Raw genomic sequence first — 45280 nt, forward strand, 5'->3', positions numbered from 1 at the left:
CGCATGCAAAGCCAACAGACCGGTGAGCGGACGGGGTCAAGGCCGTCAGCCGCCGCAGGCGGGGGCGCGCCAGCGCCAGCCTTGAGGCCGGCCGATCGCCGGGCTACTTCGCCACAGTTGCTCTTGGACAAGAGCGGCGAGAGATGACGCAAAGCTCGGGCGAATTGAGCCGCGAGGACGCGAAGGCATGTCTGCGATTCGAAAGTGCTGAAGTTTATGAGGCGATTGCCGGTTGGTGCGCGCCTCCTTGGCCAAGCCTGGTGTGCTATTCCTTCCGAAAGATCCTGAGTTGTGGATTGCCATTGCTATTGCGGTATTTAGGTAGCGAGCTCCGTGTCTTCCCGGTAACGATTGTTCCTCTTGAGCAACACCCATCCCGGATTTAACCCTCACCGCCGGCGGTTCGCATGGCCGCCGCTTTTTGGCCACACCCGAACATGAATAAGATCACTCTAATGTTTTAAAGGGTAGCGGCGGCGGTCTTCGAAGGCGACGAGAAAATCCCAAGGTCGATTCAAATCTTGGCTCTGATTTTTCGGGTCTGAAAGGGTTGGCCGGGGAAGACTGGTTGCGATGAACGCCAAGACCGACAAGCAGAGGCTGCCGAGCCGTCACGTGACGGAAGGTCCTGCGCGCGCGCCGCATCGGTCCTATTTCTACGCCATGGGTCTGACGACCGAGCAGATCCACCAGCCCTTCGTCGGCGTCGCCTCGTGCTGGAATGAAGCCGCTCCCTGCAACATCGCTTTGATGCGCCAGGCCCAGGCGGTGAAGAAGGGCGTGGCATCGGCCGGCGGCACCCCGCGCGAATTCTGCACCATCACCGTCACCGACGGCATCGCCATGGGCCATGACGGCATGCGCTCGTCGCTGCCGTCACGCGAATGCATCGCCGATTCGGTCGAACTGACCGTGCGCGGCCACGCCTATGACGCGCTGGTCGGCCTTGCCGGCTGCGACAAGTCGCTGCCGGGCATGATGATGGCGATGGTCCGCCTCAACGTGCCCTCGATCTTCATCTATGGCGGCTCGATCCTGCCCGGCAACTTCCGCGGGCAGCAGGTCACCGTGCAGGACATGTTCGAGGCGGTCGGCAAGCACTCGGTCGGCGCCATGTCGGACGAGGACCTCGACGAGATCGAGCGCGTGGCCTGCCCGTCGGCGGGCGCCTGCGGCGCGCAGTTCACCGCCAACACCATGGCGACCGTCTCCGAGGCGATCGGACTCGCGCTGCCGTACTCGGCCGGTGCCCCGGCGCCTTACGAAATCCGTGATGCGTTCTGCATGACCGCGGGCGAGAAGGTGATGGACCTGATCGCGCAAAATATCCGGCCGCGCGACATCGTCACTCGCAAAGCTTTGGAAAACGCGGCTGCCGTGGTCGCGGCTTCCGGCGGCTCGACCAATGCTGCGCTGCACCTACCGGCGATCGCTCACGAGGCCGGCATCAAGTTCGACCTGTTCGACGTCGCCGAAATCTTCAAAAAGACACCATATGTCGCGGATTTGAAGCCGGGCGGCCGTTATGTCGCCAAAGACATGTTTGAAGTAGGTGGCATACCGCTTCTGATGAAGACGCTGCTCGACAACGGCTTCCTGCACGGTGATTGCCTTACCGTCACGGGCCGCACGATCGCCGAAAACCTCAAGAGCGTGAAGTGGAATCCGCACCAGGACGTGGTGCACCCGGCAGACAAACCCATCACCGTGACGGGCGGTGTGGTCGGTCTGAAGGGCAATTTGGCGCCAGAAGGTGCGATCGTGAAAGTCGCGGGAATGTCCAACCTCCAGTTCACCGGTCCGGCCAGGTGCTTCGACCGGGAGGAGGATGCGTTCGAGGCGGTCCAGAACCGCACCTACCGCGAAGGCGAAGTCATCGTGATCCGCTACGAGGGGCCGAAGGGCGGTCCCGGCATGCGGGAAATGCTCCAGACCACTGCGGCGCTGACCGGCCAGGGCATGGGCGGCAAGATCGCGCTCATCACCGACGGCCGCTTCTCCGGCGCCACCCGCGGCTTCTGCATCGGCCATGTCGGGCCGGAGGCGGCGGTCGGCGGCCCGATCGGGCTGCTCGAGGACGGCGACATCATCGAGATCGACGCGGTCGCCGGTACCCTTAACGTAAAATTGAGCGACGCCGAACTCGCTCAGCGCAAGACCAAATGGAGCGCTCGCGCGACTAACCACACGTCGGGTGCTCTCTGGAAATATGCTCAGCAGGTTGGACCAGCGGTCGGAGGGGCAGTGACCCATCCGGGCGGCGCGCACGAGAAACAGTGCTATGCGGACATCTAGGCGTGCCATAGTTGCGTTTATGTTGGGGGCGGCTGCGCTGGCCGCGCCGGCGTTCGCCTTCGACGGCGCGCCGGTCAATCCGAAGGACGCGACCATCCCGGTCGTGACCACCCTGCCGGGCGCTGCGGGTGCGGTGCGCGCCAAGGTTCCGCCGGCGGTCGCAGCCCAGGAAACCTCGCTGAGCGCACTGCAATATGCTGCCGAGGGTGGCCACCCCATCGCACAGTGGAAGCTCGGCCGCATGTACGCCAACGGCGACGGCGTCGCCCAGGACGATTTGCGTGCCTTCGAATATTTCAGCCGGATCGCCAATGCGCATGCCGAGGACAGCCCGTCGGCGCCGCAGGCGCAGATCGTGGCCAATGCCTTCGTCGCGCTCGGCCGCTACTATCTGGCCGGCATTCCGAATTCGAAGATCAAGGCCGATCCTGACCGCGCGCGGGAGATGTTCTCGTATGCCGCATCCTATTTCGGCAACGCGGACGCGCAGTACGACCTCGCCCGCCTGTACCTGAAGACCCCGGACGCCTCGCGCGAGGACTTCCGTTACGGTGCACGCTGGCTTGGCCTCGCCGCGCAGAAGGGCCAGCACCAGGCCCAGGCACTGCTCGGTCAGATGCTGTTCAACGGCGACCGCCTGCCGCGGCAGGCCGCGCGCGGCCTGATGTGGCTGACCCTGGCGCGCGACAGCGCAGGCGCCGAAGAGACCTGGATCAAGGAAAGCTACAACCGCGCCTTCGCCAAGGCCTCCGACGACGACCGCGCCATGTGCCTGCAAATGCTGGAACAGTGGGTGCAGGGCCGCCGGGAATAGCTCCACGATGAGGCGGCTTCACGCCGCCTCAAGATCCAGATCCGCCCACACCGGCACGTGGTCCGACGGCTTCTCCCAGCCGCGCACATAACTGTCGATGCCGACATTGGCGAGCCGGTCTGTGGCCTGCGGCGACAGCAAGAGATGGTCGATCCGAAGGCCCTGGTTCTTCTGCCAGGCCCCCGCCTGATAGTCCCAGAAGGTGTAGAGCCCGGGCTCGTCGGTCACGGCCCGCAGGGCGTCGGTCAGGCCGAGGCCGAGCAGGGACTGAAAGCTCTCCCGCGTCTCCGTCTTGAACAGGGCGTCCTCCGTCCAGGCGGCCGGATTGTGCACGTCGCGGGCATGCGGGATGACGTTGAAGTCGCCTGCGAGGATCAGCGGCTCCTCAGCCTTGAGGCGCTCTTTCGAGTAGTCAAGAAGCCGCGACATCCATTTGAGCTTGTAGGGATATTTGTCGGTCTCGACCGGGTTGCCATTGGGCAGGTAGAGACAGGCGATGCGCAGCACGCCAGACTTTAGCGTCACCACGCCCTCGAGGAAGCGCGCATGGGCGTCCTCGTCGTCGCCGGCGAGGCCCGACTTGGTCTCGTCGAACCTGAGCTTAGAGAGCAGCGCAACGCCGTTGAACGTCTTCTGCCCATGCGTGACGACATTGTAGCCGAGCGCCTCGATCTCCAGCCGCGGAAAGGCCTCGTCGACGCATTTGATCTCCTGCAGGCAGACGATGTCGGGCTGGCTCTCTCTCAGCCAGGTCAGGAGCAGATCGATCCGCTGCCGGACCGAGTTCACGTTCCAGGTGGCTACTCTGATGGGCATGTCGGCAGGCTCCGGACCAAGGGCCATGGTTAGAACAAACTGCAAACGCGCCCGTCAAGGACGCCGCAAAATCTCCCACAAAATTAACCCGGTCTAAGCGGGCGGTGGGCCATTGATCGTCAATAGGTTCCGCGGATGGGATGGCCGGACAAGTCGATGATACGAACTCAGCCGCGTGACGGCGTGATCGGCGCGTTCCTGTATTGGCTCGGCGGCTTCGAGATCGAGGACGGCCTGACCGCCGATCTCAGCGAACGGCAGATGCGGCGCATCCGCGCCAAGCAGATCGACGCCGTGACGCGGCTGATCCCGGTGACGATGGCGGTGACGATGCTGAACGTCGCCATCGTGCTGATCCTGCTCTGGGGCAGGGGCTGGAATGACTTCCTCGCCATCTGGGGCATGACGCTCGCGGCCACCGCCTCGCTCGCGGTGCGCGCGTGGCACAAGTCGCATCAGAGCCCACCCCAGGGAGCCTCGCCGCGCGTGGCGCGGCAAATGCTGCGGCAGGCATTTTTCGTCGCCGCGATCTGGAGCACGCTGCCGCTGGCCCTGTTCAGCCGCGCCGAGCCGACCAGTCAATTGATCCTGGCCTGCCTGATGGTCGGCATGATGTCGGGCGGCGCCTTCACGCTCTCGACCTTCCCGCGGGCGGGCCTCGTCTATCTCGCCACCATGACCGTCGCCTGCGCCGGCGCGCTGCTGCTCTGCGGCACCGGTCCGTATCTCGTGACCGCGGTGTTCCTGCTGCTGTTCGCGTTTTTCATGGCGCGCAACATCGTCTCGCAAGGCAATCTGTTCTTTGGCAACCTCAAGGCCCAGCTCGAACTCGAGCGCCAAACCGAGATCATCTCGCTGCTGCTGAAGGATTTTCAGGAGAATGCCGGCGACTGGCTGTGGCAGACCGATGCCGACGGGCATCTGATCGACGTGCCCCAACGCTTCGCGGATGTCGCGCAGCTGCCGCTACCGCTGCTCAGGGGCTCGCATTTCGCAGACGTGCTCGAGATGCTGTGCCCGGGGGACAAGAGCGCAGCCTACAACATCATCGGCCTGATGGAGCATGCCGAGCCGCTGCACGAGATGAACCTCAAGGTCGTGGCCGGCGGCGAGGCGCGGCTGTGGTCGCTCACGGCAAAGCCGGCCTATGATCGCGAGGGCCAGTTCCTCGGCTATCGCGGCTTCGGGCGCGACGTCACCGAGCGTTGGCGCGCGGAAAAGGCCGAGGCCGAGAGCCGCGCCAAGTCCGACTTCCTGGCGGTGATGAGCCACGAGATCCGCACGCCCATGAACGGCGTGCTCGGACTTGCCAGCATGCTGCTGGAGACAAAACTCGATCCGGAGCAGCGCGAGGCCGTCACCACGATCCGCGAGTCCGGCGACAATCTCCAGCGCATCCTCAACGACATCCTCGACCTGTCCAAGCTCGAGGCCGGCCGCTTCCAGTTCGAGGTGATCGACTTCGCCCCGCAGGCGCTGGTCGAGACGGTTGCGACCGTGGTGCGCGCGAGCGCCAAGGGCAAGGGGCTATCCGTCAAGGTCGAGCTCGATCCGACCCTGCCGCCGACGCTGCGCGGCGACGTCGCGCGCATCCGCCAGGTGTTGCTCAACCTCGCGTCCAACGCAGTGAAGTTCACCGACGAGGGCGAGGTGACGATATCAGTCATCTGCCGGGCGCGCCGCGACCTGCTGGCGACCGTCGAATGGACCGTGACCGACAGCGGCATCGGCATCGCCCCGGAAAAGCTCGGCCTGTTGTTCAGCGACTTCGCCCAGGCCGATGCCTCGATCAGCCGCCGCTTCGGCGGCACCGGCCTCGGCCTTGCGATCAGCAGGCGCATCATCGAGCAGATGGGCGGCACCATCGGCGTCACCTCGACGCCGGGCGAGGGCTCGACCTTCCGCTTCACGCTGGTGCTGCCCTGGAGCCATGCGCAGGCATCCGATCAGGCGGGCAGGCGCGACGAAGCCGACGATCTCAAAGCCCGGATCGCCGGCTTCGACCGGCCGCTGAAGGTGCTGGTCGCGGAGGACGATGCCGTGAACCGCATGGTCGTCAGCAAGATGCTGGGCTCCTTCGACGTCGAATTGAGCGTCGTCGCCGACGGCGCCGAGGCCGTCGCAGCGGCATCCCAGGACAATTACGATGTCGTGCTGATGGACGTGCGCATGCCCGATATGGACGGACTGGCCGCCACCCGGGCGATCCGGGCACAAGGCGGGCGGCTCTTGCCGATCATCGCCCTGACCGCCAACGCCTTCCCTGAGGACATCAAGATCTGCCGCGAAGCGGGCATGTCGGACTTCCTTGCCAAGCCGCTGCGCAAGCCCGCGCTGATCGCGGCACTCCTGCGCGCGCTGGACGGCCATCTCGCGTTCGAGGACGCGCCGCTTCAGCCGGAGCCGATGCCGGGCGACGTGGAGTGGACGGACGAGGAAAGGCAGATAACGGGCGCGTAAGCACTCAGACCGAGAAGCTCGTCCCGCAGCCGCAGGACGCTGTGGCATTGGGATTGTTGACGCGGAACGAGGCGCCGATCAGGTCATCGACGAAATCGACCTGCGATCCCGCCAGGAACGGTTGCGAGGCGGAATCGACCAGCACCACCGCATTGTCCTGCTCGATCACGAGATCGTCGTCGGTCCGCGCGCGGTCGATGTCGAACTTGTACTGGAAACCGGAGCAGCCGCCGCCCTCGACCGAGATGCGCAGCATCGCGCCAGAACCTTCGCCCTTGAGGATCTCCCCAATCCGGCGTGCGGCCCGGTCGCTGATGGTCACGGCAGTCGTCATCACTCGTCTCCGATAGTCCCGCAGTCATACCCAATTCATTTGGTATCCCGCGCCTGACATAGTTAAGTGCCACCATACGCAGAATCAAATGGATAGGGACTAAATTCGCCGTGTCCGTCGGAATGGCAGCCCCCCGCACGCCCTATGCCTGCGACCCCGATCGCAGCCGCGGCCGGCTGGTCGCCGAGCCCCCGAGCCGGACCCGCAGCCCGTTCCGGCGGGATTGCGACCGGGTGATCCATTCGACCGCGTTCCGCCGCCTGAAGTACAAGACCCAGGTGTTCGTGTTCCACGAGGGCGACCATTACCGCACCCGCCTGACCCATTCGCTGGAGGTGGCGCAACTCGCCCGCGCGCTGGCCCGCCAACTCGGCCTCGACGAGGACCTGACCGAGACGCTCGCGCTCGCCCACGATCTCGGCCACCCGCCGTTCGGCCATGCTGGCGAGCGGGCGTTGGACGCCTGCCTGAAGGAGTTCGGCGGCTTCGACCACAATGCCCAGGCGCTCCGCGTGGTGACTTCGCTCGAGCACCGCTATCCCGAGTTCGACGGACTCAACCTGACCTGGGAATCGCTGGAGGGCATCGTCAAGCATAACGGCCCGCTGACCGACCGCAGCGGCGGCCCGATCGGGCGCTACCGCGAGCACGGCGTTCCCGTGGGGATTGCCGACTACGTCAAGACCTATGACCTCGAATTGTGGAGCTTTGCCTCGCTGGAAGCGCAGGTCGCCGCGATCGCCGACGACATCGCCTATGACGCTCACGACATCGATGATGGCCTGCGCGCCGGCCTGTTCCACGTCGACGATCTCAAGGTGATGCCGCTGACTGCGGAGATCATCGCCGAGACTGCGGCGCATTATCCCGATCTGGAGGACGTCCGGCGCGGCGCCGAGCTGGTGCGCGAGCTGATCTCGCACCTGATCGGGGCGGTGTTTGCGGAGGCGCAGAAGAACCTCGCCGCCGTCAAGCCGCAATCGGCCCAGGACGTCCGCCAGCAGAGCCGGGCGCTGATCGCGTTTCCCGCCGAGGTCGCGGAGGAAGAGGCTGCCATCAAGACCTTCCTGTACCAGCACATGTACCGCCACGAGCGGGTGATGCGGGTGATGGGAGAGGCGGAGCAGATCCTGTTCGACCTGTTCGCAAAATACCTGAAATCCCCTGCCGAGCTGCCGCCGGAATGGCTGTTGGGGGCAGAGGCGGACAATGAGGGCGACCGGGCCCGCCGGATCGGCAATTTCATTGCCGGAATGACCGACCGTTTCGCCCTGACCGAGCACCAGCGGCTTTTTGACTCGACCCCGGATTTGCGTTAGGCGGCGCCCATGCCCCAGACATCCTCATCCCTGCATCTGTTCGCCGATGTGCTCGCACGCGTGCACGCCGCCTGCCGCGCGCTTGCGGCGGACGCCAGTTGGCCGGAGGGCATCGATTTCTCCCGCGTGGTGGTCGAGCCGCCGCGCGATGCCTCCCACGGCGACATGGCGACCAATGCTGCGATGGTGCTTGCGAAAGAGGCCAAGGCAAAGCCGCGCGATCTCGCCGAGCAGATCGCCGGGCGGCTGCGCACCGACGCGCTGATCGCCAAGGTCGACGTCGCCGGTCCCGGCTTCATCAATTTGACGCTGAAGCCCGCCGCCTGGGCTGAGGCGTTGCGGACGGTGCTGCGCGAGGCCGGCGACTACGGCCGCATCCGCAGCGGCGCCAAGGTCAATGTCGAATACGTCTCGGCCAATCCGACGGGGCCGATGCATGTCGGCCATTGCCGCGGCGCGGTGTTCGGCGACGCGCTGGCCAGCCTGCTCCAGTTCGCCGGTCACGACGTCACGCGAGAATATTACATCAACGATGCAGGTGCCCAGGTTGACGTGCTCGCACGTTCGGCGTTCCTAAGGTATCGCGAGGCGCTCGGCGAGGACATCGGTGCCGTTCCCGAAGGCCTCTATCCGGGCGACTACCTCAAGCCTGTGGGGCAGGCGCTGGCGAAAGAGCACGGCGACAGGCTCCTCGCGATGACCGAGGCCGAGTGGCTGCCGACCGTGCGCGCCAAGGCGATCGCGATGATGATGGATGAGATCAAGGACGATCTCGCCGCGCTCAATATCCGCCACGACGTGTTTTTCTCCGAGCGCTCGCTGATTGAAGGCGGCAACGACAAGGTTGCCGGGACCATCGACTTCCTGAAGGCCAAGGGCGACATCTACGAAGGCCGCCTGCCGCCACCGAAGGGCGCGCCGGTCGAGGATTGGGAAGACCGCGAGCAGCTGCTGTTCAAGGCAACCGCCTATGGCGACGACGTCGATCGGCCGCTGATCAAGTCGGACAATTCCTACACCTACTTCGCCTCCGACATCGCCTATCACAAGAACAAGTTCGACCGCGGTTTCGCCGAGATGATCGACGTGTGGGGCGCCGACCATGGCGGCTACATCAAGCGGATGCAGGCGGCGGTGAAGGCGACGACCTCGGGCAAGGGATCGCTCGACGTCAAGATCGTCCAGCTCGTGAAGTTGCTGCGCAATGGCGAGCCGGTCAAAATGTCCAAGCGGAGCGGGGACTTCGTCACCTTGCGTGAGGTGGTGGATGAGGTCGGCCAGGACGCCGTCCGCTTCATGATGCTCTACCGGAAGAACGATGCGGTGCTCGACTTCGACCTCGCCAAGGTCATGGAGCAGTCGCGCGACAATCCGGTGTTCTACGTCCAGTATGGCCACGCCCGCGGCCACTCGATCTTCCGCAACGCGCGGGCCGAGGTGTTTCCGGAACTGCCCGAAGATGCCGGCGAGCGCATTGCCTGGCTCGCTGAGTCGGCGGTCGAGCGGCTGTCGGATCCCGTGGAACTCGATCTTCTCAAGCGTCTCGCAATTTATCCGCGCATGCTGGAAGCGGCCGCCGCGGCCCACGAGCCGCACCGAATTGCCTTTTATCTCTATGATTTAGCCAGCGAATTTCATGCGCTTTGGACGAAAGGGCGCGATTTGCCCTATTTACGCTTCATTATCAATAATGATGCAGATCTTACAAAGGCGCGGCTGGCGATGGTTCAGGGCGTCGTCTCTGTTCTGGCATCGGGCCTCGCCATCCTCGGCGTCCATGCTCCGGACGAGATGCGGTAGTTTGGGGCGAACTACTTAAGAGGAATTCGGGGGTAACCGGCAGAAGCCGGATCGCTTAGACTTGGTTGAAAGCCTTGTGGGTCGAAGGCCGTGCCTTGGTCGAGGGGCGCGCGGCTTTCCCGAAGGGACGCATCATCACGATGGCCGAACGATATCAGGACAGACCGTTTCCTTCCGATGACTATGGTCGCGGCGGCGATCACTATGGGAAGGCGGAAAATGATCCCTTGGCCGAGCTTGCCCGTCTGATCGGACAGACTGATCCGTTCGCAGCGCAGGGGAAGTCGACTGCCCGCCCGCCGGCAGCGCCCGCCCAGAGCTATCATCAAGACGATTACCGCCAGGAAGATGGTCAGCAGGACTACGCCGAGCAGGCGCCGCCGCCGCCCGGGCCGCCCTCATGGATGCGGCGCGCGAACGTGCAGCCGCAGCCGGCACCGGAGCCTGACTATTCCGTCTCCGTCAGCCCGGTTCATCCGTTGCATCGCTATTCAGCCAAGGCTGCCGCGCCCGAGCCTGATGTTCAGCAGCCGCGGGCCTATCAGGATCAAGGTTATCAGGATCAGGCCTACCAGCAGCATAGCCAAGCTTACCAGGAGCAGGCTTATCAGGAGCCGTATGCGCAGCCTGATCCATCGCGCTACGACGATGCGCTCTACGGTCGCCTGGAGACAGGCGAACAGGATTATCAACGCGAGCCGGCTTATCCAGACGACCCTTACGCGTACCAAAGCGACTATCCCGAGGCCGAAGTCGAGGAGCCGAAGAAGCAGCGCGGTGGCATGATGACGGTCGCGGCGATTCTCGCACTTGCCGTCGTCGGCACCAGTGCGGCGTTCGCCTACAAGACCTATATCGGCTCGCCTCGCAGCGGCGAGCCGCCGATCATCAAGGCTGACAACACGCCGACCAAGATCGTGCCGGCTCCGACGGACTCCGCGGCCAAGGTACCGGATCGCATGGTCAGCGGTGACGGCACGGAAAAGATCGTGCCGCGCGAGGAGGCGCCCGTCGACGTCAACGCCAGGGCAGGCGGGCCCCGCGTGGTGTTCCCGCCGCTGAACCAGAATGCGAACCCGCCGTCGGTGGCGAGCGTGTCGCCCTCTACCGTGCCGCCGCCGAGCGCAGGGCCGACTCCGAGCAATGGCACGCTGCCGAACAATTTGCCGCGTCCGATCAGGACTGTGGCCGTGAAGGGCGATCAGACTGACAGCACCGTGCCGCAATCGGCCGCCGCCAAGCCGACGGCTACGGCGCCGAAGCCTATTGCCGCGCCCGCTGCACCGGCGGCGCCGCGCAATCCGCCGACCTCGGCCAATGCCAGCGTCAACCAGCCCCTGTCGCTCGCGCCGCAATCGGGAGCGACGGCCGAGCCTCCGCAGCGGATGGCTGCCACCAACCCGACGCAAATCGCGCCCAGCAGCAGCAGCGGCGGCGGCTACATCGTGCAGGTCTCCTCGCAGCAAAGTGAGGACAGCGCCGCCGCGTCCTATCGAGTGCTCCAGAGCAAGTACGGCAGCGTGCTCGGCTCCCGTTCGCCGGTGATCAAGCGGGTCGATCTGACCGACAAGGGCAAGGGGATCGTCTACCGCGCCTTCGCGGGTCCCTACGCTTCGGCCGAGGAGGCGACGCAGGCTTGCAACAGCCTCAAGTCCGCAGGCCTGTCTGCCTGCTTCGTCCAGAGGAATTAACGGCCGTTTCCTTGACCCCTTCGCGGGGCAGGGTTAATCGGCCGTCATGAGCACGCGGGCCTTCATTACCGGCGTATCCGGAACGGAACTGACCGCCGCCGAGCGGGAGTTTATCCGTGCCGAACGCCCATGGGGCTTCATTCTCTTCAAACGCAACATCGCGACGCCAGCGCAAGTTGCTGCATTGGTTGCGGAATTGCGGGCGGTGGCCAATGCGCCCGATGCTCCGGTCCTGATTGATCAGGAGGGCGGACGGGTGCAGCGCCTCGGCCCGCCGCACTGGCCGGTCTATCCGCCGGGGGCTGTATTCGCGAGTTTGTACGACACTGATTCGGCGCTCGGCCTTTCTGCCGCACGCCTCAGTGCCCGCCTGATCGCGGCCGATCTTGCCGAACTCGGCATCACCGTGGATTGCCTGCCGCTAGCTGACGTGCCGGTGCCGGGCGCTGACGCGGTCATCGGCAACCGGGCCTACGGGACCGAGCCGCGAAAGGTCGCGGCGATTGCCCGTGCGGTCACCGAGGGACTGGAGCAGGGCGGTGTGCTGCCGGTTCTCAAGCACATTCCCGGTCATGGCCGGGCAACCGCCGACACCCATTTCAAGCTGCCGACCGTCGATACGCCCCGGGACGAACTGGAACGCACCGATTTCGCGGCGTTCAGGCCGCTATCGGACCTGCCGATGGCCATGACTGCACATGTTGTGTTTAGCGTAGTCGACCCCGTCCATCCGGCGACGACATCTGCGACAATGATTGCTGACGTGATTCGCGGCGCAATCGGGTTCCAGGGTTTGTTAATGAGTGATGACGTGTCGATGAACGCGCTGTCGGGGAATATCGCCGAACGGACCCGCGCTATCTTCGCGGCCGGCTGCGATGTGGCCCTGCATTGCAACGGCAACATCGAGGAGATGCGCGACGTCGCCGGCCAGACACCGGAACTGTCCGGCAGAGCATTGGAGCGGGCGAATGCCGCGCTCGCCGCACGCAAGCCGCCGCAGCCATTCGACCGCGTGGCCGCGCGCGCCGAACTGGACGCATTGATCGCACGGGCAAACACGGCATCGGCATGACCGCAGAAATCCTATCGTTTGAAACCGGGCGGCCCGCAGAGCTCGCCGAGGGTGAGCCGGCGTTGGTGGTGGACGTCGAGGGCTATGAGGGTCCGCTCGATCTCTTGCTCGCGCTGGCGCGACAGCAGAAGGTCGACCTCGCCAAGATCTCGATTCTGGCGCTGGCCGACCAATATCTCCATTTCATCGAGGCCGCGCGAAAGATCCGGCTCGAGCTTGCCGCCGACTACCTGGTCATGGCGGCCTGGCTTGCCTTCCTGAAGTCGCGCCTGCTGCTGCCGGAGCCGCCGAGTGCGGAAGGTCCGAGCGCGGAGCAGATGGCGACGGCGCTCGCCAATCGCCTGCGCCGGCTGGAAGCCATTCGCGAAGCCGCCAACCGGCTCATGAACAGGCCGCAATTGCAGCGCGACATCTTCCCGCGCGGCGAGCCCGAGCAAATCGCCGAGATCAAGCACCCGAAATACACGGCGACGCTGTACGACCTGCTCACTGCCTATGCCGCGCAGCGCCAGTCGCGGGTGCTGGCGAGCGTGCATCTGGCCAAGCGCACGGTGTGGTCGCTTGCCGAAGCGCGGGCCACGTTGGAGCGGCTGGTCGGCAGCCTCAACGAACAGGATGACTGGGGCGTGCTCGACGACTTCCTGATCCGGCATGTCGCCGATCCGACGCAGCGCGCGACGGTGTTTGCCTCGAGCTTTGCCGCCGCGCTCGAATTGGTGCGCGAAGGTCAGCTCGAGCTGAACCAGAAAGAGGCATTTGCGCCGATCTATTTCCGGAAAGGGCGCCCAAAACCGGTCCCGGACGCAGCTCCTGCGCCTGATGCGCCGGTCGCTTAAGTGCAAGAAGGAGAATCTGCCATGGCAAGCCTGGCTGAAGTGCGGGTAGAAGAGGCCGAGCCGATGGAGAACGAATCCCAGGCACGTCCCGAAGAATTGCGGCTGCTGGAGGCGCTGCTGTTCGCCTCGAGTGAACCGCTGGATACCGCCACGCTGGCCAAGCGCATGCCCGAGGGCGTCGACGTCAAGGCCGCGCTCGAGCAATTGCGGGCCGATTATGCCTCACGTGGCGTGAACCTCGTCCGCGTCGCCAACAAATGGACGTTCCGCACCGCCGGCGATCTGGCCTGGCTGATGACACGGGAGAGCACCGAGACCCGCCGCCTGTCGCGCGCCGCGATCGAGGTGCTGGCGATCATCGCCTATCACCAGCCGGTGACGCGGGCCGAGATCGAGGAGATCCGCGGTGTTGTCACCTCAAAGGGCACGCTCGACGTGCTGCTGGAGACCGGCTGGATCAAGCCGCGCGGCCGTCGCAAGACGCCGGGCCGTCCGCTCACCTTCGGAACCACCGAGGAGTTCCTGTCGCAGTTCACGCTGGAACAGCTCGGCGACCTGCCGGGCCTGGAAGAGCTGAAGGGCACGGGTCTTCTGGATTCGCGCCTGCCCACCGGATTTAGCGTGCCTACGCCGTCCGATGACCCTGCTCTGCGCGAGGACGAGGATCCGCTGGAACCAGGCGAGGATCTCGATCTTGCGCTGGCGCCTGCGATCGAGCCCGAGACGCCTGAAGGCGGCAATGATGGCGGCGGCGAGGGTGGCAGCGAAAGCGGCAGCGAGGAGTGATGCCCGTTCGACGACGGGGCCCTGCGACCGGTTAACACTAGCAAAATTGCGTAGCGCCGACAGCGAATTGGCGCTGCCTTGGTCCTTGTTTTTGAGCCCTGCCAAGCCTAGGTTTCGGTGAAGATCGGCCGGGTCCCCGGCCATGCGCGTTTGGAGGGTTGCAGGATGGGTTCACTCAGCATTTGGCACTGGATCTTGGTGATCGCAGTGGTCCTGCTGCTGTTCGGCCGCGGCAAGATTTCGGATCTGATGGGCGACGTGGCGCAGGGCATCAAGGCGTTCAAGAAGGGCATGCAGGACGACGACAAGCCCGCCGAGAAGCCCGAGCCGGCCAAGTCGATCGAGCACAATGCTGCGCCGACCGCGGCACGATCCGACGTCGGCAGCAAGGCCGTCTGAGCCAGAGAGCACGCGAGACCCGGGTAGCGGCCCCGATCCTGCGCGCAAGGGATTGGGCCGGCTGCGGCTTCGCGTGAACGGAAGACCTCATGTTCGACATCGGGTGGAGTGAACTGGTCCTCATCGGGGTCGTGGCCCTGATCGCCATCGGCCCGAAAGAGCTGCCGGGCGTGCTGCGCATGGTCGGGCAGTGGATGGGCAAGGCGCGCAGGATGGCCGCCGAATTCCAGGGTCAGTTCCAGGAGGCGATGCGCGAGGCCGAGATGGCCGACCTCAAGAAGAGCTTTGACGAGGTCAAGGAGGCTGCCACGGGATTAAATCCGTTGACCTCGCTCCAGAAGGACGTCAGCGACGCGCTGCGCGTCGATGCGCTGGACAAGCCGGCAGAGACGCCTGCCACCACAGCTGTCGAGCCCCCTGTTAGCCCGACTACTCCGGAAGCGCCGACGCCCGCGACTTTTGTGGAGGCCGAGGCACATGCGGATGCGAACGAGCCGCTCGCGGTCACCCGCGAGATCGAACAGGCACCGGTCGCGCAGGACACCGCGCCACCCGAGGCGATCAAGGACGCCAAAGCGTCATGACCGACGCCGATATCGAGGCCAGCAAAGCCCCGCTGATGGACCACCTGATCGAGCTGCGCTCGCGGCTGATCAAGGCGCTGCTCGGCTTTGGCGTGGCCTTCATCTTCTGCTTCTTCTTCGCCAAGCAGATCTACAACGTGCTGGTCTGGCCGTTCGTGTGGGTCGCGGGGCCCGAGAACTCCAAGTTCATCTACACGGCGCTGCTGGAATATTTCATCACGCAGCTGAAGCTGGCGCTGTTCGGCGCCGGCTTCATCTCGTTCCCGATCGTCGCGACGCAGATCTACAAATTCGTTGCGCCCGGGCTCTACAAGCACGAGAAGCAGGCCTTCCTGCCGTATCTGGTCGCGACGCCGTTCTTCTTCGTGCTGGGCGCGATGCTGGTCTATTTCGTCGTGCTGCCGATGCTGATCCGATTCTCGCTCGGCATGCAGCAGGCCGGCAGCGATGAGACTGCGCAAATCCAGCTCTTGCCCAAGGTCGGCGAATATCTGTCGCTGATGATGTCGCTGATCTTCGCCTTCGGGATCGCCTTCCAGCTCCCGGTGATCCTGACGCTGCTCGGCCGCATCGGCATCATCACCTCGAAAATGCTGCGCGAGAAGCGCCGCTATTTCATCGTGATCGCCTTCGTGATCGCAGCCGTGCTGACGCCGCCCGACGTGCTCAGCCAGTGCTCGCTGGCGATCCCCTTGCTGGCGCTGTACGAGGGCTCGATCATCGCGGTGGCGATGGTGGAGAAGAAGGCTGCAGCCTCGGCGCAAGCCACCGGCACCGACGTATCGACGCCGGCCAACCCGGCGGAGTAGGGCCCCGCAACCCCTCCGCCGTCATTCCCCGCGAAAGCGGGGTATCCAGCACGCGGCAGCCCCTCGGAGAATCACCCCGGTCTCTGGAATACTGGATCGCCCGCTTTCGCGGGCGATGACAGAGTGCTAGGGAAGCCAGCCATTTGCGGGCCTGCAAATCGATGATTTGCAGGCCTGCAACAAGCCCAGGACCACGGCCATGCACGACATCAAATCGATCCGCGACAATCCGCAAGCCTTCGACGCCGGCATCGCACGGCGCGGATTGAACCCGATGTCGGCCTCGCTGCTGGCGATCGACGAGCGGCGGCGCGCGGCGATTCTGGCCTCGGAGCAGGCGCAGGCGCGGCGCAATGCTGCCTCCAAGGAAATCGGCGACGCCAAGAAAGCGAAGGACGAAGCGCGCGCGGCGAAGCTGATGGCTGAGGTCGCAGAGCTCAAGACCACGATGCCCGAGCTCGAAGCGGCCGCGAAAGCCGCCGACGAGGAGCTGACGAAAGAGCTGTCGGCGATCCCGAACATTCCGTTCGACGAAGTGCCCGATGGGGTCGACGAGCACGGCAACGTGCAGCACCACGTGTTCGGCAACAGGCGCAATTACGGCTTCGCGCCCAAGCTGCATGACGATCTCGGCACCGCGCTCGGCTATATGGATTTCGAGGCGGCGGCAAAGCTGTCCGGCGCGCGCTTCGTGGTGCTGAAGAAGGGGCTGGCGCGGCTCGAACGCGCGATCGGCCAGTTCATGCTCGATCTTCACACCACCGAGCATGGCTACACCGAGATCAATCCACCTCTGCTGGTGCGCAACGAGGTGATGTTCGGCACCGGGCAATTGCCGAAATTCGAGGACGATCAATTCTGGGCGATCAAGGGCGAGCTGCTCGCCTCGCCCGATCATGAGCGTTTGAGGACCGAACGCCTCGGCCTAATCCCAACCGCTGAGGTGTCGCTTACTAACCTCGTGCGCGAATCCATCCTCGACGAGAAGCAACTGCCGATGCGGCTGACTGCGCTGACGCCGTGCTTCCGTGCGGAGGCGGGTGCCGCAGGGCGTGACACCCGAGGTATGATCCGCCAGCACCAGTTCACCAAGGTCGAGCTGGTCTCGATCACGACGCCCGAGACAAGCAAGGACGAGCTGGAGCGGATGCTGTCCTGTGCGGAGCAGGTGTTGCAGAAGCTCGACCTGCATTATCGGGTGATGACGCTCTGCGCAGGTGATATGGGATTTTCGTCGCAGAAAACCTATGACATCGAGGTCTGGATGCCCGGGCAGGGCGATGGCGGCATGTTCCGCGAGATCTCGAGCTGCTCGGTCTGCGGCGATTTCCAGGCGCGACGCATGGATGCGCGCTCGCGCGGGCCCGACGGCAAGCCGCGCTTCGTGCACACGCTGAACGGCTCCGGCACAGCGGTCGGCCGCGCGTTGATCGCGGTGATGGAGACCTATCAGCAGGAGGACGGCTCGATCGCGGTCCCCAGCGTGCTCCAGCCCTATATGGGCGGGCTGAAGGTGATCGCGCGCGAGTAGGGTTGCGTAGATCGGGCGGCCGGCTATCCTGCCGGCGCCCGTCAACGCGAACTCACCGCTCATGGCCTTGCACCGCGATATCTTCTGGATCGGCCGACAATGGGCCGTGACGGGTGCGGGGATTCAGGCCATCGATCAGCGCCTCCGCGGCGTCCTCGACATCGAGATCGCGCGGCTCTGGGACGACGATCTCGTGCAGAGCCGGCGCTCCAAGCCCGGCGTCAATACTGCTGACTTCGACAAGGCGTTGACGGTGGCGCGCGAACGCTTTCCGCAGGCACCGGACTCTGACCCGTTCGTCGCTCAGCTCAAGGAGCTCGGCGTGATCGAAACTCCCGTCGAGAGTCCGGTCGTGCCGGCGATGCGGCTGCGTGCGGAAGGCCGCCTGGCGCGCTTCCTGCCGCAATGGCGTATCCGTCGCTGACACGACCAGATCGGGAACCTGACGGCGGACCGCAATCGTCCGGTTTGCCTGATCGGCCCTAGCCGGATAAGACGGCTCAGAACCGCTTTCAGGAATCGTAGCTCCCGCATGCGCATCCTCTGCACCAATGACGACGGCATCCACGCTCCCGGCCTCAAGGTCGTGGAGGAGATCGCGCGCGCCTTGTCCGACGACGTCTGGGTGGTGGCGCCCGAGCTCGACCAGTCCGGCGTGTCGCATTCGCTGTCGCTGAACGATCCACTGCGCCTGCGCGAGGTCGGCCCGCGGCACTTTGCCGTGCGCGGCACACCGACGGACTGCGTCATCATGGGGGCCCGCCACATCCTGGGTGCCAAGCTGCCCGATGTCGTGCTGTCCGGCGTCAACAAAGGTCGCAACGTCGCCGAAGACGTCGTCTATTCCGGCACCATTGCTGGCGCGTTGGAGGGCACCATCTTAGGGCTCCCATCATTCGCACTGTCGCAGGAGTTCAGTGTCGAAACCCGCGAACGGCCGCCGTGGGACACCGCGCGCAAATTCGGGCCCGATATCCTGCGCAAGGTAATCGCCGCCGGCGTTCCGAAGGACACCGTCATCAACATCAACTTCCCGTCCTGCGCGCCGGAGGATGTGCTGGGCATCCGCGTCACGCGGCAAGGCAAGCGCAATCTGGGCTTCCTCAGGATCGACGAGCGCAAGGACGGCCGCGGCAACCCTTATTTCTGGATCGGATTCGAACGCACCGCGATGCTCGACACGCCCGCCGACGGCACCGATCTCGCAGCGCTGCGCGAGCGCTACGTCTCAGTCACTCCGCTCAGGCTCGACCGCACCGACGAAGCGTTTTCGGAAGAGCTGAGCGCGATGCTGAAATAGAACTATCCGCCGCGAAGCGCGGCTTCGATGGTCTTGCCGAGCGCCTCGAGTTGAAACGGCTTTTGGAGCGCCGGCCGGTCGCGGTACTGTTCGGGCAAGCCGGAGGAGCCGTAGCCAGTGGCGAAGATGAACGGGCAACCCTTCGCCATGATGACATCGGCCACTGGCGAGATGACCTTGCCGTTGACATTGACATCCAGAATGGCGAGGTCGAACTCGGTGGATTGAGCAAGTCGCATGGCCTCGCTGATGTCGCCCGCCTCGGCGGCAACCTTGTAGCCGAGCTCCTCCAGCATGTCCGCGACCATCATTCTGATCATGACCTCGTCCTCGACGAGGAAAACAGAGCGGCCCGAAAGCCCTGTCGCAGTCATTGGTGAGTCCTTGCCCATTCTCGCGAACGTTCGCAGATAACGATAAGCGACGCAATGCGCGTTTCGGCGAACCCAAACCTGCAAATAGCCTAGCGCGTTGATAGCCCGGTTGTGGTCAGATGCTGCGCCGAAAGGCTATCATGAGTTCCTGAGCCGGAACAAGATTCGCGCCTCGGATTCTTGCGGTGCAGTACGGCAATCCGCCAGACGAGATCAACGAAGCAGCAGCAATGACCTCGCATCAGCACCCGCCGGAAAAGATGATGTTTCAGCTGACGCTGAGGCGTCGGGGCATCAGCGATCAGGCCGTGCTGCGGACAATGGAGGAAGTGCCGCGCGAGCTTTTCGTCGACGAGGCCGATCGCGACGGTGCGTATCGCGAAAGCGCGCTGCCGATCGCGTGCGGGCAGACCATCAGCCAGCCTTTCGTCGTCGCCTACATGACCGAGCAGCTCCAGCTCCAGAAGCAGCACCGGGTGCTCGAAATCGGCACTGGCTCCGGCTACCAGGCTGCCGTGCTGTCGCGGCTCGCCGGCCAGGTGCTGACCGTCGAGCGCTATCGCAAGCTCGCCGACACGGCACGCGCCCGGCTCGAAAAGCTCGATTGTCACAATGTCGAGGTGATGCTTGGCGACGGTCTCAATCTGCCTCCCAACATCGGTCCGTTCGATCGCATCATCGTCACCGCCGCAATGGAGCAGATTCCGGAGAACCTGATCGGGCGGCTGGAGGTCGGGGGCATCCTGATCGCCCCCGTCGGCCCGCATCAGGGCGTGCAGACGTTGACCCGCCTGATCCGGACCGAAGCCGGGATCGAGCGCAAGGAACTCGTCGAGGTCCGCTTCGTGCCGGCACTGCCCGGCGTGGCGCGGGAGCTGTAGAATCCCGGATCGGCAGCGCCGCCAACATCTTATTGTGAGGGTTAAGCCGTTATTTACTCGACGCGTGTTTACTTAAAACACCAGTTCTGTTGCGTACGAGTGAGTAACCATGTCCGCTGTCGCCGAGTTGCTTTACTCGCGCCGCGTGCCGCAGGTCGCGGTGCTGGCGCTGATCTCCTTCAGCTTTGCAGGGTGCAGCGCCGACATGTCGTCGCGACTGTCCCAGACAAATTTCTCCAATCCCTTCGCTTCCGAACAGACGGGGTCGGTGCAGCAGGCGCCGCCGCCGCAGCGTGAGCTGCCGCAATATGCGCGGCCGCAGACACAGCCCGGTTACTACCAGTCGCAGCCCTTGCCGCCGCCGGCGGTGTCCGCGCCGCAATCCTATCCGGTTGCGGGAGGCGGCGGCGTATCCGGTGGCGGGCGCGGCGTCAGCTCCTATGCGCCTCCGGCACAGCCGCATCTCGAAACCACTGCCACGGTGCCGCCGCGCTCGGTTGCGGCCGCCCAGCCGGCCGGTGGGACCAAGATCATCGTCGGCACCAGCGATACGCTCGACGTGCTCGCCAAGCGCTATCACGTCACGCCGCAGGCGATCCTTGCCGCCAATGGCTACAAGGGCCCGCGGGCGCTCTCGCCCGGCCAGCAACTGATCATCCCCCATCCGGCGACGGCCGCAGCCCCCGCGTCGGCGCCCATCGCGGCGGCGCCCGCGGCGAAGCCGGTTGCTGCGGTTGCGGCACCGTCGAGCACCCACTTCGTCAATGCCGGCGACACGCTCGCCAGCATCGCCCGCAAGAACCACATCTCGGCGGCTGAACTCGCCCGTGCCAACGGCCTCGACCCGTCTGCAAAACTCAAGCTCGGCACCAAGCTGACCGTACCGGGCGCCAAGACCGCGGCCGTCGCGGCGCCGGCTGCCGCGGCTCCGGTCGGGGCTGCTCCAGTGGCCGGAACGCTCCAGCCCGTTGCGGCTGCTCCGGCGCCCGCCACCAAGATGGCCACGGCCGCCGCGCCCGTGCAGAGCGCACGCCTGGCTCAAGCCACGGCCAATGTCGATGAGAAGCCCGCCGAGACGCCGGGGAAGGCTGCGGAGGCCACCGGCGCGCTGCCGACCTTCCGTTGGCCGGTCCGTGGCAAGGTGGTCACGAGCTACGGTGCCAAGACGAATGGCAAGTCCAATGACGGCATCAATGTCGCGGTGCCCGAGGGGACGCCGGTCAAGGCGGCTGAAGACGGCGTCGTCGCCTATTCCGGCAACGAGCTGAAAGGTTACGGCAATCTGGTCCTGGTTCGGCACTCCAACGGCTACGTCACCGCTTATGCCCATGCGAGTGAGCTGTTGGTGAAGCGCGGCGATACCATCAAGCGCGGCCAGGTCATTGCCAAGTCGGGTCAATCCGGGGAGGTGGCGTCGCCGCAGCTCCACTTCGAGATCCGCAAGGGATCGAACCCGGTTGACCCGCTTCAATTCCTGAATGGGGCGTGAAGCTTACGCACCGCTCCACACGAACGGTGTCGTCGCCCGGCCTGACCGGGCGACCCAGTATTCCAGAGATATTTAGTGTTGGCCGATAGGCCGCGGCGTACTGAATTCCCCGCTTTCGCGGGGAATGACCGTTATGGGCGGGGCAAGAGCTCCCGTTACCGCGCCGTCAGCTTCACGCCCAGCCGACCCGCAAGCTCCTGCACGAACTGCCACGCGACGCGGCCCGAGCGCGAGCCGCGTGTCGTGGACCATTCCAGCGCCTCGCGTTCCAGCGCCTCGTCGTCGATCTTGATGTCGAAATGGCTGCAATAACCGCGCACCATGGCGAGGTATTCGTCCTGGCTGCAGCGGTGAAAGCCGAGCCAGAGGCCGAAACGATCCGACAGTGAGACCTTCTCCTCGACCGCTTCGCCGGGATTGATCGCGGTCGACCGCTCGTTCTCGATCATCTCGCGCGCCAGCAGATGGCGGCGATTGGAGGTGGCGTAGAGGATGACGTTCTCGGGCCGGCCTTCGATGCCGCCTTCGAGCACGGCCTTGAGTGACTTGTAGGAGGCATCGTTGCCGTCGAAGGACAGGTCGTCGCAGAACACGATGAAGCGGAAGGAGGAGGCCCGCAGCTGCTCCATCAGCGCCGGCAGGCTTTCGATGTCCTCGCGGTGGATCTCGATCAGCTTGAGCTTGTCGGCGGGTTTGCGCTCCGCGTTGATGCTGGCATGCGCTGCCTTCACCAGCGACGACTTGCCCATGCCGCGGGCGCCCCAGAGCAGGGCGTTATTGGCCGGCAGGCCGTTGGCGAAACGCTCGGTATTCTCCATCAGGATGTCACGCATCCGGTCGACGCCCTTCAGGAGGAACAGCTCCACACGGCTGACCCGCGGTACGGCCGCAAGGCGCCCGTCCGGGTGCCAGACGTAGGCATCCGCCCGCTTGAACGACTCGGCCTCGACTGCCGGCCTGCCTTGGGCGGAGAGGTGCGCCGCAATGGTCTCCAGCGCGCGGACGATGCGTTCCTGAGAGACGTCTGGGGCTGTCTTGGTGATAGCCTTGGGGGCTGCCGTGGGGCGTTTTGCCGCGACGCGGGCGGGCTTCCTGGCAGGGGTGCGGGGGCCTTTGCCGGCCGGGCTTTTGCTTGGTTTTTTGGGCATGTCCGAAGTTCCTGAGAACGCAGCCTTATCGGGCCTCATGGCGCGCCGCAAGGTGGCCCAAAAGGGCGGTCTGGCAGCGTTGCAATTGGGGCAATGGCCGCTATAGTCCGCGCGAATTTGACCGAACCGGTCGCCTTTGAGGGCCTGACCGGCCTTCCCCCGTTCTCACGAGGATCGTCCGAATGCTGATTACCCCTGCGTATGCCCAGGCCGCGGGCGCCGGCGACACCAACAGCATGTTGATGTCGCTGCTGCCGTTCGCCCTGATCTTCGTGATCATGTACTTCCTGATTCTGCGTCCGCAGCAGAAGAAGGTCCGCGATCACGCCGAACTCGTGAAGAACATTCGACGCGGCGACACCGTCGTGACCTCGGGCGGCCTCGTCGGCAAGGTCACCAAGGTCGTCGATGACGATCAGATCGAGTTCGAGATTTCGGACGGCGTCCGCGTGCGGCAGATGCGCCAGATGATCTCGGGCGTGCGTGCCAAGGGCGAGCCAGCCAAAGAAAGCTCGAAGGAAAGCGCCAAGGACGACACCGCGGCGAAGTGAGCGCTTCACCGCGAGTCTCAAGTTTCCTGATCTGACAGGTCCAGTCGATGTTGTATTTCACGCGGTGGAAGGCGCTGGGGATTATCCTGACGGCGCTGATCGTGTGCCTCTGCGCGGTCCCCAACTTCTTCCCCGAGGCACAGGTCAAGACCTGGCCCGCCTGGGCGCAGCGTCGGCTCGTCCTCGGCCTCGACCTCCAGGGCGGCTCCTATCTGCTGCTCGAGGTCGATTCCAGCTACGTGAAGAAGGAGCGGCTCGACCAAATCCGCGACGACGTTCGCCGGACGTTGCGCGATGCCAAGATCGGCTTCACCGGCGGCGTCACGGTGCGCAACGACGCGGTCGAGGTTCGCATCACCAAGGAAGCCGATGCGCAGGCCGCACTCGCCAAGCTGCGGGAGCTGTCCCAGCCGCTGGGCGGCCTGATGGGATCCAGCGGTCAGCGCGACCTGGAGGTGGCTGATGCCGGCGGCGGCGTGATCCGCCTGTCCATCCCGCAGGCCGCGATGCTCGACCGCATGCGCAAGACCATCGAGCAGTCGATCCAGATCGTCGAACGCCGCGTCAACGAGCTCGGCACCGTCGAGCCCGTGATCCAGCGCCAGGGCAACGACCGCATCCTGGTGCAGGTCCCCGGCCTCCAGGACCCGACGCGCCTGAAGGAGCTGCTGGGCAAGACCGCGAAGATGGAATTCCGCATGGTCGACACCTCCGTGCCGCCTGATCAGGCGCAAGCGGGCAGGTTGCCGCCGGAATCCGAGCTGCTGATGAGCGCATCGCCGCCGCCGACGCCCTACGTGGTCAAGAAGCAGGTGCTGGTCGCTGGCGGTGACCTGACCGACGCCCAGGCGAGCTTCGACCAGCGCACGGGCGAACCGGTCGTCAGCTTCAAGTTCAACACCTCGGGCGCCCGCAAGTTCTCGCAGGCCACGACTGAGAACGTCGGACTGCCCTTCGCCATCGTGCTCGACAACAAGGTGATCTCGGCGCCCGTGATCCGCGAGCCGATCACCGGCGGCCAAGGCCAGATCTCCGGTAACTTCACCGTGCAATCGGCCAACGATCTCGCAATTCTCCTGCGCGCCGGCGCGCTGCCGGCGCCGCTCACGGTGGTCGAGGAACGCACCGTCGGTCCGGGCCTCGGCCAGGACTCGATCGAGAAGGGCGAGCTCGCCGCCTATGTCGGTTCGATCCTCGTCATCGTGTTCATGCTCGTAACCTATCGGCTGTTCGGGGTGTTCGCGAACATCGCGGTGGCCATCAACGTCGCCATGATCTTCGGCCTGTTGTCGCTGCTCAACGCCACGCTGACGCTGCCCGGCATCGCCGGCATCGTGCTCACCGTCGGCATCGCGGTCGACTCCAACGTGCTGATCTATGAGCGCATCCGCGAGGAGCTGCGCGGCGGACGCAACGCGATCTCGGCGATCGATGCCGGCTTCAAGCGCGCGCTCGCGACCATCCTCGATTCCAACATCACCACCTTCATTGCCGCCGCGGTGCTGTTCTACATCGGCACCGGCCCGGTGCGCGGCTTCGCCGTGACGCTCGGCATCGGCATCATCACCACGGTGTTCACCGCGTTCACGCTGACCCGGCTGATCGTGGCATGGTGGGTGCGGTGGCGGCGGCCGCAGAGCGTGCCGATCTAGGAGCCAAGACCGTGAATCACTACATTCTCATCGGGCTTGGCATCTTGATTGCCGTCCTCACCGTGGTCGCCGCGCTTGGCGTGCTACCGTCGCTGCGCATCGTCCCCGATGATACGCATTTCGACTTCACGCGCTTCCGCCGCATCAGCTTCCCGATCTCGGCGGCGCTGTCGATCGTCGCGATCACGCTGTTCTTCACCCATGGCCTGAACCTCGGTATCGACTTCAAGGGCGGCACGCTGTTGGAGGTGAAGGCGAGGTCAGGCACCGCCGACATCGCGGCGATGCGCACCAAGCTCGATGCCCTGGGTCTCGGCGAAATTCAGTTGCAGCAGTTCGGCGGCCCCGACAACGTGCTGATCCGCGTTGCGGAACAGCCGGGTGGCGACGCCGCACAGCAGGCGGCCCTGCAGAAGCTTCGAGGCGCGCTCGGCGACAGCGTCGACATTCAGCGCACCGAGGTGCTCGGTCCGCGTGTCGCTGGTGAGCTCCTGGCCTACGGCATGCTCGGCCTGATGCTCGCCATCGTTGGCATCCTGATCTATCTCTGGTTCCGTTTCGAATGGCAGTTCGCGCTCGGCGCGATGATCGCCAACGTGCACGACATCGTGCTGACGATCGGCTTCATGTCGATCAGCCAGGTCGATTTCGACCTGACCAGCATAGCCGCGCTCCTGACGATCCTCGGCTATTCGCTCAACGACACCGTCGTCATCTATGACCGTATCCGCGAAATGCTGCGGCGCTACAAGAAGATGCCGATGCCGCAGCTGCTCAACGAGTCCATCAACTCGACGCTGTCGCGCTCGATCATCACTCACTTCACAGTGACGCTGGCGCTGCTCGCTCTGCTGCTGTTCGGCGGCCACGCGATCCACAGCTTCACCGCGGTGATGATGTTCGGCGTGGTGCTGGTCGGCACCTACACCTCGATCTTCATTGCGGCGCCGATCCTGATCTATCTCGGCGTCGGCGAGCATCGCGAGGATGCGCCCGATTCCGCTACGCCGGCGAAGAAAAGCAAGGCATGATCCGAACCTCATGCCCTCGCAGGAGTTTGCGGGGGCAGTAAGCCCATTCGGACGAAGCTCATGGCCGGCGATCCCAACGCTCCGCATTTCCCGCGCTCGGCGCCGATCGATGCCTATGGCAAGGGCGGCTTCGCCTTTGCCGGCATGTCGCATCGAGGATCGCTGCTGTGCCTGCCCGATGCGATCTGGGCCTGGGATGTGACGGACCCCCAGAAGATCGATCGCTACTCGCTGGATCGGGTGTTCGCAGCCGCCAACAGCATCGACACGCTGCTCGTCGGCACCGGAACCGGGCTCTGGCTGCCCCCGCCGGAGCTCCGCCAGGCGCTCAAGGCGGTGAGGGTGGTGTTGGACACGATGCAGACCGGCCCGGCCGTGCGCACCTACAACATCATGATCGGCGAACGGCGGCGCGTCGCAGCCGCGCTGATCGCCGTGCCATGAGCCGCGCTGCGCCGCCGCCCGACTCCGTTGCCTTCTGCGCCGATCTCGTGCGTAGCCATGACTTTCCGCGCTATGCCGCGACCCTGTTCGCGCCTGCCGCCGAGCGCCGCGCGTTGTTGGCGCTCTATGCCTTCAATGTCGAGATCGTGCGCGTCCGCGACCAGGTGAGCCAGCCATTGCCCGGCGAAATCCGCCTGCAATGGTGGACCGACATGCTGTCGGGCCATGTCCATGGCAGCGCTGAGGGCAATCCCGTGGCGGCCGAGCTGCTGCGCGCGATCGGCGATTTCGACCTGCCCGTCGAGCCGCTGTCGTTGCTTGCCGACGAGCACCAGTTCGATCTCTACAATGACCCGATGCCGACCATGGCCGCGCTGGAGGGGTATCTGGCGGCGACGTCATCGGCGCTGTTCGATCTCGCTGCCCGGATCATGGGACCACGATCGGAGGCGGTCGAGCATCTCGCTCGTCATGCCGGACTGGCGCAGGGCCTCGTGCAGGTCATAGCCAATTTGCCGCGCGATGCCGCGCACCGGCAGCTGTTCTTGCCGCAACAGGTGCTCGAGAGGCACAATTGCAGCATGCAGGATGTCTTCGCCGGCAAGGAGACACCCAGTCTCCACGCGGTGCTGGAGCAGCTTGCGGCTGAAGCCCGGCAGCATATGACGGCGTCGTCGTCGCTGCTGGCGCAGGTGGCGCCGTCCGTGCGGCCGGCGTTTCTACCGCTGAGCCAGGCGCAGGCCGATCTCAAGCGCCTCTCGCGTCCGGGACGAAACCCGTTTACGCTGCAGCCGTCGTCGCGGCTGCGCACGCTCTGGACACTGTGGCGCGCCTCGCGATCACGTGAATTTACCAAATAGAGGCTGGCTTATCGCCTGGGCCGGCGAAATGCTCTATGCTGTCCCATGGCTGACTTGTCCCAAACCACGTCCTCCGAAGTCAGCGGCCTTTCGGTCGCACCGGAAGACATTCGCGCTGCCGCCGAGACCATCCAGGGCGCCGTCGTCGAGACGCCCTGCAACTACAGCCGCACGCTGAGCAGCATCTGCGGCTGCGACATCTGGCTCAAATTCGAGAACCTCCAGTTCACCTCCTCGTTCAAGGAGCGCGGCGCTCTCAACCGGCTGACCGCGCTGACGCCGGAAGAGCGCGCGCGGGGCGTGATCGCAATGTCCGCGGGCAATCACGCGCAGGGCGTCGCCTACCACGCCAAGCGGATCGGCATTCCCGCCACCATCGTGATGCCTATCGGCACGCCGATGGTGAAGATCGAGAACACCAGGCATCACGGCGCCGAGGTGGTGGTCACGGGCGCGACGCTGGAAGAGGCGGCCGCCTTTGCGCGCAGCCATGGTGAAGCGCACGGCATGATCTTCGTCCATCCCTATGACGATCCGCTCGTGATCGCGGGGCAGGGCACGATCGGGCTGGAAATGCTCAAGGCGGTCCCGGAGCTCGATACGCTGGTCGTCCCGATCGGCGGCGGCGGGTTGATCAGCGGCATTGCCATTGCCGCGAAATCGATCAAACCGTCGCTGCGGATATTGGGCGTCGAGGCCTGGCTCTATCCCTCGATGTACAACGCCATCCATGACGGCAATCTGCCGGCGCGCGGCGATACGCTCGCCGAGGGCATTGCGGTGAAATCGCCGGGCAAGATCACCACCGAGATCGTCCGCCGCCTTGTCGACGACATTGCGCTCGTTAGCGAAGCGGAGCTTGAGCGCGCGGTCGCGACCCTGATCTCGATCGAGAAGACTGTTGTCGAGGGCGCCGGCGCCGCCGGCCTTGCCGCGCTGATGTCCGATCCGTCCCGCTTTGTCGGCCAGAAGGTCGGCCTGGTGCTGAGCGGAGGCAATATCGACACGCGGCTGATCGCCTCCGTCCTCACCCGCGAGCTGGCGCGCGAGGGGCGGTTGACGCAACTGTCGCTCGATATTCCCGATCGGCCCGGGCAGTTGGCCGCCGTGGCGGCGCTGCTGGCCGAGGCGGGTGCGAACATCATCGAGGTCTCGCATCAGCGGACCTTTTCCGACCTGCCGGCCAAGGCGACGCTGCTGCAGCTCGTCATCGAGACCCGTGATGCCGCCCATCTCGATGAGGTGATGGCCCGGCTCAGCGCATCCGGACTGAGCGCGCGCTGCGCTTGAGCGCAACGCGAGGCCGAGCCGAGCGCTACTCGGGAAGGCCCGCAACGCGGAGCGCGTCGCCCAGCGAGGAGGCCAGCGCCGGCGCGCAGTTGACGCCCTGAAATTGACGGCCGTAGCGGAAGGTCGGGTGTAGCTCCAGCACCCGCGCGGCCGCTGCCTTCGCCTCCTGCAATCGTCCCAGCTTTGCCAGCGCTGCGGCCAATTGCACATAGGTGATGCTGTGGCGAGGATTGGCCTGAACCGAGCGGTAAGCGGCGCGGCACGCTTCCTCATATCGGCCGCGGTGGAAGTGCCCGAGCGCCTGGGCGTCGAATGCGGCGAAAGCCCAGGAATCGAACGGGCTGAGCCGCAGGCCTTGCTCGCTCCATTCGATGGCGCGGTCGGAATCTCCGCCCCAGCCGAGCACGACACTTCCGAGAATGTAGGTCAGCGCCGATGATGGGCTGATGGCGAGCGCGGCCTCGAACGCGGTGAATGCCGCGGAGCGATCGTGCCCGTCCATGCCGACCGAAAAGCCCGCGAGCGTGAGCGCAAGTGCGTCGTCCTGGCCGTGGACGATGGCCGAGCGCGCGTGGCGGATCGAAGCCTCGCGATTGGCTTCCTGCAGACCGGCCCGGAGAAACAAGCAGTGATGGCACATTGCTGCATTGCCGTGCGCGAGCGCATACGCAGGCTCGAGCGCGATCGCACGCTCAAGCAACACGAGGGCCTGGGTGACCTGGGCGGGCATGCCGGAGTCAACGTCCGGCTGGGCGCGCAGGACGAGATCATAGGCATCCAGGCTGTCCGGCCGCTTGCGCTTGACCCTGTTGATCTCGGCACGCCGCAGGCTGGGCGCGATGGCACCGACGGTCGACAATGCAATGTCATCCTGGAGGGCGAAGACGTCTTCGGACCGGCGGTCAAATCGCTCGGCCCATACGTGCATTCCGCTCGCCGCATCGATCAACTGGCCGGTGATGCGGACCAGCGTGCCTGTCCTGCGGACGCTGCCTTCCAGGACGTAGCGTACACCAAGCTCGCGGCCGACCTGCTTCACGTCCACCGCACGGCCCTTGTAGGCGAATGTGGAATTCCGCGCGATCACGAACAGCCAGTTGATGCGTGACAACCCGGTGATGATGTCGTCGACCATTCCGTCGGCGAAATAATCCTGCTCCGCATCGCCGCTTAGGTTCGTGAAAGGCAGCACCGCGATCGACGGCCTGTCGGGCAGTGTCAGCGGCGGCGCTTGCGGCGCTGCCTGTGCGCGATCCGGATCGGACGTCGTCACGGTGGGGCCGACATAGCGATAGCCGCGGCGCGGCAACGTTTCGATCCAATGTGCATCGCCGGAGATGTCAGCCAGCGTGCGCCGCACCGCCGCGATCTGGACCGTCAGATTGCTGTCCTCAATGGCCTGGCCGGGCCAGGCCGCCTCGATCAAGGCATCTTTCGAAACTGGCGCGCCAGCCTGCCGGACGAGGAGGGCGAGGAGCAGCACGGCCCGCCGGCCGAGTCCCGTCGGCTCAGCCCCGTGGAACAGGATTCCCGCCTCGGCATCGAGCCGAAAGGGACCAAATTCAAGGATCGCGGCCATCGCCGAAGAAGGGCACATTTCGCAGGTTTTTTGCAACGTTTTCCGATCGGCTTCACCACTTTCGGGCTGGCCTGGATCACTATCGCGGCTGCAACAAGCGATGGAGGGGTACATGACCGTGAAACACGTGATCCGCAGGCCAGGCGAGTCCGAAGGGGTTGTGCTGCGCGGCAAACCCATGGGCTTCCTGGTGACCGGCGAGGACACCAGGCACACGAGTATGTTCGACTGGACGATTCCGGCCGGATTTGCCACCGGCCGGCACGTGCATCGTGTTCAGGAAGAGACCTTCTACATGCTCGAAGGCGAGTGTGAATGGCACGTTGGGGATGAGGTTGTCCGGGCAACCCCCGGGACCTTTCTCTTCATTCCTTCGGGCGTGGCTCACAACATCACCAACGTGAGCGAGAAGCCCGCGCGTGTGCTCATGACCGTCTCCCCGCCGGGACACGAGCATTATTTCGAGGAACTGGCCAAGTTGACGGCGAGTGGGCCGCCGGATGCGAGAGCCATCAGCGCCTTGCGCGCCCGCTTTGATACCGACCAACTCTCGGCATTGACGACAAGAGCTTGATGTCAGGGCGGCGCGATCGTGGCCGACGTCACGTCGGCCGGTCGCGCCGGCTCCTTTTGCTATCGTGACGTCAGGTCCGCCAGATGCGCGACCAGCCGATCGACCTCGGCCTCCGTGTTGTAATAATGCGGTGACGCCCGCACGAGATGCGGCAGCGAGCGAAGCTCAGCATCGATGCGCGTGCTCGACGGATCCGAAGCGCCGATCGTGATGCCGGCTGTAGCGGAACTTGCGACAATGTCGTCCGCCCCGTGCCCGGCCATCGTGAAGCTGACGATCGCACCCGGCGAACGCCCAAGGTCGCGAATGGTGATGCCGGGAAGGGCCGCAAGGCCGCGGCGCAGGCGGCCCGCGAGCAGCCGGCAGCGCTCCTCGATGGCATCCATGCCGATGTCCAGCGCATAATCGATGGCAGCGCCGAGCCCAAGCCGGGCCGCGTAATTGTTCTCCCAGGTCTCGAAACGGCGCGCATCGTCGCGGAGCCGATATTCATCGCGCGAGACCCAGGGCGCTGCGAAATGGTCGATCATCGGCGGTTCGAGCCGTTGCAGCAGCGCACGGCGGACGTAGAGAAAGCCCGTGCCGCGCGGGCCGCGCAGGAATTTGCGCCCCGTCGCCGACAGCATGTCACAGCCGACGGCTTCGACGTCGACCGCCATCTGTCCGACCGCCTGGCATGCGTCGAGCAGATAGGGAATGCCGTGCGCCCGCGCGATCTTGCCGATTGCCGCGGCGGGATTGACCAGCCCGCCATTGGTCGGCACCCAGGTGATGGCGATCAGCTTCACGCGCTCGTCGATCATGCGTTCGAGCGCGTGCACGTCGAGCTCGCCGCTGGAATCGCTCGGCACGACGTCGATCGTCACGCCGGTTCGTTTCGCGGCCTGAAGAAAGGCGACATAGTTGGCGGCGTATTCCGCCTCGGCGGTCAGGATGCGGTCGCCCTCGCGGAACGGCAGCGCGTAGAACGCCATCTGCCAGGCAACGGTCGCGTTCTCGACAAGTGCGATCTCATCGGGGGCGGCATTGAGCAGGCGCGCGACCGAGCCGTAGATCGCGTCGAGCCGATCGGATTCACGGTCGGCAGCGGCATAACCGCCGATATCGCTTTCGAGATCGATATGCTGCTTCATCGCCGCGACAACGGGCGCCGGCATCAGGGCCGCACCGGCATTATGCAGGTATACGAGCCGCGAGGCGGCCGGTGTCTCAGCACGTATCCGCTCGATGTCGATCACTTGCGCCTCCGCCTCCTGGACGTTCGTGCATGAACTGGACGTTCGTGCATGAATTTGACACGTCGAAGACTGCGAGCAAGACGGCCCGGTCTCGTTTCAGATGCAGAGGCTGAGCAGCTTGATGTGGCAGTTGCTGGATTTGGGCTTGCTTGCCGGAGCAGCCTCGCGCTTCACGGCAACCAGCGGCTCCTTGTCCTTCTTGCCTTTACCCTTGCCCTTCGGCTCGTAGTCGCCGGCGATTACCATGGCCCAATAGGTGCGCTTGCCGCTGGCATTCTTGGCGCTCGCAAGGCCGACGCGAGAGGCGTTGTGCAGCAACAGGTTCTTGCGGTGCCCGGACGAGTCGATCCACTGACCCAACGTCTTCTCGAAACTGTCATACCCGTAGGCGATGTTCTCGGCGGCGCGCCCCGCGCCCGCCGGTGCGACACGGCGGTTGAACGGACCGAGTGCGTCGTGGCTCAGGTCATCCTTCGCCGCCATCGCGCGGGCCTGATCCATGGCAATGCGGTCGAGCGTGGCATCGCGGACGACGCGGATCTCGCCATGCTTGAGACGGAAGCTCGAGATCAACTCGGCCGGCGAGTCGGCCATCGCGGGCGTGCCTGCCAGCAACAGAAGGCCAGCGATCATCCCGCCAACCACACGATGTATTATCGCTCCCCGAGCGCCCATGATCTTTCCCAACCCAGCCTTGTCCGTACGCTTCTCCATCGCCAATGTGGACGCTTCAAGGCGCAGACCCCGCGCTAGCTCGTCGGCAGGTTCGCCTCGAAATTGAAGCGGTCGCGAAGGTTCTTGCGCTGCTCCAGGATGTCCTTGAGGAAGGCCCGGTCCTGCTCGTTCGTCATCATCGGCTCGATCAGGTCGAGCTGGTTCATGGCGACGAGTTGCAGGACCTCGGTGCGCGGCTTGCCGCTGGTGTTGCGTGGCAGGGCGTGCACGACCTGGATGTGCTCGGGTGGCTTCGGTCCGTTGGCGGCGGCAAGCTCGCTGCGGAGCTGGCCTTCGAGCGCGGCCTGATCGGCTTCGACGAAGGCATAGAGCCCGACGCCGGAGCGCCGGTCGGCAAAGGCGACGATGGCGGCGTCGCGCACGGCAGGATTCCGCAGGATCAGTTCGGCCAGGACCGGCGCGTCGTTGACGAGCCTGCGGCCGCCACCCTCGCGGTCGGTGAAATTGAACAGGCCGCGGGTGACGGCGCGATAGACCTTCTTGCCGGTGGCAAGCCACAGGCTCGCGGCGAACGACTTCTTCGCCAGTATCTTTCGCTCCCGCGGCGTCAGCGCCTCCGGCGCGTAGGAGCGCTTGTGCTTGAGCAGATGCCGCAGGTCTTCATAGGCGAGGATGCGATAGAGCCGGCCGCGGCGGTTAAAGCAAGCTGCAAGCTGGAAGTCGGTCACATAGGCCCTGCCGTCGCGGCCGACCAGCCAGTTCTGCTCCTTGGCGAGATCGTTGTGGCAGATGCCGGCGCGGCGCAGCCGGCGCAGCACGGCTTTGGCCGAGCGGAAATAGGTGAGATCGCCATGCGGCTTGGCCAGATGCAGTGCGACGCCGTCGACGAAGCCGCGCACCAGAGCGCGGCGTCCGGCCCACAGCAGCTCCGGACCGGCGTTGAGGCCTTTGGCGCGCAGCAGCGCATGCTTCTCGCGGGCGAACAGATGGCGTGCCAGCAGGAACGACCACCATGGCACCTCATCGAGCCGGCGCAGCACCGCGTCGATCTCGCCGCTTTCGCTGCGGAAGCGGCCGCGCTCGACGGTCGAGAACACGTCTCGCTTGAGCAGCACACCTTCGGTCCAGCGCGGCGACAGCACTGCGGCGTCGTCTTTGGGGAGGCTCATCGAAAGCTCACGCGGCGGCGGCAATGCGCAGGTGGTCGGCGATCCAGCGATCGAGATCGGCGAGCGCTCGTGCGCTCAGCGCCTGCTTCTTGGCCACCGTCTTCTCGCTGCCGCGCAGCCGCGTGCCGTCGGGCTTCTTCGCCGGCACCGTCGCGAGCGGCGGGAACAGGCCGAAATTGATGTTCATCGGCTGGAACGAGCGCGTGCCCGGCTCGATGGTCTCGATATGGCCGCCGGTGATGTGGCCGAGCAGCGATCCGAGCGCCGTCGTAGCCGGCGGACTGACAAGCGTCTCACCGCGCGCGTCCGCTGCTGCGTAGAGACCGGCGATCAAGCCGACGCTGGCGGACTCCACATAGCCCTCGCAGCCCGTCATCTGCCCGGCGAAGCGCAGCCGCGGCTGCGCGCGCAGGCGCAACTGGCCATCGAGCAGCTTTGGCGAATTCAGGAAGGTGTTGCGATGCAGGCCGCCGAGACGGGCGAACTCCGCCTTCTCCAGTCCGGGAATGGTGCGGAAGATGCGCTGCTGCTCGCCGTATTTCAGCTTCGTCTGGAAGCCGACGATGTTGTAGAGCGTGCCGAGCTTGTTGTCCTGGCGCAGCTGCACGACCGCGTAGGGTTTCGTCGTGGGATCGTGCGGATTGGTGAGGCCGACCGGCTTCATGGGACCGTGGCGCAGCGTCTCGGGGCCGCGCTCCGCCATCACCTCGATCGGCAGGCAGCCGTCGAAATAGGGGGTATTGGTTTCCCATTCCTTGAACTCGGTCTTCTCGCCGGCGATCAGCGCGGCGACGAAGCCGTCATACTGCTCCTTGGTCATCGGGCAGTTGATGTAGTCGGCGCCGTTGCCGCCGGGGCCGACCTTGTCGTAGCGCGACTGGAACCAGGCCACTGACATATCGATGGACTCGCGATGAACGATCGGTGCGATCGCATCGAAGAAGGCCAACGCATTCTCGTCGGTCAATTCGCGGATGGCGTCAGCCAGCGGCGCGGAGGTGAGGGGACCGGTTGCAACGATCACGTTGCTCCAGTCGGCCGGCGGCAGGCCAGCGACCTCGCCACGTGCGATCTCGATCAGGGGATGGTCATTCAGTGCCTCGGTCACGGCCGCCGAGAAGCCGTCGCGATCGACCGCAAGCGCGCCGCCGGCGGGCACCTGGTTGGCGTCCGCCGCGCGCATGATCAACGAGTCGAGCCGGCGCATCTCCGCATGAAGCAAGCCGACAGCGTTGCTGGCAGCATCGTCCGAGCGGAACGAATTGGAGCAGACGAGTTCGGCGAGTCCGTCGGTGCGGTGCGCCTCGGTCATGCGGTCCGGCCGCATCTCGTGCAGCACTACGGGCACACCGGCTTTGGCGACCTGCCAGGCGGCTTCGGAGCCGGCAAGGCCCGCGCCGATCACGTGCACACTACTGGAATGAGGTCCTGTCATGGGCGGACAGGTAGCGCTTTTCGGCGGAGAGTGGAATCGCCGAGATCGAGTTTTCTGCCACCAGATACGACAACGCCCGCACAAGGCGGGCGCTATCGGTCCGTCCGGTGGAGGGCTGAACGGTATCAGCCCTGATACTGACCGGCGGCAACGCGCGGGATGTCCGAGCGATCGAGGCCGATATCGGCCAGTTCGCGATCGCTGAGTTGGGACAGCTCGGCAACATTGCGCTGATAGTCCCGGAAGGCCTGGATCATGCGGATGAGCGAGAGCAGCATTGGTAGTCTCCTGTAGTTCGATTCAGCCTTTGCCTTTAGGCCTCATCGTTGAAATGAATATAGGTGAGTGTGGTGCACTGCGAAAGTTCCGATGTTGCGATGCAGCTAGGCGCTAGGTGCATAGCGTCGGCAAGAAATGATTAACCTCTCGGCAGTGTCGCTCATGAGTTCGGCGGATAAAACCTTGAGATAAGTTGCTCCCTCTTGATCTGCAACACGATGGGTCAGCTTGTAAGCCCAAGTTTCTCATGCGCGAATCGCATGAACTCATGAAATGAACAAAGATTCTATTGTTCCTGAGGTGGAGTCCGAAATGGCTAGATTAATGGCGAGCCTGGAACTGCGAGCCAAGGCGGATGCGCTGGCCTCTTCGGACTGAGACTGACCGCCCCTTTGATGCGGTGCACACGTCAAGCGGGTGCTCCGATTATGAAGTTGTAATGAAAATCAGAAGTTTCGCATGCGGCTCTGCGCGGCTCGCAACATCACGCAATTCTCGCGGGGAATTTATTGCGGCAAGTTGCCGCAAGCAGAGGAAAGTCATTCTTGCAGATTCCGGCAATGTCGCTGGTTCTGGCCCAAGAACAAGAGAAGGAAAGTAACATCATGAAGAAGTTACTCGGGGTTATCGCAATTGCTGCCGCCGCATTCGCGGTCGCGCCGTCCCACGCCGCCAAGCACGCCATGGGCGGTTGCAGCGGGGCCAATCTGGAGAAGACGGAGACTGCGATCGAGAACATGGCCGACGGCGACAGCAAGTTCGTCGCCCAGAAGGAAATCGCGGCGGCGCAGGACGCGCTGCTCAACGGCAAAATGGCCGCATGCGGCGCGCATCTGAACAAGGCGATGCAGGCGACCACGGGCAAATAGGGACGTCCGGAAGCCAAGGCACCGAGAGAAGGCCGGTCGCCGTGCGATCGGCCTTACTCATCTTGTCCGAGGCATCAGGGGGCGTGAGCGAGCTGGGTTGCGAAATAGGCGACGGTCTTGGAATAGACCTCGCTCTTGTTCCACTGCTGTAGCACCGCAAAATTCGGACTGCCTGGCTGCCAATCCTTGCCTCGCTGCCAGCCATAGCTTGCGAGATAATTGGCGGTGGAGGCGAGCACGTCAGGCGCGTTATGCAGGAGATCACGCTTGCCATTGCCGTCGAAATCGACGGCGTATTTCATCCAGGACGACGGCATGAACTGGGTTTGGCCGAGCTCGCCGGCCCAGGCGCCTTTCATGTCGGCAGGTGCAAGATCGCCGCGCTGGATGATGCGCAGCGCATCCATCAGCTCGGCGCGAAACTGCTCCGAGCGACGGCAGTCATAGGCAAGCGTTGCCAGCGAGCGGATCGTTGCGAACTTGCCGGTGTTGACGCCGAAATCGGTCTCCAGACCCCAGATCGCAACCAAGACCTCGCCGGGCACGCCGTAGGCCTGCTCGATGCGCGACAGCACGGATCCGTATTGCTTCATCATGTTGGAGCCGCGCTGCACGCGTGGCGGCACCATGCGGCCGGAAAACTCCTCGAAGGTCTGGCTGAAGACCTTTTGCGAGCGGTCGCGGTTGAGCACGCTCTGATCGAGCGTCACGCCGGCAAGCCCGCTAGCGATGGCCTGCTGCGAGATGCCTTTTGCCGCAGCGTCGGTTTTGAAATCCGCAAGCCAGGCGTCGAAATTGCCCGAGCCGCAGGCAACCGCGGCGAGCGCTGGCTGGGCGGACAGGATTGAAACGGAGAGGGCGAAGGCTGCGAGAGCGAGACGAGAAATCGTCGGGGGCATTCGGGTAAATGAATTCCGTGGAGCGATCTGACCGGCGGGGCGCAATCTCGGCCGGAACCGCGGCCAAAGCAAGGCGCGCGACAGGGCGCGATCCTGCCCGAGCCGAGGCAGGATCGCATGTCACGATGTCGTCAGGCGTCGGTCCGGTTTCGCCAAGGGAAGAGGTTGGCCGGGAAGTCGGCGGCCGGCTTGCGCGGACGATGCGGCGGGGGCGGCACCGGACGTGCCCCAGGCTCCGACACGATCACCTTGCGGTAGAGGTGCCACGTGGCGTGCCCGAGCAGGGGGATCACCACGGCGAGGCCGAGGAAGGCCGGTATCGTGCCGAGCGCGAGCAGCACCGCCACGACCAGGCCCCAGGCCGCCATCGGTACCGGGTTTCTTCCGACAACGCGCAGCGAAGTCACCATCGACTCGAACGCGCCGGCATGACGGTCGAGCATCAAGGGAAACGACACCACGCTGATGCAAAGCGCGGCGAGCGCGAACAGGAAGCCGGTGCCGCAGCCGACCACGATCAGCCACCAGCCTTGCTGCGTCGTCAGCACGCGCGTCGCGAAATCCGAGAAACCGGTGACGCCCTCGTACCCGAACGCCGCGACATAGATCGCCTGCGCGGTCGCAACCCAAGTGACAAACAGGGCGAGCAGCACCGTACCGAGGCCGAGCATCGCACCGAACGAGGGCGAACGCGGTACCTCCATGGCATCCCAGGCGCTGGCCGGTTCATAGCGCTCGCGCCGGCTTGAGAGCTCGTAGAGTCCGAGCGCCGCGAAGGGCCCGATCAGCGCGAAGCCGGCAGCCAGCGGAAACAACAGCGGCAGCACCGAATAGCCCATCACCACGCGGGCGAGCACGAGGCCAAGCACCGGGTAGATCACGCAGAGGATAATGGCGTGGCTCGGAACGGCCTTGAAGTCTTCCCAACCGCGCCTGAGCGCGTCGTGCAGATCGGACAATTTGATGGTTCGGATCACTGGCCCAGCCGCATCCGAGCGCTGGGCCATCGTGGGGACATTGCCTTGGTAGAGTGTGGCCATGGTCGCTAGCTCCCTTGCCAGGCAGCCGAGCCCGGCGCCAGCAAACGGCGCAAGCGGCCGCCATTCTCTGAAATCTCGCAATCCCGACCAGATGCGAACTCCGGATGACATCGCGAGCTGAACGACAACCATACTCCCAAGTCCGAGTCCTGTCCCTCGCGCTCGGGTGAAATTCAATGCCGCGGCGCAACCACGACGATGTCATTCTGTCGTCATTTCGCCGCAGATAAGCTGATGCTGCTGGTCGTTCGCGGAGCTTCGCGGGCGCGACGCAGTAACTTCGTCTATAAGTGCCACTCAAGGCCCTTCCAACGGATTCCTTTTCGGGGAGCAGACATGAGCATTTTCGGGAAAATCATGAGCGCGATCTTCGGCAGCCAGCCGGTCTCCGCCGCCCCCGCCGGTGGCGCGGCTTCGCCCAGCGCGCCCGCAGGGACGCCGGGCGCTTCGGCGCCGGCCACAGCGCCCATGGCCGCGGTCGACGTGGCGGCGATCGTCGACAAGGCAGCGGCCGCGCATAAGGGCGAGAAGCTGGAATGGCGTACCTCGATCGTCGACCTCATGAAGGCGCTCGACATCGATTCCAGCCTCGCTGCGCGCAAGGATCTCGCCAAGGAGCTGGGCTACAGCGGCGATATGAACGACTCGGCCAGCATGAACGTCTGGCTGCACAAGCAGGTAATGTCCAAGCTCGCCGCCAATGGCGGCAAGCTGCCGCCGGAGATCAAGCACTGATCCGCCTGGGTCGCGAAAAAGGGGCTGCCATCTCGCGGACCCCCTTCGCTTTCAGGCGATCAGATCCGCATCCTCCGGATGCCTGTCGAGATAGTCGACGACGAAGCCGCAGCCGGCGATCACCTTCCTGCCGTCGCGCCGGATCAGGTCCAGCGCGCCCCTGACCAGCTCGGAGCCGATGCCGCGGCCGCGCAGCGCGCGCGGCGTCTCGGTGTGGGTAATGATCACGGCCGACGGCGTCAGCCGGTAGTTGGCGAAGGCGATGTCGCTGCCGACATCGAGCTCGAAGCGGCTCCTGTCCTTGTTGTCGCGTACCGAAGCCGCCATGCGGGATCCTCCGAAATGCCGATTGTCTCCTGATCTAGGAGGCCGACGCCATCCTTGCCAAGTGAGATCAAGGGAGATTGGCGCAGAGGAGGTATATGCAAACGCGCACTGCCGCGACCGCAGTGCAGTATGGATATCGCGCTTTGCGAGCATGGTGCGGCGAGCGCAAATAATCCTCGGTACCGCTCTTGCAAGCCGGACCTCGGTTCCCACGTCCTGCGGAGGACATACGCCCGAATGCGGCCGGCAGGGTCGCTAGACATTCGGAGTGTCATGATCGCCAGCCGCAGACGTATGCCTCTTGTGTAGGAGGGTACGATGTCGGACTCTGGTTTCTTTGATACTCATCGAACATGGGAAGACTGGTGCGGGATGCTGCTTGGGGCGGTCATCGTGGCTTCGCCATGGTTTCCCATCCAGGATCAACCGATGACCGGACATGAGATGGTCATCCTGAACGCGGTCGCGGTCGGTCTGGTCGTGTTTGGCCTCAGCCAGCTCGAATATGTCGCGTTGCAGCGCTGGCAAGAGGTGACGACGATCCTGGTCGGACTTTGGCTCATCGCCTCGCCTTATGCGCTCGGCTATTCCGGTGAGGGCTTTCTCCGCATCTATCACACGAGCCTCGGTGCGGTGGTGGTGCTGCTCGGCATACTCCAGCTGTGGCAGGACTGGGATCTGACCGACCAGGATATGCTCAAGCATGGACAATAGGCCGTAGATATCGGCAGGCCCGCCGGCTACTGACGGCGGGCCTGTGCATTCATCGCGTCACGAGATCCGCATAGTCCGGGTGCTTGTCGATCCACGCCTTCACGAACGGGCATTGTGGGATCAGCTTCAATCCGTCGGCGCGGACCTGATCGAGTGCGCCTTGCACCAGCTTCGAACCGACACCTTTGCCTCCGAGCTCCTTCGGCACGTCGGTATGTTCGAATGTGATGACATTGCCGTTGAGCTTGTAGTGCTCGGTCGCAAGATGACCGTCCACCTCGAGCTCATAACGGTGATGGGCTTTGTTGTTGATGACGTCGCTCATATCGTCGCCCCTGCATAGCTGCCAGCCTCGCGCACGAAGTCGTAACGCACGGTCCGGTCGGTGGTTTCCGATCTGAAGCCGTTCGGTTCAATCGGTCGCTCTGGCCAGCCTGGAATCTTCGGCCTGAGGCTGCGGGCGGAGGCAGCCCTGGCAGATGACCAGGGAGCGGTTGACCCTGGCGTCCTGTTCGGCCTCTGTGGCGTCCTGCGCCTGCCACCACTCCTTGGAAGAGGACTGAAGCCCGACTTGCGATCTGCTGCGCTCCGAACGGGCAGCGGCCCGCGTTGGCTGCGAGGCAGCGTGCGGCCGATTGGGATCCTCACCGGCGCCATCCCAGGCATAGCGCGCAGGCTTGAAGGCAGGATCGGAAGCCAGATGAGTCTGTGGCGCCATAGCACACCCGGCGAGCGCCAGCGACAACAGGAGGAGGGCGGGCGCTTTGACCATGATGCGGCACTCTGTACGCGGAGACGGACGAAGGTTGCGCCGATCATGTTTAAAATTCCCTGAACGGTTGCGATTGCGGCTGCGAACCTTCGCGCGAAACACCGTGCGCAAGATCGATCTGACCGGCGATGGACGCGAGGACTACATCGTGGATTTCCAGGACACCAAATGCGGCGATCGCCAAACGACCTTTTGCGGAACCGGCGGCTGCGTCATGAAGATCCTGGTGATGCTGCCGGATGGCAGCGTGCGCGAGGTGTTTGACGGCTATGTCCGCGGCTACAAGATCATGGTCCCGCCTGTGAAGCGCGGCGCGGCGCGCACCGTCCGCTTCGATCTGCATGGCAGCTTCTGCGGCGGATTTGGTCCGCAAGCCTGCTGGAAGACGAAGGCCATCACGGCGACGTCCTTTGCGTTCGAGCAGCCATAGGGCTGGTCCGCGGCAGCTGGCCTTGCAGGGGCGCTGGCGTTGGCGATAAATGGGCTGCAATGAACGGGCGGCTCGCGTGCCGCCAGTCGAAGAGGAAGCCCGATGCAGCCCCTGCGCATGTCCCGCCGCGTCATGAATCTCGCCTATATGCTGACCCAGAATGCGCGGCGGCATGGAGCGCGCCCCGGCTTCGTCTGGGGCGACAGGTCCTGGACCTGGCGCCAGATCGATGCGCAGGTCTCGGCGCTGGCCGCGGCGCTCGCCGCGCGCGGCATTGCGAAGGGCGACCGTATCCTCGTCCATTCCAAGAATGGCGAGGAGATGTTCGTTTCCATGTTCGCCGCGTTCCGGCTCGGTGCGGTCTGGGTCCCCACCAATTTCCGTCTGATGCCGGATGAGGTCAGCTATCTCGCGCAGGCCTCCGGCGCCAAGGCGTTCCTGTGCCATGTCGATTTCCCCGAGCACGCTGCGGCGGTGAAGGACGGCGCGCTGGAATTCACCTGGAGCATCGACGGCAAGGCCGCGTTCGGCGAGCGCTCGGTGGCTGACGCCATCGCCTCGCATACCGGAGCGACCGTGGAGAATGTCGCCGTCGAGCACGACGATCCCTGCTGGTTCTTCTTCACCTCCGGCACCACCGGCCGCTCCAAGGCGGCGGTGCTGACCCACGGCCAGATGGGTTTCGTCGTCACCAATCATCTCGCCGATCTGACGCCCGGTACGACCGAGCAGGATGCCTCGCTGGTGGTGGCGCCCTTGTCGCATGGTGCCGGCGTGCATCAGCTGATGCAGACCGCACGGGGCGCGCGCACCGTGCTGCTGCCGACCGAGAAATTCGACATCAACGAGGCGTTCCGCCTGATCGAGGCGCATCGCGTCAGCAATCTCTTCACGGTGCCGACCATCCTGAAGATGATGGTCGAGCATCCCGCCGCCGACAAATACGATCACTCCTCGCTGCGCCATGTCATCTATGCCGGCGCGCCGATGTATCGGGAGGATCAGAAGGCGGCGCTGAAGAAGCTGGGCAAGGTGATCGTGCAGTATTTCGGCCTTGGCGAGGTCACCGGCAACATCACCGTGCTGCCGGCCGCGCTGCATGATCTCGAGGATGGCCCGCATACGAAGATCGGCACCTGCGGTTTCGAGCGCACCGGTATGCAGGTCTCGATCCAGGACGACGAGGGCCGCGAGCTCAAAGCCAATCAGAGCGGCGAGATCTGCGTGATCGGGCCGGCCGTGTTCGCCGGCTATTACGACAATCCGGAAGCCAATGCGAAGGCGTTCCGCAACGGCTGGTTCCGTACCGGCGATCTCGGCCACATGGATGAGGAGGGCTTCGTCTACATCACCGGGCGCGCCTCCGACATGTATATCTCCGGCGGCTCCAACATCTATCCGCGCGAGATCGAGGAGAAGATATTGACGCACCCCGCGATCGGCGAGGTTGCGGTGCTCGGCGTGCCGGACGCGACCTGGGGCGAGGTCGGCGTTGCCGTTTGCGTGGCGCGCGAAGGCGCAAAGCCGGTGAGCGAGGCGGAGATGGCGGCGTTCCTGTCGCCGAAGGTGCCGCGCTACAAGATGCCGAAGCGCTTCTTCTTCTGGGAGGCCTTGCCGAAATCCGGCTACGGCAAGGTGCCGAAGCGGATGGTGCGCGATGAGCTCGAGGCGCGCGGGTTGCTCGATCTGGATAAGAAGCAGGCGGGCTGAGCAGACGAGATGCGAAGGATCAAGCAGCCTGGAGCGCCGCCTCCCGAACGTATTCAGTGGGTGGAGACGAGGGGGCGCGCCTTTTCCTTCACGCTTCAGGCGGGTCTGCCGCTGCTGGAAGCCGCGCGGCGCGGCTTTGCCGAGGAGGGTTTTGCCGGCGGCGTGCTGAATTTTCGCCGCGGCGCACTCGGACCGTTCGCCTATGTCATGCCGGCACTGTCGAAGACCGGCGAGAACGCGGCGTTCTACAGCGACACCTACCGGCCCAACGGCGTGACGCGCTTGAGGCTCGGCAGCATGACGCTCGGCACGCGCGACGGCGCGCCGTTCTTTCATTGCCATGGACTGTGGACCGAGGCGGACGGCAGGACCAGCGGCGGCCACATGATGCCGGATGAGACTGTCGTCGCCGAGCCGTTCGAGGTCGAGGCTTTCGGCATCGATGGTGCGATGTTTATCGCCGAGCCGGATCCGGAGACCAACTTCAAGCTGTTCGGGCCGGTTGCGGCTGCAAGCACCGGCGCGCGAACGACGAGCCGCGCCTTTGCGCTGCGGCTCCGTCCGAACCAGGATCTTGCCGGCTGTCTCGAAGCGTTCTGTCACGCGCACGGCATTGCCCGCGCAAAGATCCACGGTGGCGTCGGCTCGACCATCGGCGCGCGGTTTACCCACGGTGGCGTGACAGAGCCATTCGCCACGGAGCTGGCAATAACGTGTGGCGCGATCGAGTCCGGTCCGTCTCACACGGTCGAAGCGGCAGTCGATGTTGCCCTGATCGACTACACCGGCGGTATCGCGGAGGGCCGTCTCGTCCGGGGCGACAATCCCGTGCTGATGACGATGGAGCTTGTGCTGGAGGCCTTGGGTTAAGGTTCGACCGGAGCTTGCTGTCTTCCGCAGATGCCGCTTCCGTGCGATTGATGTTCCTGTTATGTTCCATTAAGGTTTTGAGTAGAGAGGGGGCAGGAGCATGAGCCGGACACGACGCCGTCAGACCACGTTGCGTGCGCCTTATCTCAGGCGCGTCTGGCTCGATCGCTCGCGCGTCGAGGACTGGGAGGCTTATCCGTTCTGTCTTCCTGTGTTCAGGGATGAGTTCGACCAGAGCTTCGACGCCGCGGTCACGATCATCGTCGGCGAGAACGGGAGCGGCAAATCGACCATTCTCGAGGGCATCGCGGGACTGGCCGGCTTTGCCAGCACCGGCGGCCGCAAGGGTTTTCAGGAAGTCGACGGCGGCGGCATCGAGATCAGCGGCGATGAACTGTCCTCTGCGTTGCGGGCTGCCTGGGTGCCAAAGGTGACCGACGGCTGGTTCTTTCGTGCCGAGACGTTCTTCTCCATCGCGCGCTATCTGGACCGCTCGGCGGTGGATGCTGCGCACGCCATGGAAGGCGTGTTTGGTGCGAGCGTTCAGGAAGCGCCCGACTATCTCTCCTTTTCCCACGGCGAAGGTTTTCTGGTGTTCTTCGAGGAGCGCTGCCAGAAGCAGGGCATTTACATCTTCGACGAGCCGGAATCCGCGCTGTCGCCGGCACGGCAGATGGACTTCCTCAAGCTGCTGCATCGCATGGATCTCTCCGGCAATTGCCAGGTGATCATGGCGACCCACGCTCCGCTGCTGATGGCCTATCCCAACGCGCAACTGTTGCGGCTCGGGAAATACGGCCTTGAGCCGGTTACTTTGGAGCAGACGGATCATTACCGGGTGATGCGGGAGTTCTGCGATGATCCGCGCGGGTTCGTGGAGGCGACGCTGGGAGAGTAGGCAAGGGCACTTCCTGGTCATTGCGAGCAAAGCGAAGCAATCCAGAATCTTTTCCACGGCGGCAGTCTGGATCGCTTCGCTACGCTCGCAATGGCGGAGTGGAGGGCCACACCGCGCTCACCTGTCGTGTCCCGGACAAGCCGCAACGCGCAAGCGTTGTGGCGCAGAGCCAGGACTCAAATGGCGACACGGTACGACGCAGAAGAGATGGGTCCCGGCTCTGCAGCGCATCGCCGCGGATGCGCTGCGTCCGGCCACGAGAGTGCAATTCATCTTCATACTCGAATCTAAATCGCACACGCGGTCCCCCGTTCTCGCGGCACATCGTGCCCGAGCTTTGCTTCAGCTGCCGCCCTCGAAAGTGCCGAGGGCGCAGGGAAGGCCGCATAGGCGTTAAGTTTGTTCTTGAGTGTTGGAATCACACGTGATTCCAAGGCGGGATGGCAGACGAATCGCTTCTGAACGAGGACTGGACGAGAGTGGTTACGCAGCTCGGCG

At 64.6% G+C, this 45280-nt stretch carries 46 protein-coding genes; 31 read left to right on the forward strand and 15 right to left on the reverse strand.

Annotation, left to right across the window (positions count from 1 at the left end; translation table 11 throughout):
* Window positions 1-573: 573 nt before the first annotated feature.
* Both ilvD and EAV90_RS33215 read left to right on the forward strand, forming a co-directional pair.
* A complete protein-coding gene (gene ilvD / locus EAV90_RS33210; RefSeq protein WP_122403120.1) occupies window positions 574-2295 on the forward strand; it encodes a dihydroxy-acid dehydratase in 1722 nt (573 codons plus the stop codon).
* Window positions 2282-3109 carry a tetratricopeptide repeat protein gene (locus tag EAV90_RS33215; RefSeq protein WP_122403121.1) on the forward strand — a complete coding sequence of 276 codons (828 nt, stop codon included), beginning with the start codon at window positions 2282-2284 and terminating at the stop codon, window positions 3107-3109. The genes ilvD and EAV90_RS33215 overlap by 14 nt, the downstream gene beginning before the upstream one ends.
* 18 nt (window positions 3110-3127) lie before the next feature.
* Here the strand turns inward: EAV90_RS33215 and xth are convergent, their stop codons facing one another.
* On the reverse strand, window positions 3128-3925 hold the full coding sequence (xth, locus tag EAV90_RS33220) for an exodeoxyribonuclease III (RefSeq protein WP_129145813.1): 798 nt from the start codon (window positions 3923-3925) through the stop codon (window positions 3128-3130).
* A 135-nt stretch (window positions 3926-4060) separates the two neighbouring features.
* Here xth and EAV90_RS33225 point away from each other — a divergent pair, with 135 nt between their 5' ends.
* The gene (locus EAV90_RS33225) at window positions 4061-6385 is read left to right on the forward strand and encodes an ATP-binding protein (protein ID WP_129145814.1); all 2325 of its coding nucleotides are present in this window, start codon (window positions 4061-4063) and stop codon (window positions 6383-6385) included.
* 4 nt (window positions 6386-6389) lie between these two features.
* On the opposite strand, the gene erpA is transcribed toward EAV90_RS33225, so the two are convergent.
* Window positions 6390-6719: an iron-sulfur cluster insertion protein ErpA gene (gene erpA / locus EAV90_RS33230; protein ID WP_024342679.1), complete on the reverse strand. Its 330-nt coding sequence runs from the start codon at window positions 6717-6719 to the stop codon at window positions 6390-6392.
* Window positions 6720-6829: 110 nt separating this feature from the next.
* Between erpA and EAV90_RS33235 the strand changes: the two genes are divergently transcribed.
* The 12 genes from EAV90_RS33235 (at window position 6830) to surE (ending at window position 18849) form a co-directional block, all read left to right on the forward strand.
* Window positions 6830-8038: a deoxyguanosinetriphosphate triphosphohydrolase gene (locus EAV90_RS33235; RefSeq protein WP_122403123.1), complete on the forward strand. Its 1209-nt coding sequence runs from the start codon at window positions 6830-6832 to the stop codon at window positions 8036-8038.
* Between the two features lie 9 nt (window positions 8039-8047).
* Complete coding sequence (gene argS, locus EAV90_RS33240; protein WP_160118823.1) at window positions 8048-9838, forward strand: arginine--tRNA ligase; 1791 nt, start codon at window positions 8048-8050, stop codon at window positions 9836-9838.
* 140 nt (window positions 9839-9978) lie between these two features.
* Window positions 9979-11529 carry an SPOR domain-containing protein gene (locus EAV90_RS33250; RefSeq protein ID WP_129145821.1) on the forward strand — a complete coding sequence of 517 codons (1551 nt, stop codon included), beginning with the start codon at window positions 9979-9981 and terminating at the stop codon, window positions 11527-11529.
* A gap of 46 nt (window positions 11530-11575) precedes the next feature.
* Complete coding sequence (gene nagZ, locus EAV90_RS33255) at window positions 11576-12604, forward strand: beta-N-acetylhexosaminidase (protein ID WP_129145816.1); 1029 nt, start codon at window positions 11576-11578, stop codon at window positions 12602-12604.
* Window positions 12601-13440, forward strand: coding sequence for a segregation and condensation protein A (locus tag EAV90_RS33260; RefSeq protein ID WP_028179491.1), 840 nt, complete (start codon window positions 12601-12603; stop codon window positions 13438-13440). Before nagZ ends, EAV90_RS33260 begins: the two co-directional genes overlap by 4 nt.
* Before the next feature lie 21 nt (window positions 13441-13461).
* The gene (gene scpB / locus EAV90_RS33265; RefSeq protein WP_162500266.1) at window positions 13462-14226 is read left to right on the forward strand and encodes an SMC-Scp complex subunit ScpB; all 765 of its coding nucleotides are present in this window, start codon (window positions 13462-13464) and stop codon (window positions 14224-14226) included.
* A 165-nt stretch (window positions 14227-14391) separates the two neighbouring features.
* Complete coding sequence (locus EAV90_RS33270; protein ID WP_018642198.1) at window positions 14392-14625, forward strand: twin-arginine translocase TatA/TatE family subunit; 234 nt, start codon at window positions 14392-14394, stop codon at window positions 14623-14625.
* 89 nt (window positions 14626-14714) lie between these two features.
* On the forward strand, window positions 14715-15209 hold the full coding sequence (gene tatB / locus EAV90_RS33275) for a Sec-independent protein translocase protein TatB (protein WP_122403127.1): 495 nt from the start codon (window positions 14715-14717) through the stop codon (window positions 15207-15209).
* Window positions 15206-16018 carry a twin-arginine translocase subunit TatC gene (gene tatC / locus EAV90_RS33280; protein ID WP_122403128.1) on the forward strand — a complete coding sequence of 271 codons (813 nt, stop codon included), beginning with the start codon at window positions 15206-15208 and terminating at the stop codon, window positions 16016-16018. Before tatB ends, tatC begins: the two co-directional genes overlap by 4 nt.
* A gap of 199 nt (window positions 16019-16217) precedes the next feature.
* Window positions 16218-17549 (forward strand): serine--tRNA ligase, encoded by a 1332-nt coding sequence (gene serS / locus EAV90_RS33285; RefSeq protein WP_122406654.1) that lies wholly within the window; start codon window positions 16218-16220, stop codon window positions 17547-17549.
* A 61-nt stretch (window positions 17550-17610) separates the two neighbouring features.
* A complete protein-coding gene (locus EAV90_RS33290) occupies window positions 17611-17973 on the forward strand; it encodes a hypothetical protein (RefSeq protein ID WP_122403129.1) in 363 nt (120 codons plus the stop codon).
* A 108-nt stretch (window positions 17974-18081) separates the two neighbouring features.
* On the forward strand, window positions 18082-18849 hold the full coding sequence (surE, locus tag EAV90_RS33295; protein WP_162500267.1) for a 5'/3'-nucleotidase SurE: 768 nt from the start codon (window positions 18082-18084) through the stop codon (window positions 18847-18849).
* Window positions 18850-18851: 2 nt separating this feature from the next.
* Here surE and EAV90_RS33300 read toward each other — a convergent pair whose 3' ends face one another.
* On the reverse strand, window positions 18852-19223 hold the full coding sequence (locus tag EAV90_RS33300; protein ID WP_122403131.1) for a response regulator: 372 nt from the start codon (window positions 19221-19223) through the stop codon (window positions 18852-18854).
* Between the two features lie 230 nt (window positions 19224-19453).
* Between EAV90_RS33300 and EAV90_RS33305 the strand changes: the two genes are divergently transcribed.
* Both EAV90_RS33305 and EAV90_RS33310 read left to right on the forward strand, forming a co-directional pair.
* Window positions 19454-20104: a protein-L-isoaspartate(D-aspartate) O-methyltransferase gene (locus EAV90_RS33305; protein WP_129145817.1), complete on the forward strand. Its 651-nt coding sequence runs from the start codon at window positions 19454-19456 to the stop codon at window positions 20102-20104.
* A gap of 109 nt (window positions 20105-20213) precedes the next feature.
* Window positions 20214-21593 (forward strand): peptidoglycan DD-metalloendopeptidase family protein, encoded by a 1380-nt coding sequence (locus tag EAV90_RS33310; protein WP_122403132.1) that lies wholly within the window; start codon window positions 20214-20216, stop codon window positions 21591-21593.
* A gap of 155 nt (window positions 21594-21748) precedes the next feature.
* On the opposite strand, the gene EAV90_RS33315 is transcribed toward EAV90_RS33310, so the two are convergent.
* On the reverse strand, window positions 21749-22741 hold the full coding sequence (locus EAV90_RS33315; RefSeq protein ID WP_122403133.1) for an ATP-binding protein: 993 nt from the start codon (window positions 22739-22741) through the stop codon (window positions 21749-21751).
* A gap of 182 nt (window positions 22742-22923) precedes the next feature.
* Here EAV90_RS33315 and yajC point away from each other — a divergent pair, with 182 nt between their 5' ends.
* The 6 genes from yajC to EAV90_RS33345 are packed head-to-tail and all read left to right on the forward strand — an operon-like array spanning window position 22924 to window position 28569.
* Window positions 22924-23292: a preprotein translocase subunit YajC gene (gene yajC, locus EAV90_RS33320; protein ID WP_027576227.1), complete on the forward strand. Its 369-nt coding sequence runs from the start codon at window positions 22924-22926 to the stop codon at window positions 23290-23292.
* A gap of 47 nt (window positions 23293-23339) precedes the next feature.
* Window positions 23340-24944: a protein translocase subunit SecD gene (gene secD / locus EAV90_RS33325; RefSeq protein WP_122403134.1), complete on the forward strand. Its 1605-nt coding sequence runs from the start codon at window positions 23340-23342 to the stop codon at window positions 24942-24944.
* Window positions 24945-24955: 11 nt separating this feature from the next.
* Window positions 24956-25975 (forward strand): protein translocase subunit SecF, encoded by a 1020-nt coding sequence (gene secF, locus EAV90_RS33330; RefSeq protein ID WP_122406656.1) that lies wholly within the window; start codon window positions 24956-24958, stop codon window positions 25973-25975.
* Window positions 25976-26035: 60 nt separating this feature from the next.
* Window positions 26036-26419: an Mth938-like domain-containing protein gene (locus tag EAV90_RS33335; RefSeq protein WP_027576230.1), complete on the forward strand. Its 384-nt coding sequence runs from the start codon at window positions 26036-26038 to the stop codon at window positions 26417-26419.
* On the forward strand, window positions 26416-27279 hold the full coding sequence (locus EAV90_RS33340) for a phytoene/squalene synthase family protein (protein WP_129145818.1): 864 nt from the start codon (window positions 26416-26418) through the stop codon (window positions 27277-27279). Before EAV90_RS33335 ends, EAV90_RS33340 begins: the two co-directional genes overlap by 4 nt.
* A 45-nt stretch (window positions 27280-27324) precedes the next feature.
* The gene (locus tag EAV90_RS33345; protein WP_122403136.1) at window positions 27325-28569 is read left to right on the forward strand and encodes a threonine ammonia-lyase; all 1245 of its coding nucleotides are present in this window, start codon (window positions 27325-27327) and stop codon (window positions 28567-28569) included.
* Between the two features lie 25 nt (window positions 28570-28594).
* On the opposite strand, the gene EAV90_RS33350 is transcribed toward EAV90_RS33345, so the two are convergent.
* Entirely contained in the window at window positions 28595-30148 is a 1554-nt protein-coding gene (locus tag EAV90_RS33350) for a winged helix-turn-helix domain-containing tetratricopeptide repeat protein (protein ID WP_129145819.1), read from the reverse strand.
* A gap of 112 nt (window positions 30149-30260) precedes the next feature.
* Here EAV90_RS33350 and EAV90_RS33355 point away from each other — a divergent pair, with 112 nt between their 5' ends.
* On the forward strand, window positions 30261-30722 hold the full coding sequence (locus EAV90_RS33355; RefSeq protein ID WP_122406657.1) for a cupin domain-containing protein: 462 nt from the start codon (window positions 30261-30263) through the stop codon (window positions 30720-30722).
* Window positions 30723-30781: 59 nt separating this feature from the next.
* Here the strand turns inward: EAV90_RS33355 and EAV90_RS33360 are convergent, their stop codons facing one another.
* The 5 genes from EAV90_RS33360 to EAV90_RS33380 all read right to left on the reverse strand — a co-directional run bounded on the left by EAV90_RS33360 (window position 30782) and on the right by EAV90_RS33380 (window position 35517).
* The gene (locus EAV90_RS33360) at window positions 30782-31960 is read right to left on the reverse strand and encodes an aminotransferase class V-fold PLP-dependent enzyme (RefSeq protein WP_122403138.1); all 1179 of its coding nucleotides are present in this window, start codon (window positions 31958-31960) and stop codon (window positions 30782-30784) included.
* A 96-nt stretch (window positions 31961-32056) separates the two neighbouring features.
* Entirely contained in the window at window positions 32057-32635 is a 579-nt protein-coding gene (locus EAV90_RS33365; protein ID WP_122406658.1) for a CAP domain-containing protein, read from the reverse strand.
* Between the two features lie 74 nt (window positions 32636-32709).
* Window positions 32710-33804 (reverse strand): AMP-binding enzyme, encoded by a 1095-nt coding sequence (locus EAV90_RS33370; protein ID WP_122406659.1) that lies wholly within the window; start codon window positions 33802-33804, stop codon window positions 32710-32712.
* A gap of 7 nt (window positions 33805-33811) precedes the next feature.
* On the reverse strand, window positions 33812-35239 hold the full coding sequence (trmFO, locus tag EAV90_RS33375) for a methylenetetrahydrofolate--tRNA-(uracil(54)-C(5))-methyltransferase (FADH(2)-oxidizing) TrmFO (protein WP_122403139.1): 1428 nt from the start codon (window positions 35237-35239) through the stop codon (window positions 33812-33814).
* A 125-nt stretch (window positions 35240-35364) separates the two neighbouring features.
* Window positions 35365-35517, reverse strand: coding sequence for a DUF1127 domain-containing protein (locus tag EAV90_RS33380; protein WP_007590701.1), 153 nt, complete (start codon window positions 35515-35517; stop codon window positions 35365-35367).
* A 606-nt stretch (window positions 35518-36123) separates the two neighbouring features.
* Here EAV90_RS33380 and EAV90_RS33385 point away from each other — a divergent pair.
* Entirely contained in the window at window positions 36124-36387 is a 264-nt protein-coding gene (locus EAV90_RS33385; RefSeq protein ID WP_244608021.1) for a hypothetical protein, read from the forward strand.
* 74 nt (window positions 36388-36461) lie between these two features.
* Here the strand turns inward: EAV90_RS33385 and EAV90_RS33390 are convergent, their stop codons facing one another.
* Window positions 36462-37286, reverse strand: coding sequence for a lytic murein transglycosylase (locus tag EAV90_RS33390; RefSeq protein ID WP_122403141.1), 825 nt, complete (start codon window positions 37284-37286; stop codon window positions 36462-36464).
* Window positions 37287-37417: 131 nt separating this feature from the next.
* Window positions 37418-38326, reverse strand: a complete 909-nt coding sequence (locus EAV90_RS33395; protein WP_162500268.1) for a DUF2189 domain-containing protein — start codon at window positions 38324-38326, stop codon at window positions 37418-37420.
* A 336-nt stretch (window positions 38327-38662) separates the two neighbouring features.
* Here EAV90_RS33395 and EAV90_RS33400 point away from each other — a divergent pair, with 336 nt between their 5' ends.
* Window positions 38663-39061, forward strand: a complete 399-nt coding sequence (locus EAV90_RS33400) for a DUF3597 domain-containing protein (RefSeq protein ID WP_122403142.1) — start codon at window positions 38663-38665, stop codon at window positions 39059-39061.
* Window positions 39062-39112: 51 nt separating this feature from the next.
* Here EAV90_RS33400 and EAV90_RS33405 read toward each other — a convergent pair whose 3' ends face one another.
* A complete protein-coding gene (locus EAV90_RS33405) occupies window positions 39113-39388 on the reverse strand; it encodes a GNAT family N-acetyltransferase (protein ID WP_122403143.1) in 276 nt (91 codons plus the stop codon).
* 318 nt (window positions 39389-39706) lie between these two features.
* Between EAV90_RS33405 and EAV90_RS33410 the strand changes: the two genes are divergently transcribed.
* Window positions 39707-40102, forward strand: a complete 396-nt coding sequence (locus EAV90_RS33410; protein WP_122403144.1) for an SPW repeat protein — start codon at window positions 39707-39709, stop codon at window positions 40100-40102.
* A 49-nt stretch (window positions 40103-40151) separates the two neighbouring features.
* On the opposite strand, the gene EAV90_RS33415 is transcribed toward EAV90_RS33410, so the two are convergent.
* Both EAV90_RS33415 and EAV90_RS33420 read right to left on the reverse strand, forming a co-directional pair.
* Window positions 40152-40427: a GNAT family N-acetyltransferase gene (locus tag EAV90_RS33415; RefSeq protein WP_122403145.1), complete on the reverse strand. Its 276-nt coding sequence runs from the start codon at window positions 40425-40427 to the stop codon at window positions 40152-40154.
* Between the two features lie 87 nt (window positions 40428-40514).
* Window positions 40515-40874 (reverse strand): hypothetical protein, encoded by a 360-nt coding sequence (locus EAV90_RS33420; protein ID WP_122403146.1) that lies wholly within the window; start codon window positions 40872-40874, stop codon window positions 40515-40517.
* Between the two features lie 103 nt (window positions 40875-40977).
* On the opposite strand from EAV90_RS33420, the gene EAV90_RS33425 reads away from it, so the two are divergent.
* The 4 genes from EAV90_RS33425 to EAV90_RS33440 all read left to right on the forward strand — a co-directional run bounded on the left by EAV90_RS33425 (window position 40978) and on the right by EAV90_RS33440 (window position 44782).
* Window positions 40978-41304: a hypothetical protein gene (locus tag EAV90_RS33425; protein ID WP_245163263.1), complete on the forward strand. Its 327-nt coding sequence runs from the start codon at window positions 40978-40980 to the stop codon at window positions 41302-41304.
* A gap of 102 nt (window positions 41305-41406) precedes the next feature.
* A complete protein-coding gene (locus EAV90_RS33430; protein WP_122403148.1) occupies window positions 41407-43014 on the forward strand; it encodes an acyl-CoA synthetase in 1608 nt (535 codons plus the stop codon).
* Between the two features lie 9 nt (window positions 43015-43023).
* Window positions 43024-43884: a PCC domain-containing protein gene (locus tag EAV90_RS33435; RefSeq protein WP_122403149.1), complete on the forward strand. Its 861-nt coding sequence runs from the start codon at window positions 43024-43026 to the stop codon at window positions 43882-43884.
* A 100-nt stretch (window positions 43885-43984) separates the two neighbouring features.
* Window positions 43985-44782: an AAA family ATPase gene (locus EAV90_RS33440; RefSeq protein ID WP_122403150.1), complete on the forward strand. Its 798-nt coding sequence runs from the start codon at window positions 43985-43987 to the stop codon at window positions 44780-44782.
* Window positions 44783-45280 lie beyond the last annotated feature (498 nt).

Source organism: Bradyrhizobium vignae, assembly GCF_004114425.1.
GTDB classification, from domain to species: Bacteria; Pseudomonadota; Alphaproteobacteria; order Rhizobiales; family Xanthobacteraceae; genus Bradyrhizobium; species Bradyrhizobium vignae.

Excerpts from the sequence above, each read along its gene's own strand:
- EAV90_RS33340 (WP_129145818.1), top strand. The coding sequence starts at position 26,416 with ATGAGCCGCGCTGCGCCGCCGCCCGACTCCGTTGCCTTCTGCGCCGAT.
- EAV90_RS33400 (WP_122403142.1), top strand. The coding sequence starts at position 38,663 with ATGAGCATTTTCGGGAAAATCATGAGCGCGATCTTCGGCAGCCAGCCG.
- EAV90_RS33370 (WP_122406659.1), bottom strand. The coding sequence starts at position 33,804 with ATGAGCCTCCCCAAAGACGACGCCGCAGTGCTGTCGCCGCGCTGGACC.
- EAV90_RS33380 (WP_007590701.1), bottom strand. The coding sequence starts at position 35,517 with ATGCTGCTCTCGCTCATCCGCATGATCCAGGCCTTCCGGGACTATCAG.
- EAV90_RS33390 (WP_122403141.1), bottom strand. The coding sequence starts at position 37,286 with ATGCCCCCGACGATTTCTCGTCTCGCTCTCGCAGCCTTCGCCCTCTCC.
- EAV90_RS33415 (WP_122403145.1), bottom strand. The coding sequence starts at position 40,427 with ATGAGCGACGTCATCAACAACAAAGCCCATCACCGTTATGAGCTCGAG.
- yajC (WP_027576227.1), top strand. The coding sequence starts at position 22,924 with ATGCTGATTACCCCTGCGTATGCCCAGGCCGCGGGCGCCGGCGACACC.
- erpA (WP_024342679.1), bottom strand. The coding sequence starts at position 6,719 with ATGACGACTGCCGTGACCATCAGCGACCGGGCCGCACGCCGGATTGGG.
- EAV90_RS33300 (WP_122403131.1), bottom strand. The coding sequence starts at position 19,223 with ATGACTGCGACAGGGCTTTCGGGCCGCTCTGTTTTCCTCGTCGAGGAC.
- EAV90_RS33270 (WP_018642198.1), top strand. The coding sequence starts at position 14,392 with ATGGGTTCACTCAGCATTTGGCACTGGATCTTGGTGATCGCAGTGGTC.
- EAV90_RS33410 (WP_122403144.1), top strand. The coding sequence starts at position 39,707 with ATGTCGGACTCTGGTTTCTTTGATACTCATCGAACATGGGAAGACTGG.
- EAV90_RS33440 (WP_122403150.1), top strand. The coding sequence starts at position 43,985 with ATGAGCCGGACACGACGCCGTCAGACCACGTTGCGTGCGCCTTATCTC.
- EAV90_RS33345 (WP_122403136.1), top strand. The coding sequence starts at position 27,325 with ATGGCTGACTTGTCCCAAACCACGTCCTCCGAAGTCAGCGGCCTTTCG.
- EAV90_RS33215 (WP_122403121.1), top strand. The coding sequence starts at position 2,282 with ATGCGGACATCTAGGCGTGCCATAGTTGCGTTTATGTTGGGGGCGGCT.
- EAV90_RS33395 (WP_162500268.1), bottom strand. The coding sequence starts at position 38,326 with ATGGCCACACTCTACCAAGGCAATGTCCCCACGATGGCCCAGCGCTCG.
- EAV90_RS33430 (WP_122403148.1), top strand. The coding sequence starts at position 41,407 with ATGCAGCCCCTGCGCATGTCCCGCCGCGTCATGAATCTCGCCTATATG.
- trmFO (WP_122403139.1), bottom strand. The coding sequence starts at position 35,239 with ATGACAGGACCTCATTCCAGTAGTGTGCACGTGATCGGCGCGGGCCTT.
- EAV90_RS33435 (WP_122403149.1), top strand. The coding sequence starts at position 43,024 with ATGCGAAGGATCAAGCAGCCTGGAGCGCCGCCTCCCGAACGTATTCAG.
- EAV90_RS33420 (WP_122403146.1), bottom strand. The coding sequence starts at position 40,874 with ATGGTCAAAGCGCCCGCCCTCCTCCTGTTGTCGCTGGCGCTCGCCGGG.
- EAV90_RS33305 (WP_129145817.1), top strand. The coding sequence starts at position 19,454 with ATGACCTCGCATCAGCACCCGCCGGAAAAGATGATGTTTCAGCTGACG.
- tatC (WP_122403128.1), top strand. The coding sequence starts at position 15,206 with ATGACCGACGCCGATATCGAGGCCAGCAAAGCCCCGCTGATGGACCAC.
- secD (WP_122403134.1), top strand. The coding sequence starts at position 23,340 with ATGTTGTATTTCACGCGGTGGAAGGCGCTGGGGATTATCCTGACGGCG.
- EAV90_RS33350 (WP_129145819.1), bottom strand. The coding sequence starts at position 30,148 with ATGGCCGCGATCCTTGAATTTGGTCCCTTTCGGCTCGATGCCGAGGCG.
- EAV90_RS33225 (WP_129145814.1), top strand. The coding sequence starts at position 4,061 with ATGGGATGGCCGGACAAGTCGATGATACGAACTCAGCCGCGTGACGGC.
- tatB (WP_122403127.1), top strand. The coding sequence starts at position 14,715 with ATGTTCGACATCGGGTGGAGTGAACTGGTCCTCATCGGGGTCGTGGCC.
- surE (WP_162500267.1), top strand. The coding sequence starts at position 18,082 with ATGCGCATCCTCTGCACCAATGACGACGGCATCCACGCTCCCGGCCTC.
- ilvD (WP_122403120.1), top strand. The coding sequence starts at position 574 with ATGAACGCCAAGACCGACAAGCAGAGGCTGCCGAGCCGTCACGTGACG.
- EAV90_RS33250 (WP_129145821.1), top strand. The coding sequence starts at position 9,979 with ATGGCCGAACGATATCAGGACAGACCGTTTCCTTCCGATGACTATGGT.
- argS (WP_160118823.1), top strand. The coding sequence starts at position 8,048 with ATGCCCCAGACATCCTCATCCCTGCATCTGTTCGCCGATGTGCTCGCA.
- EAV90_RS33355 (WP_122406657.1), top strand. The coding sequence starts at position 30,261 with ATGACCGTGAAACACGTGATCCGCAGGCCAGGCGAGTCCGAAGGGGTT.
- EAV90_RS33315 (WP_122403133.1), bottom strand. The coding sequence starts at position 22,741 with ATGCCCAAAAAACCAAGCAAAAGCCCGGCCGGCAAAGGCCCCCGCACC.
- EAV90_RS33405 (WP_122403143.1), bottom strand. The coding sequence starts at position 39,388 with ATGGCGGCTTCGGTACGCGACAACAAGGACAGGAGCCGCTTCGAGCTC.
- EAV90_RS33365 (WP_122406658.1), bottom strand. The coding sequence starts at position 32,635 with ATGGGCGCTCGGGGAGCGATAATACATCGTGTGGTTGGCGGGATGATC.
- EAV90_RS33260 (WP_028179491.1), top strand. The coding sequence starts at position 12,601 with ATGACCGCAGAAATCCTATCGTTTGAAACCGGGCGGCCCGCAGAGCTC.
- EAV90_RS33385 (WP_244608021.1), top strand. The coding sequence starts at position 36,124 with ATGAAGAAGTTACTCGGGGTTATCGCAATTGCTGCCGCCGCATTCGCG.
- nagZ (WP_129145816.1), top strand. The coding sequence starts at position 11,576 with ATGAGCACGCGGGCCTTCATTACCGGCGTATCCGGAACGGAACTGACC.
- scpB (WP_162500266.1), top strand. The coding sequence starts at position 13,462 with ATGGCAAGCCTGGCTGAAGTGCGGGTAGAAGAGGCCGAGCCGATGGAG.
- xth (WP_129145813.1), bottom strand. The coding sequence starts at position 3,925 with ATGCCCATCAGAGTAGCCACCTGGAACGTGAACTCGGTCCGGCAGCGG.
- serS (WP_122406654.1), top strand. The coding sequence starts at position 16,218 with ATGCACGACATCAAATCGATCCGCGACAATCCGCAAGCCTTCGACGCC.
- EAV90_RS33290 (WP_122403129.1), top strand. The coding sequence starts at position 17,611 with ATGGCCTTGCACCGCGATATCTTCTGGATCGGCCGACAATGGGCCGTG.
- EAV90_RS33335 (WP_027576230.1), top strand. The coding sequence starts at position 26,036 with ATGGCCGGCGATCCCAACGCTCCGCATTTCCCGCGCTCGGCGCCGATC.
- EAV90_RS33310 (WP_122403132.1), top strand. The coding sequence starts at position 20,214 with ATGTCCGCTGTCGCCGAGTTGCTTTACTCGCGCCGCGTGCCGCAGGTC.